The 57,495-nt window shown below is 61.9% G+C and carries 52 protein-coding genes and 1 pseudogene (2 of these 53 only partly in view); 15 read left to right on the top strand and 38 right to left on the bottom strand.

The annotated features are described in order from the left end of the window. The 3 genes from AC07WT_RS25215 to AC07WT_RS25205 all read left to right on the top strand — a co-directional run. A protein-coding gene (locus AC07WT_RS25215; protein ID WP_494949024.1) for a S1C family serine protease crosses the window boundary here: on the top strand, nt 1–624 show its 3' portion. Its footprint begins 315 nt before the window's first position; 624 of the gene's 939 nt are visible here — the last part of the coding sequence; its start codon lies off the left edge, out of view; it ends in the stop codon at nt 622–624. 18 nt (nt 625–642) lie between these two features. Then, a complete protein-coding gene (locus tag AC07WT_RS25210) occupies nt 643–1,332 on the top strand; it encodes a response regulator transcription factor (RefSeq protein ID WP_494949023.1) in 690 nt (229 codons plus the stop codon). Nucleotides 1,333–1,613: 281 nt separating this feature from the next. Then, on the top strand, nt 1,614–2,759 hold the full coding sequence (locus AC07WT_RS25205; RefSeq protein WP_492595798.1) for an alpha-hydroxy acid oxidase: 1,146 nt from the start codon (nt 1,614–1,616) through the stop codon (nt 2,757–2,759). 39 nt (nt 2,760–2,798) lie between these two features. On the opposite strand, the gene otsA is transcribed toward AC07WT_RS25205, so the two are convergent. Together otsA and AC07WT_RS25195 are read right to left on the bottom strand one after the other, a co-directional pair. After that, a complete protein-coding gene (gene otsA / locus AC07WT_RS25200; RefSeq protein ID WP_492595797.1) occupies nt 2,799–4,226 on the bottom strand; it encodes an alpha,alpha-trehalose-phosphate synthase (UDP-forming) in 1,428 nt (475 codons plus the stop codon). Between the two features lie 284 nt (nt 4,227–4,510). After that, nucleotides 4,511–4,675: an FmdB family zinc ribbon protein gene (locus AC07WT_RS25195; protein ID WP_492595796.1), complete on the bottom strand. Its 165-nt coding sequence runs from the start codon at nt 4,673–4,675 to the stop codon at nt 4,511–4,513. Between the two features lie 369 nt (nt 4,676–5,044). Between AC07WT_RS25195 and AC07WT_RS25190 the strand changes: the two genes are divergently transcribed. Genes AC07WT_RS25190 through AC07WT_RS25180 form a run of 3 tightly spaced genes read left to right on the top strand, consistent with a single transcriptional unit; the run spans nt 5,045 to nt 6,648 of the window. Continuing rightward, complete coding sequence (locus AC07WT_RS25190) at nt 5,045–5,530, top strand: adenosine-specific kinase (protein ID WP_492595795.1); 486 nt, start codon at nt 5,045–5,047, stop codon at nt 5,528–5,530. Beyond that, a complete protein-coding gene (locus tag AC07WT_RS25185) occupies nt 5,488–5,724 on the top strand; it encodes a pentapeptide repeat-containing protein (RefSeq protein WP_494949022.1) in 237 nt (78 codons plus the stop codon). Before AC07WT_RS25190 ends, AC07WT_RS25185 begins: the two co-directional genes overlap by 43 nt. A 3-nt stretch (nt 5,725–5,727) precedes the next feature. Continuing rightward, a complete protein-coding gene (locus AC07WT_RS25180) occupies nt 5,728–6,648 on the top strand; it encodes an ATP adenylyltransferase family protein (protein WP_494949021.1) in 921 nt (306 codons plus the stop codon). Nucleotides 6,649–6,686: 38 nt separating this feature from the next. Here AC07WT_RS25180 and AC07WT_RS25175 read toward each other — a convergent pair whose 3' ends face one another. Continuing rightward, nucleotides 6,687–7,004, bottom strand: coding sequence for a hypothetical protein (locus AC07WT_RS25175; RefSeq protein ID WP_492595792.1), 318 nt, complete (start codon nt 7,002–7,004; stop codon nt 6,687–6,689). A 163-nt stretch (nt 7,005–7,167) separates the two neighbouring features. Between AC07WT_RS25175 and AC07WT_RS25170 the strand changes: the two genes are divergently transcribed. Then, nucleotides 7,168–7,329, top strand: coding sequence for a hypothetical protein (locus AC07WT_RS25170; RefSeq protein ID WP_492595791.1), 162 nt, complete (start codon nt 7,168–7,170; stop codon nt 7,327–7,329). Between the two features lie 125 nt (nt 7,330–7,454). Here the strand turns inward: AC07WT_RS25170 and AC07WT_RS25165 are convergent, their stop codons facing one another. After that, nucleotides 7,455–7,808, bottom strand: coding sequence for a DUF1428 domain-containing protein (locus AC07WT_RS25165; RefSeq protein ID WP_494951039.1), 354 nt, complete (start codon nt 7,806–7,808; stop codon nt 7,455–7,457). Nucleotides 7,809–7,940: 132 nt separating this feature from the next. On the opposite strand from AC07WT_RS25165, the pseudogene AC07WT_RS25160 reads away from it, so the two are divergent. Continuing rightward, nucleotides 7,941–8,123, top strand: a pseudogene (locus tag AC07WT_RS25160) (metal-dependent hydrolase); the annotation flags it as partial. A gap of 145 nt (nt 8,124–8,268) precedes the next feature. Continuing rightward, entirely contained in the window at nt 8,269–8,892 is a 624-nt protein-coding gene (locus tag AC07WT_RS25155; protein ID WP_494949020.1) for an ABC transporter ATP-binding protein, read from the top strand. Between the two features lie 145 nt (nt 8,893–9,037). On the opposite strand, the gene AC07WT_RS25150 is transcribed toward AC07WT_RS25155, so the two are convergent. The 7 genes from AC07WT_RS25150 to AC07WT_RS25120 all read right to left on the bottom strand — a co-directional run bounded on the left by AC07WT_RS25150 (nt 9,038) and on the right by AC07WT_RS25120 (nt 17,090). Next, complete coding sequence (locus tag AC07WT_RS25150; RefSeq protein ID WP_494949019.1) at nt 9,038–9,856, bottom strand: hypothetical protein; 819 nt, start codon at nt 9,854–9,856, stop codon at nt 9,038–9,040. 35 nt (nt 9,857–9,891) lie between these two features. Then, nucleotides 9,892–12,078: a TonB-dependent siderophore receptor gene (locus tag AC07WT_RS25145; RefSeq protein ID WP_494949018.1), complete on the bottom strand. Its 2,187-nt coding sequence runs from the start codon at nt 12,076–12,078 to the stop codon at nt 9,892–9,894. Nucleotides 12,079–12,487: 409 nt separating this feature from the next. Beyond that, a complete protein-coding gene (locus AC07WT_RS25140) occupies nt 12,488–13,708 on the bottom strand; it encodes a porin (protein ID WP_494949017.1) in 1,221 nt (406 codons plus the stop codon). Nucleotides 13,709–13,788: 80 nt separating this feature from the next. Further along, nucleotides 13,789–14,331, bottom strand: a complete 543-nt coding sequence (locus AC07WT_RS25135) for a hypothetical protein (RefSeq protein WP_494949016.1) — start codon at nt 14,329–14,331, stop codon at nt 13,789–13,791. 89 nt (nt 14,332–14,420) lie between these two features. Then, nucleotides 14,421–15,764 carry an MFS transporter gene (locus AC07WT_RS25130; protein WP_494949015.1) on the bottom strand — a complete coding sequence of 448 codons (1,344 nt, stop codon included), beginning with the start codon at nt 15,762–15,764 and terminating at the stop codon, nt 14,421–14,423. Between the two features lie 124 nt (nt 15,765–15,888). Continuing rightward, nucleotides 15,889–16,248 carry a protocatechuate 3,4-dioxygenase gene (locus AC07WT_RS25125; RefSeq protein ID WP_494949014.1) on the bottom strand — a complete coding sequence of 120 codons (360 nt, stop codon included), beginning with the start codon at nt 16,246–16,248 and terminating at the stop codon, nt 15,889–15,891. Beyond that, nucleotides 16,245–17,090 carry a gallate dioxygenase gene (locus tag AC07WT_RS25120; RefSeq protein ID WP_494949013.1) on the bottom strand — a complete coding sequence of 282 codons (846 nt, stop codon included), beginning with the start codon at nt 17,088–17,090 and terminating at the stop codon, nt 16,245–16,247. The genes AC07WT_RS25125 and AC07WT_RS25120 overlap by 4 nt, the downstream gene beginning before the upstream one ends. 390 nt (nt 17,091–17,480) lie before the next feature. Here AC07WT_RS25120 and AC07WT_RS25115 point away from each other — a divergent pair, with 390 nt between their 5' ends. Together AC07WT_RS25115 and AC07WT_RS25110 are read left to right on the top strand one after the other, a co-directional pair. After that, nucleotides 17,481–18,182, top strand: coding sequence for a GntR family transcriptional regulator (locus tag AC07WT_RS25115; RefSeq protein WP_494949012.1), 702 nt, complete (start codon nt 17,481–17,483; stop codon nt 18,180–18,182). Nucleotides 18,183–18,236: 54 nt separating this feature from the next. Beyond that, entirely contained in the window at nt 18,237–19,484 is a 1,248-nt protein-coding gene (locus AC07WT_RS25110; RefSeq protein WP_492594656.1) for a LysR family transcriptional regulator, read from the top strand. Here AC07WT_RS25110 and AC07WT_RS25105 read toward each other — a convergent pair. The 7 genes from AC07WT_RS25105 to AC07WT_RS25075 form a co-directional block, all read right to left on the bottom strand. Continuing rightward, entirely contained in the window at nt 19,465–19,614 is a 150-nt protein-coding gene (locus tag AC07WT_RS25105; RefSeq protein WP_492594655.1) for a hypothetical protein, read from the bottom strand. The genes AC07WT_RS25110 and AC07WT_RS25105 overlap by 20 nt on opposite strands. Then, the gene (locus tag AC07WT_RS25100) at nt 19,611–20,717 is read right to left on the bottom strand and encodes a 4-oxalomesaconate tautomerase (protein ID WP_494949011.1); all 1,107 of its coding nucleotides are present in this window, start codon (nt 20,715–20,717) and stop codon (nt 19,611–19,613) included. Before AC07WT_RS25100 ends, AC07WT_RS25105 begins: the two co-directional genes overlap by 4 nt. 13 nt (nt 20,718–20,730) lie before the next feature. Continuing rightward, nucleotides 20,731–21,426: a 4-carboxy-4-hydroxy-2-oxoadipate aldolase/oxaloacetate decarboxylase gene (locus AC07WT_RS25095; RefSeq protein WP_494949010.1), complete on the bottom strand. Its 696-nt coding sequence runs from the start codon at nt 21,424–21,426 to the stop codon at nt 20,731–20,733. Beyond that, nucleotides 21,423–22,151 carry a PIG-L deacetylase family protein gene (locus AC07WT_RS25090; protein WP_492594652.1) on the bottom strand — a complete coding sequence of 243 codons (729 nt, stop codon included), beginning with the start codon at nt 22,149–22,151 and terminating at the stop codon, nt 21,423–21,425. The genes AC07WT_RS25095 and AC07WT_RS25090 overlap by 4 nt, the downstream gene beginning before the upstream one ends. Before the next feature lie 270 nt (nt 22,152–22,421). Next, nucleotides 22,422–23,216 (bottom strand): 4-hydroxy-2-oxoheptanedioate aldolase, encoded by a 795-nt coding sequence (hpaI, locus tag AC07WT_RS25085; protein WP_494949009.1) that lies wholly within the window; start codon nt 23,214–23,216, stop codon nt 22,422–22,424. Further along, nucleotides 23,185–24,528 (bottom strand): MFS transporter, encoded by a 1,344-nt coding sequence (locus AC07WT_RS25080; protein ID WP_494949008.1) that lies wholly within the window; start codon nt 24,526–24,528, stop codon nt 23,185–23,187. Before AC07WT_RS25080 ends, hpaI begins: the two co-directional genes overlap by 32 nt. A gap of 60 nt (nt 24,529–24,588) precedes the next feature. Further along, nucleotides 24,589–26,136 (bottom strand): UxaA family hydrolase, encoded by a 1,548-nt coding sequence (locus AC07WT_RS25075; RefSeq protein ID WP_494949007.1) that lies wholly within the window; start codon nt 26,134–26,136, stop codon nt 24,589–24,591. A 340-nt stretch (nt 26,137–26,476) separates the two neighbouring features. Between AC07WT_RS25075 and AC07WT_RS25070 the strand changes: the two genes are divergently transcribed. Next, nucleotides 26,477–27,445 (top strand): LacI family DNA-binding transcriptional regulator, encoded by a 969-nt coding sequence (locus AC07WT_RS25070; RefSeq protein ID WP_494951038.1) that lies wholly within the window; start codon nt 26,477–26,479, stop codon nt 27,443–27,445. Nucleotides 27,446–27,721: 276 nt separating this feature from the next. Here AC07WT_RS25070 and AC07WT_RS25065 read toward each other — a convergent pair whose 3' ends face one another. The 6 genes from AC07WT_RS25065 to AC07WT_RS25040 form a co-directional block, all read right to left on the bottom strand. After that, entirely contained in the window at nt 27,722–29,515 is a 1,794-nt protein-coding gene (locus AC07WT_RS25065) for a tannase/feruloyl esterase family alpha/beta hydrolase (RefSeq protein WP_494949006.1), read from the bottom strand. Nucleotides 29,516–30,001: 486 nt separating this feature from the next. Further along, nucleotides 30,002–30,853, bottom strand: coding sequence for a carbohydrate ABC transporter permease (locus tag AC07WT_RS25060; protein WP_492594647.1), 852 nt, complete (start codon nt 30,851–30,853; stop codon nt 30,002–30,004). A gap of 16 nt (nt 30,854–30,869) precedes the next feature. After that, on the bottom strand, nt 30,870–31,868 hold the full coding sequence (locus AC07WT_RS25055) for a carbohydrate ABC transporter permease (protein WP_494949005.1): 999 nt from the start codon (nt 31,866–31,868) through the stop codon (nt 30,870–30,872). Nucleotides 31,869–31,956: 88 nt separating this feature from the next. Next, nucleotides 31,957–33,210: an ABC transporter substrate-binding protein gene (locus tag AC07WT_RS25050; protein WP_494949004.1), complete on the bottom strand. Its 1,254-nt coding sequence runs from the start codon at nt 33,208–33,210 to the stop codon at nt 31,957–31,959. A gap of 70 nt (nt 33,211–33,280) precedes the next feature. Continuing rightward, complete coding sequence (locus AC07WT_RS25045) at nt 33,281–35,275, bottom strand: beta-galactosidase (RefSeq protein WP_494949003.1); 1,995 nt, start codon at nt 35,273–35,275, stop codon at nt 33,281–33,283. 12 nt (nt 35,276–35,287) lie between these two features. Further along, nucleotides 35,288–36,460, bottom strand: coding sequence for an ABC transporter ATP-binding protein (locus AC07WT_RS25040; RefSeq protein WP_494949002.1), 1,173 nt, complete (start codon nt 36,458–36,460; stop codon nt 35,288–35,290). 193 nt (nt 36,461–36,653) lie between these two features. On the opposite strand from AC07WT_RS25040, the gene AC07WT_RS25035 reads away from it, so the two are divergent. Then, nucleotides 36,654–37,694: a LacI family DNA-binding transcriptional regulator gene (locus AC07WT_RS25035; protein ID WP_494949001.1), complete on the top strand. Its 1,041-nt coding sequence runs from the start codon at nt 36,654–36,656 to the stop codon at nt 37,692–37,694. A gap of 24 nt (nt 37,695–37,718) precedes the next feature. Here AC07WT_RS25035 and AC07WT_RS25030 read toward each other — a convergent pair whose 3' ends face one another. The 6 genes from AC07WT_RS25030 to AC07WT_RS25005 all read right to left on the bottom strand — a co-directional run bounded on the left by AC07WT_RS25030 (nt 37,719) and on the right by AC07WT_RS25005 (nt 45,389). After that, nucleotides 37,719–38,879, bottom strand: a complete 1,161-nt coding sequence (locus AC07WT_RS25030; RefSeq protein ID WP_494949000.1) for a glycoside hydrolase family 53 protein — start codon at nt 38,877–38,879, stop codon at nt 37,719–37,721. Between the two features lie 170 nt (nt 38,880–39,049). After that, nucleotides 39,050–41,011 (bottom strand): beta-galactosidase, encoded by a 1,962-nt coding sequence (locus AC07WT_RS25025; RefSeq protein WP_494948999.1) that lies wholly within the window; start codon nt 41,009–41,011, stop codon nt 39,050–39,052. 50 nt (nt 41,012–41,061) lie between these two features. After that, the gene (locus AC07WT_RS25020) at nt 41,062–41,913 is read right to left on the bottom strand and encodes a carbohydrate ABC transporter permease (protein ID WP_492594639.1); all 852 of its coding nucleotides are present in this window, start codon (nt 41,911–41,913) and stop codon (nt 41,062–41,064) included. An 18-nt stretch (nt 41,914–41,931) separates the two neighbouring features. Next, entirely contained in the window at nt 41,932–42,837 is a 906-nt protein-coding gene (locus tag AC07WT_RS25015) for a carbohydrate ABC transporter permease (protein WP_492594638.1), read from the bottom strand. 64 nt (nt 42,838–42,901) lie between these two features. Next, nucleotides 42,902–44,155, bottom strand: a complete 1,254-nt coding sequence (locus tag AC07WT_RS25010; RefSeq protein ID WP_494948998.1) for an ABC transporter substrate-binding protein — start codon at nt 44,153–44,155, stop codon at nt 42,902–42,904. An 85-nt stretch (nt 44,156–44,240) separates the two neighbouring features. Beyond that, nucleotides 44,241–45,389, bottom strand: a complete 1,149-nt coding sequence (locus AC07WT_RS25005) for an ABC transporter ATP-binding protein (RefSeq protein WP_494948997.1) — start codon at nt 45,387–45,389, stop codon at nt 44,241–44,243. Nucleotides 45,390–45,588: 199 nt separating this feature from the next. Between AC07WT_RS25005 and AC07WT_RS25000 the strand changes: the two genes are divergently transcribed. Beyond that, complete coding sequence (locus tag AC07WT_RS25000; protein WP_494948996.1) at nt 45,589–46,617, top strand: LacI family DNA-binding transcriptional regulator; 1,029 nt, start codon at nt 45,589–45,591, stop codon at nt 46,615–46,617. 69 nt (nt 46,618–46,686) lie between these two features. Here AC07WT_RS25000 and AC07WT_RS24995 read toward each other — a convergent pair whose 3' ends face one another. The 8 genes from AC07WT_RS24995 to AC07WT_RS24960 form a co-directional block, all read right to left on the bottom strand. Then, entirely contained in the window at nt 46,687–48,609 is a 1,923-nt protein-coding gene (locus tag AC07WT_RS24995; RefSeq protein WP_494948995.1) for an SMP-30/gluconolactonase/LRE family protein, read from the bottom strand. Between the two features lie 285 nt (nt 48,610–48,894). Continuing rightward, nucleotides 48,895–49,530: a PqiC family protein gene (locus AC07WT_RS24990; protein WP_494948994.1), complete on the bottom strand. Its 636-nt coding sequence runs from the start codon at nt 49,528–49,530 to the stop codon at nt 48,895–48,897. Continuing rightward, entirely contained in the window at nt 49,527–51,155 is a 1,629-nt protein-coding gene (locus tag AC07WT_RS24985; RefSeq protein WP_494948993.1) for a PqiB family protein, read from the bottom strand. The genes AC07WT_RS24990 and AC07WT_RS24985 overlap by 4 nt, the downstream gene beginning before the upstream one ends. After that, nucleotides 51,148–52,416, bottom strand: a complete 1,269-nt coding sequence (locus AC07WT_RS24980) for a paraquat-inducible protein A (RefSeq protein WP_494948992.1) — start codon at nt 52,414–52,416, stop codon at nt 51,148–51,150. The genes AC07WT_RS24985 and AC07WT_RS24980 overlap by 8 nt, the downstream gene beginning before the upstream one ends. 54 nt (nt 52,417–52,470) lie before the next feature. Next, entirely contained in the window at nt 52,471–53,133 is a 663-nt protein-coding gene (locus AC07WT_RS24975) for a DUF3313 domain-containing protein (protein ID WP_492594630.1), read from the bottom strand. Between the two features lie 278 nt (nt 53,134–53,411). Then, nucleotides 53,412–54,008: a TetR/AcrR family transcriptional regulator gene (locus AC07WT_RS24970; RefSeq protein WP_494948991.1), complete on the bottom strand. Its 597-nt coding sequence runs from the start codon at nt 54,006–54,008 to the stop codon at nt 53,412–53,414. Between the two features lie 464 nt (nt 54,009–54,472). After that, complete coding sequence (locus AC07WT_RS24965; protein ID WP_494948990.1) at nt 54,473–56,146, bottom strand: alkaline phosphatase family protein; 1,674 nt, start codon at nt 56,144–56,146, stop codon at nt 54,473–54,475. A 312-nt stretch (nt 56,147–56,458) separates the two neighbouring features. Further along, a complete protein-coding gene (locus tag AC07WT_RS24960) occupies nt 56,459–56,911 on the bottom strand; it encodes a universal stress protein (RefSeq protein ID WP_494948989.1) in 453 nt (150 codons plus the stop codon). 389 nt (nt 56,912–57,300) lie between these two features. Between AC07WT_RS24960 and AC07WT_RS24955 the strand changes: the two genes are divergently transcribed. Next, nucleotides 57,301–57,495, top strand: partial view of an SDR family oxidoreductase gene (locus AC07WT_RS24955; RefSeq protein WP_494948988.1) — the start only. Its footprint extends 681 nt past the window's final position; the window shows 195 of its 876 coding nt (coding positions 1–195); the start codon lies at nt 57,301–57,303; the stop codon falls past the right edge of the window.

The following is a 57,495-nucleotide window of genomic DNA, read 5'->3' as shown; positions in this document are numbered from 1 at the left end:
TCGCTCAAGGCCGGCCATTTTGTACTCGCGGTGGCGCGGGGCGACGGATTCGGCGCCAGCGCCGATTTTGGCGTGATCGGCAACGCAGGCGGCCCCTGGCGCACCTGGCGAGGCGGCCAGCTCGATGCGTTCGTGCGGCTCGACGGCGGCCTGCACCCGGGTTTCTCCGGCGCAGCCCTCGCGGATGCGAGCGGACAGGTCATGGGTATTTGCACATCGGGGCTCGTGCGTGGCGCCGGCATGGTGATCCCCGCGATGACCGTAGAGCGCGTCGCCGAGGAACTGCTGGCTAAAGGGCGCGTCTCCCGGGGCTACCTCGGCGTCGGCACGCAGCCGGTGGACCTGTTGGAGGCGTGGATCGAGAAAATGAACCTGTCCGCGAGGCATGGTTTGCTGGTCAATTCGCTCGCGCCGGGCGGTCCCGCGGAGCAGGCGGGCGTGCTCCTCGGCGATGTGCTGATCGAACTGGACGGCAAGCCTTGCCGCGATATCGACGACGTGCACACCGTGCTCGGCGCCGCGAGCATTGGACAGCCGCTGAAGATCGCGCTGATCCGGGGCGGGGAACGCGCAGAATGTTCGCTAACCGTGGGTGAGCGCCCGCAACGGGATTCGTGGCGGTGAAGCCCAGGACGCGCTCAAATGTCGGGTGGACAGATGGCACAGACGGCACAAGCGGCACAGTTGGGGAGCCCGGTCCGGGTTGCGATCATCGCTGATTCGCCGCAGGCGCGCGCGAGCCTGCAAGCGCTTGTCGAGGCGAGTCCGGCGCTCAGATTCGCGGGTAGCGCAGCCGACGCCCGCACGCTCGCCGACTGTCTTGCCGGTTCGGTCCCGGATGTGATCGTGATCGACGGGGAACCGGAGGCGAGCGACGCGCCCAAAGCCGGCTTCGAGATCGGGCACACCCCATCGGCGCTCGTCATGTTGACCGACGAGGCCGACAGCGAATGGATCCTCGATGCGTTGCCCGGCGACGCGACGGCGGTCCTGCCGCGGGACGCGATGCCTGGCGAAATCGTCGCATCCATCGAAGCGGTGGCCGCGGGCCTCTACGTACTCTCGCCGGAGATCCTCGGGCGATGGCTGGCCGGCCGGACGCCGCCGCGGCAGACGGCGACCGGCACGCCGGTCGAAACCCTGACGCCGCGCGAAATCGAAGTACTCACGATGCTTGCCGAAGGGCTCGGCAATAAGGAAATCGCGCGCCAGCTCGACATCTCGGACAACACCGTGAAATTCCACCTTGCCTCTCTTTTCGGCAAGCTGGGCGCGACCAACCGCACCGAAGCGGTGATGCTCGGCATGCGGCACGGCTTCGTCATGTTGTAGGCAACGTGATGAAACTACCGCCGCCCGCGATCGCGTTGATCACGCCGCCGCACAGGCTGGCAAGGAAGAGAAAAGGATCGAATTCGAGCGCTCACGTCTGGATGAACAGGCGAAGCGCTCGATGCGGATTGGCGGTGTGCGGTGTGCGGTGTGCGGTGCACTGTCCTGTATGGCGGCATGGGGCCAAGGCGCGGGTTTGAACTTTCCCAGGAATTCCCTGAATACCCGGCAAGCGTATCGAGCACGTACACTCGTCGTTCTTCCCCGCGCTGAGAGAAACCGTGCCTGCCATTACCTGCATTGAAGATTTACGCGTGCTTGCTCAACGGCGCGTGCCGCGCATGTTCTACGACTACGCCGACAGCGGCTCGTGGACCGAGAGCACCTACCGCGCGAATGAAAGCGACTTCCAGCTCCTGAAGCTGCGTCAGCGAGTGGCGGTCAACATGGCCGGGCGCAGCACGCGCACGGAAATGGCGGGTCAGGCGGTCGCCATGCCCGTGGCGCTCGCGCCGACCGGTTTGACCGGCATGCAACATGCCGACGGAGAAATTCTCGCTGCGCGCGCGGCTGAGAAGTTCGGCGTTCCGTTCACCTTGTCGACCATGAGCATCTGCTCGATCGAGGACGTGGCTGCCGGAACCACCCAGCCATTCTGGTTCCAGCTTTATATGATGCGCGACCGCGATTTCATCGTGCGTCTGATCGAGCGGGCTCGCGCGGCACGGTGCAGCGCGCTGATGCTGACGCTGGATCTGCAGATCCTCGGCCAACGCCACAAGGACATCAAGAACGGGCTGTCGGCGCCGCCCAAACTGACTCCCGCGAACCTCGTCAATCTGGCGACCCGGCCGCGCTGGTGCCTCGGCATGCTCGGCACCCGGCGGCGTACGTTCGGCAACATCGTCGGTCATGCGAAGGGAGTGGGCGATCTGTCGTCCCTGAGCTCGTGGACGGCCGAGCAGTTCGATCCGGCGCTGAGCTGGGCAGACGTCGAGTGGGTCAAGAAGCAATGGGGCGGCAAACTCATTCTGAAAGGCATCATGGATGTCGAAGATGCACGCCTTGCCGCCGACAGCGGCGCCGACGCACTGATCGTCTCCAACCATGGCGGCCGTCAACTCGACGGAGCGCCCTCTTCGATCTCGGTGCTCCCCGAGATCGCACGCGAGGTCGGTTCGCGCATCGAAGTGTGGATGGACGGCGGCATCCGCAGCGGACAGGACGTGCTGAAAGCCATTGCGCTCGGCGCCAAGGGCACGCTGATCGGCCGCAGCTTCCTTTACGGCCTGGGTGCAATGGGCGAGGCGGGTGTCGAGCAGTGCCTGAAGATCATCCACAAGGAACTGGACATCACGATGGCCTTTTGCGGCCATAACGATATCCGTCAGGTAGACGAACGAATCATTCTTCCTGAACGACGTTGACCGCGGCGCCGTGCACGACGCCTCGCGCGTGCACGGCGTTCAGCCAGATGTCCGGCTCATGTCCTTAACCGCCGCTTCTTTCGGGGCGCAATCTTCCAGCGCTTGCAGAAACGTCGAACTCCACCAGTGCACATCGAACTTGCGGATCCGGCGCAGCAGCGCTTCATGCCGGTTGATCCGCTCGTCGAGCGACATCGTCAGCGCGCGTTGAATGGCATGCGCCGTACCCTGCGTGTCGTAGGGGTTGACCAGCAGTGCTTCCTTCAATTGCTCCGCGGCGCCGGCAAACCGCGAAAGCACCAGCATGCCCGGGTCGGCGGAATCTTGTGCGGCGATGAATTCCTTCGCGACCAGATTCATGCCGTCGCGCAACGGCGTGACGAGCGCGACCCGGCTCGCGCGATAGAGGCCCGGCAGACGCTTACGGGCCACGTTGCGATGAATGTAGCGCAGCGGCATCCAGTCCAGTTCACCGAAGTCGCCGTTGATTGCGCCGCACAGGCTATCCATCTGACGCCGCAGATCGTCGTAAGCGCCGACGTCCTCGCGGCTAGGCGAAGCGATCTGGATCAGCGTCGCGCTATCGCGGTTTTCCGGGTAGTAGGTCAGCAGCTCGCGGAATGCGTGGATGCGCTGCGGCAGGCCCTTTGAGTAATCCAACCGGTCGACGCCCACCAGCAAACGCCGCCGCGAATATTCGTCGCGCATCCGGACGAACATGTCGCGCCCTTCCTTCGAATCGGCAAGACGAATGAACTCGTCGACGTCGATGCCGATGGGATACGCTCCGACCCGCAGCGTTCGATTGAACGCCTGGAGGCGATCCGGACTCAACCGTTGCGCCTGCGCTTCCGATTCGACGTAGTGAGAAAAATGCGTCAGGTCGGCTTCGCTCTGGAAGCCCACCAGATCGTATGCAAACAGCGAGCGCATCAGCCATTCGTGTTCCGGAATCGCCGCCATGATCAGCGGCGGCGGCATCGGAATATGCAGGAAGAAGCCGATGCGATTGATACATCCCATGGCGCGCAACTCGGCCGCGAGCGGGATCAACTGATAATCGTGAACCCAGATGAGATCGTCGGGCTTCAACAGCGGCAGCAGCTTGTGCGCGAATAACTGGTTGACCCTGCGATAGCCCGCCGCGAAGCGCGTGTCGAAATTGGCCAGGTCCAGCCGGTAGTGGAATACCGGCCACAAGACATCGTTGGCGTAACCCAGGTAATACGTGTCGTGATCCTCCCGGCTCAGATCGAGTGTCGCAAGCGTGACGTTGCCGGCCGTCTGGATGTGAACGTCAGCTTGACCGGGTTGTGCGGCATCCGCTGCTTCCCGGATCTTGCCGCTCCAGCCGAACCAGAGCCCGCCTGTCTGTTGCAGGCTTTCGCGTAACGCTACAGCGAGTCCGCCGGCGGCAGGCTTGCGAGGATCGGCAGTGCGATTGGAAACGACGACTAGACGACTCATGAGGTCCTTGTGCTGTTGCGTTCACATTGCGATATCCGGCGCGGCAAAGGGGACATGACCTCCCCTGCCGGCGCACGGCGAACGTACGCGGTTTTTACTGAAGCCGGCGCAGCGGGGGCCGCGCGTTCATGAAGCCTCGAACTTGCGGCGTGGCCAGCCATGCCGGACAAGGGACACGTTCTGATGCGCCAGTTTACTATGTCGTTAACACATGCTCACGCCTGTGCTTCGCCTGCCTACTTCATGCGCGAAAAATAGAGCAGCGCCGCTGAAGCGGGTAAAACTCAGCTCTTTTTCGAGGTCATGGCGACAAACGGTGTCGGGACATGCTGACACGCCTCGCTTCCGCACTTCGGGCAACGCGGATGGGCATCCGCGTGTTCAGCGAGATGTTCCGCGTGCTCGAACAACTCGCCACACTTCTCGCAACGATATTGGTACGTCGGCATTGCGTTCCTCCAACATGAATCCACCTGTGCCGGCCATCTATGCGTCGTCGGCACGGTCCGGTACTGTGACAATCCATTCTAGTGCAGGAAATGCGCCGCCATGCGCCTCATCTCGCCCGACACTAACCGGCTGCGACTGCGACTGCGGCCACGACCGCAACGGCACGCCCGCAACGCGCGCCGCCTACGGACACGCGATGTCACATTGCCGCGCTATCAGCGGACCGGTGCTTCCGCTGACGGCGGTTTGTACTACGCTTGATTAACGAAGAAAGGCCGTCGCCGTCGGGCGCAAGCCGACGAATTGACATCCGCTGACGAAAGCAGCCTCTCCTCCGGTGTTTCTGGTACTACAGAGCGAGGTCCGATATGCATCTGCTTACGGTAACAATCGTCAAACCCGAAGCGACGAACTTCATCCTGGGACAAAGCCACTTCATCAAGTCTGTCGAGGATCTGCACGAAGTGATGGTCGGCACCGTTCCGGGCATCAAGTTCGGCTTGGCCTTTTGCGAAGCGTCGGGTAAGCGACTCGTGCGCCAGTCCGGCACGGACGCCGACCTGATCGAGTTGGCGTGCCAGAATGCGATGGCCATCGCGGCAGGCCACTGCTTCATGATCTTTCTCGGCGATGGCTTTTACCCGGTCAACGTTCTGAATGCGATAAAGACCGTGCCGGAGGTATGCCGGATCTTCTGCGCGACATCGAATCCCACACAGATTCTGGTTGCCGAGACAGACCTGGGACGCGCTATCCTGGGCGTGGTCGACGGCTATCCGCCGCTTGGCGTGGAGAATGAAGAGGACGTTCAGTGGCGCAAGAATCTGTTGCGTGCGATCGGTTACAAAGCGTAGCTTCGGTCGCTCTCTTTTGGCGACATGCGCGTTGGCGATACGCGCGTTTGCGACGTGCGCGTTTGCGACGTGCGCGTTGGCGATACGCGCGTTTGCGACGTGCGCGTTTGCGACGTGCGCGTTTGCGATACGCGTGTTGGCGAGTTGCACGTTGGCAAAATGCGCGCTTGCAGCATGCGCGCCGGTCTGGTTGACCAATGGAACATCTGCCTCTCCAGCCCGGCACCCTGTGGCCGGCCATTCTGCGTCAGACCGAGCATGCGCTGCGTCGTGGTGCACTGCGGCCGATCGGGACCACCCAGACCCTGATCGAAGAATGCGGCATACGTTTCCTTGTCCGCCAGGTCTCGAGCCTCGCTCGCAAGGAGGCAGCCCGGCAAGCGCCTGAAGCCGATGCCAGCGCGCGCCGCGCGGTCAATCCGTTCCTGCCTTATGACCCGGACCTCTTCGTGGCCGATATTTCGGACACCCACGTCGCCTTGCTCAACAAGTTCAACGTCATCGACCATCATCTCCTGATCGTCACCCGGAGCTTTACGTCGCAGGAAACGCTGCTCGATCTCGCGGACTTTGCCGCATTGATCGCCTGCATGGCCGAGTTCGACGGCCTGGGCTTCTACAACGGCGGCACGGACGCCGGCGCAAGTCAGCCCCACAAGCATCTGCAGATCGTGCCGTTGCCGCTCGGCGAATCAGGTCCGCCGCTGCCCATCGAGTCCGCGCTCGCGGCCGCGCGCATGGAAGGTCCGATCGGCACGATTCCAGGCCTGGCTTTTCGGCACGCGTTCGCCCAGCTGGAACTGGCTCCTGCGGCCTCGCGGCATGCAGCACACGCGGCTTTGGATTGCTACCACGCGTTGCTCGAAGCCGCCGGCCTGCGAGCAATCGAAGCAAATGGCGAACTGCATCACCCGGCGCCGTATAACCTGCTGGTCGCCCCCCGATGGATGCTGCTCGTGCCGAGGTCTTCGGAATGCGTCGAGGGAATTTCGGTGAATGCGCTGGGGTTCGCGGGATCGCTCTTCGTGCGCGACGCGGCACAGATGCAAATCATCAGGAATCTCGGTCCGATGACCGTGCTGCAGCGAGTCGCGCTCCCTGCCGTCCTGGAGCGATAGGGATAGGCCGTATCTGCAATATCCGCACCGTCTGCGTTTCAACGCTTGGGGCCCTTCATGCTTTCGGCTTCCTTCGCGGCATTCAGCTCCTCGCCGGCCTCGATGGGGTCCATGTCATCGTCGATGAAAGCAGTCGCGCGTTCTGTCGCCGCCGTCTCTTCATCGACGGTGGGGTCGAATTCTCCGTCGTCGTCGCTCGGAGGTTCCAGCATGTCCCGAAGCATGGCCGCCAACTCCGGCGTGTCCCACGGCGCGCCATGCCGTTTTTTCATTTTTATGTAGTGTCTGACTTCCGCGTCTTGCTCCGGAGTCAAGGGAAGACCGCGAAAGGTGCTTTGGGGAGTAGCGTCGGCCATGGCATCGCTCCAGAATTTGATTCGGTTTGAGTGTATCTCCGTGGTCGGCGGACCTCAACTATCGCTCTGCGCAGCGGCTCCGGCGCAGATATCGGCGAATGCTGTCGCTATTTCTCCGGTCACCTAAAATACAGGCATGGTTCTGACCTCAAAGGAGGTTGCCATGACTGAGTCAATGATCAGTTTTGTAGTGGGACTCGCGGTGCTGCTGTGCGTCGTGGTATTTGTCGCGGCCCGCTACAGGCGGGAACACAAGGACCAGCCGGCTGCCCGTTGGCTGGACACGCATCAGATCAAAGACTGGTGGATGCGCCATAAACACTGAATGGCACGACAGATGATTTTCGGAAGTGCCGGGGTGCGTCGGCGCTATTTCTCGAGAACGTAATCGACTGCTCTAAATAGAGAATGGCGCTTGCACGCTACCCCGGCCTGCGCTGAGATTTCGACTCACACATCCACGATGACTTCGAAGCCACCGTAGATCAGCCGCTTGCCGTCGAAAGGCATCGGATTCACCTCCGGCTGCAGCCGCGGATCCGCCATCACCTTTTTCATGCCATCATCCCGCACCTGACGCGACGGCCAGACAACCCAGGAAAACACCACCGTTTCGTCGTCCTTGCGTTTGACCGCCATCGGAAACGACGTCAGCTTGCCCTCCGGGACGTCATCTCCCCAGCACTCGACCACCTGCAACGCGCCGTTCTCCTTGAAGACGCCCGCGGCCATTTCAGCCTGTTTTCTGTATTTTTCACGGTCGACCGTGGCTACCGGCACGACAAATCCATCGACGTAAGTCATGAACGCGCTCCTTTCGGGTTGACAATCAAATAGGGGACGGAAAGCGGCGACGTTCAGACCAGCGTCGCCGCACCGCGCCCCCATAAACACGACGAACGACACGCCGCGAAATCGACACGATCCTGGCGCGCCGGCGTACAGCGCGGCTGCCTGCCGTCGTTCCAGAATATGATCGCGGCGGCGCTGCGCCATTTCAATCCGCGCTACACGCCGCATCACGAAGGTTCCATCGAGCAGGCGCTCGCCTATCTTGCGGCCTCGCCCGCTGCGCAGGCCGCGGCGCACGGAGGCAACTGGGTGCGTGATGCGGGTTGATGCGGCGAAATCAGGACCATGACCGCGTGTCTGCGGCGCGGTAAAGCCGCCGCCAATGTGAGACGCTCGCCGAAACACGCGCTGTCTGGCATGATCTGGAGCGCCGCTTGCGCGGCCAATTTTCGTCAGACAAACTCCGCAATTCATGCTTCGATTCGAGAATCTTTGCAAACGCTACGGCGAACACATCATTTTTCAGGGACTGCGTTACAGCACCGGCGCAGGATGCGTGGCGCTCAACGATGAATCCGGCAGCGGCAAGTCCACCTTGCTCGGCATCCTCGCAGGTACGATCGAGGCCGACGAAGGCGAGGTGTGGCTAGGCGGCCATTCGCTGCGTACAGCGCCGCTCGAGGCTAAATCGACACTCGCGTCTATACCCGACGACTGCATCGCGTATCCGCTGCAAACCGGCCGCGCGTTTCTCGACCAGGTAGCGTCGACCAGACAAACGATAGTCGACAGCCGCACGCTCGACCTCGCGCACCGCTTCGGGCTCGCGCCACATCTCGAGAAACGCTTCGAGCAGATGTCGTTCGGCACCCGGAAGAAAATGTTCCTGACGGCGACCGCGCTCGGCAGGCCCGCCGTCATCATCGCGGATGAGCCGGCCGGCGGGCTCGACGCCGCCGCGCGCGCTGTGCTGATCGACTGGTTCAAAACGCTGGCCGAAGACCGCACGGTCTTTTTCTCGAGCTATGACACGGCGCTGCTGCAAGCGTGCAACGCGCAAACGATCAGTTTCGCCGATCTCGGCATGAGCGTTTAACACGCAACTGCAACACCGCTGCGACACTGACGCGAAGCTACTGCGCGCCGCCGTCCTGGGTCATGGATCATGGGTAAAGAGGCTCGGCACGATCCGGTCACCTGTCGGCTAGCGGCCGGATTGGCTCACGCGCCAATGCGCCACCTTACTCGAGCGCGGCATTTTTATCCGCCCGGTGTTGTCCGGCAGCGGCTCCATCACTCGCGATGGCCCAGTTGATCGCAGCGTCAAACAGGGCCGTGCCGTCGGGACTGAGCTTTTCGAAAGTACGGTTACCCAGAAACAGCGCCACTCGCCGTGCCGGCGCGATGAAGTCATAGTCCATCGTTGCGCCCTTTTCGTAGGCAAACACCACCGCGTGTTGCGGCTCGCCTGGAATCGTCGCGATGACGGTCGCGCCCGGCGCCGGTTTACCCCAGCCCATTTCGTCATCGCGCGGATAGACCCAGCGCTTTCCCGCTGGCAACCCGCCCGCAAGCGGACTCGGTGCGTTCACCACATTGATGTAATGTTCCTTTTCGACCTCGCCGAAGTCCTCGCCTTTCTTCGCACCGGTAAAGCGCAGCGAATCGAAGAGATCGGCCTCCCAGGTGAGCAACGGCACGGTAACGTCCTTGTACGTGGTGCCCGCCATGTTGCGCGCACTGACCACCGACGAAATGATCACCAGATCTTTACCGAGAGCCGCGCTCGACGGCGTGGTCTCATCGACCATCGTCACACTCATCCCGCGCTTCTCGAGATAGGCCCGCACCTTGTCGTCGATCACCCTGTCCCGATGCTGGAGACGGGTGACATACAGAACCTGCTTCGCTGCGATTGCCTGGGCCTCCTGTTGCTGTGCGCGCGCAATGGGCACGCACAACGTGCCGGCAAGCGTGCCCAGCAAGACGAGCCGGCGGAGTCGCACTTTGACAAAACCACGTACGGCAGAACGGCAATGCGTAAAGCTCAAATCAGCCATGAAAGCGATCCTGTGAAGTGATGCGATGAAGCCGGTCAGAATTCGAACGTCGAAGTCAGCGCAAGCGTGCGCTCCAGCCCGACGGCAAGCTGACTCGAACCCGCCGCGCTCCAGTAATGCCTGTTGGCCGCGTTCTCGAGATTGGCCTGGAAGGTGGCCCGCTTGCCGAAGAGACGCGTCGAATAGCGTGCGCCCGCCGAAATCAGCGTGTAGCCGCCAATGGTCGCCTGATTGGCGTCGTTCACCGGACGCGGCCCGACGTAGTACACCCCGCCGTTGAACGACAATCCGGCGATCTGCGGAACACGATAGGTAGCGAACAGGCTGCCCGTCACATGCGGCGTGTTTTCCGGCGTTTTGCCGATCAGCGACGTATCCGACGAATCGACAACGCGTGCATCGAGCAGCATGCCGGTCGCGACCACCGCAATGTCCCGGGTCAAATCGCCCTGAAGCGAGAACTCCAGCCCTCGATAACGGGCGTTGCCATTGAGCGCATACACGTTGTCGGCATTAGTTCCGGCCGATGGCTGACGCAGGTTGAACAGCGCCACCGACGCCAGGGTGTTGTTACCGAAGCGATGCCGGATGCCGATTTCCTCCTGACGGCTGACGGCGGCCGGCAGCACCTGATAGGCGTTCGATGCTGTCGCCGGCGCAGCGCCGCTCGACTCGAGCCCTTCGATATAACTCGCGTACACGCTGGTCTGCGGCGTCACCTTGAAGACGAGGCTGGCCGACGGCGTGGTCTTGCTCACGTCATAGGTCGCCGCACCCGCTTGCGTGCTTCGATACTCCGAGCGTCGCAAGCCGGCGACGAACTGCCATTTCGGCGTCAGTTCGATTCGATCGAACACGTACACGCCGCGATTGTTGACGTGCTGCGCATAGAACTGCTTCGAGCCCCCGGCAGTCAGCGAGGTGATGCTGACCGGGTTGTAGAGATTCTGGCTCGCCGTGTAGTAATAGGTCGTGAAGTCCGGCTGGAAAAGCCAGTTGTCGACCGCGCCGAAGGTCACGTCATGGCCGATCGAGCCTGTCTTGAAGAGCCCGTTCACTTCGAAACGCACGTTCTTGTTCTCGTACATCTGGCCGTTCTGCTTGCTGCCCTGCAGTGTGCCCGCACCCGTGTTGACGTTGTACTTCTGGAAGACCCACAGCCAGCGGTCGCGACGGGTAATCGACTGGCCGACGGTGAAGCTCGCGCTCCAGTTTTCGGAGAACAGATAGTCGGCACGCAGGATCTGGCTCGTCGCGGTGGCGGTGGTCGGTTTGTCGTTCGGCGAGAACAGGCGGGTGGCATCGGGCAGTGCAGGCAGGCTGATGACGCCGTTTTTCGCGGCGAGCGGCGTAATGCCCGCCTGCTCGACCACACGTTGCTCGATATGCTCCAGGTCATATTTGAACGACAGTTTGCGAGTCGCCTGCCAGTCGAGCGCGACGCTCGCGAACTTGCGATAGCCACGATCGCCGTCGATCGGCGTTTCCACGTGCTCGTCCATCGCGTTGACGCGAATGCCGAACTGATTGTCAGGTCCGAAACGGCGCGCGATGTCGGCATGCACGCCGATCGAGCCGTTGGTATCGCCCAGCAGGGAGACGCTCGTCACCGGCTCGCTGCCCGCGCGCTTCATGACCATGTTGACGATGCCGGCCGGCACAGCGAAACCGTAATACAGGGCGGATGCGCCCTTGAGCACTTCGACGCGCTCCTTGTCCTGCATCGGCATCCAGATGTTGTTGTCGATCGGCAGGACGCCGTTCAGGTAGTAGCTCGAACGATTGTCGAGCGCGATGCCCCGGATTGCCAGGTTATCGTACGCGAGGCCGTTGAGTTGTTGCCGGGTCACGCCCGCCACGTTGCGCAGCGCGTCGTAGAGTCCGGTATCGCCCTGTTCATCCATCACTTCGCGCGTCACGACATTGACCGTAGCGGGAACATCGAGCGCATCGAGGCCGCGATACGGCCCTGTCTCGACCGTGGCGGGCGCATAGCCGCTGCGATCCTTGCTTGCGGTTACGCGAACGGGTGCGAGTTGCTGTGCGCCCCGCTGTGCGCCCTGCTCTGCGCTCGACTCCGCGTCGGCTTGAGCCGCCTCCGTTGCGCTGGTGCCGCCAGCCTGCCCGTATGTCGCGACAGGACATCCAACCCCAATGAGCCCCACTGCTGCCAACGATCGAAATTCCTTCGACGTCCAGAATCGGCCTTTGATTCTGTTCAATTCACCACGCTGCATGACTTCCCCGCGAAGGGATGTTTCGTGCATGTCGAAACACCCTGTTGTTTTATCTTTCAATTATAAATACGAATCATTCGCATTTATAACGTAAATGTTGGCGGAGTTCAAGGGCAATGAAATGGCGGGAAAGACAAGACGTGCGGGTCGCACCGGCGAGTGAACCGGCGAGTGATTTCCTGTCGACCGGTGCTCTCAAAGCAGTTCGAGCGGTATGCGCGAAATACGGTCGCGAAATCGGCTGACTGTAACGAGTGCGATCCCGCATGCGACGGACTGCATTTGACGCCGCGGCGATGTTGCCGTTCACAATGCATCACGCTACACCACCCGAAACAGGCGGCGCAGCGATGAAGCGGAAAAAGGGCGGAATGACTGCCGCGTCAGCCGCGGATCAGAACCGGTGAACGATGCCCACACCGAACGCAAACTGGCTGGCCGACGACGATGGCGCCGTATTGAAGCCGTCGCCGATCGTCGCCGTCGCATTGATGATTTGCCCGGCGCCGTTCGTTCCCAGCGTCTTGCCGTTCGCCCTCTGATAAGCCTCCAGCGCGTAAAGACCCGTGCGCTTCGACAAGGAGTAATACTCAGAGAGATTGAACTGCTGGTACTGCGCATTACTCTGGATGCCGTTCGCACGCGTGGCGCGCGTATAGCTATAGCCCGCGCCGAAATCCCAGGTGGTAAGCGGCTTCCAGTGCAGTACGGCGCCGCCGGTATTGAAGATCGCCGTGTCGTGGAACTTGGAGCCGCTGCCCGGAAGGTACTGAACGTTCGAGTAGGTGGCCGTCACATCCCATGCGCTGTTGAAGGTATAGCCGGCACCGACCGCAAAGCGCTGCTGTGCCCGCGCGGTCTGATAGCCATTCGTCAGCGCGGATACGCCGATCTGGCTGCCGCCGTTCGTGGTCGTCGAATCCGCACCCCACGCGCCGCCGCCCGCCGTCGAGTTGTTGATCCGCGAGAAGCCGACTGCAAAGCCGACCGGACCCATCGCATACTGCACAGCCGTCGACCATGTCGAACCCTGGTTCACGCTGCCCGCGACACCGCCCAACGAATACGAGCCGCTGACCGTCAGGCCATAGAGCTTCGGCGACGTATATTCCAGCGTGTTGTTCGCCCGGTAGATGGTGTCGAGGCCGTCGATATCGCCAGGATGCGCGCCGTAAAAGCCCGTGATCCACGTCGTCGGGCTATAGGGCGACAGCATCTGGTAATACGACGCGTATTGCCGGCCCGCGGTGAATGTCCCGTACGCCGGGTTAGTCACGCCGACCCACGCCTGGCGACCAAACATCGCGTTGGCGTACTGCTGGGCGCCTGTTGCCGAATTGAGGCCCGACTCGAGCTGGAAAGTCGCTTTCGTGTTGCCGCCCAGATCTTCGCCCCCTTTCAAGCCGAAACGGCTGCCCGCCCACACGCCCGGCGTCATCTTGACGACCGATTTTCCTCCGCTCGTGGAACCGAGGCTCGTCGAACTGTTTTGATAGCCGATGCCGTTATCGACAATGCCGTACAACGTGACGCTGCTCTGAGCGAAAGCGGGCACCGAGGCCGCCATCGCGACCCCACACAGCACGGCCTCTACTCGCTTGGTCCTTTTATCCATTCTCCAGATCTCCAGTCTTCTACGTGTCGTCGAAATTCTTTATTCAGCTGTGTTGCGAAACGCGCATCGCGTTCTCGGTACTATTCCCCCCGAGGCTGCAGCATTCGCTTCACCGTCAAGGCGAGCGGAACGGTGAAGAAGAAGTGGGACATGAAGCCGCCGATGATCACGGCCGGATCGTAATAATTGGGGTGATTGTCGGAGGCGATCATGATCGCCACATGCATCACGATCCACGCCAGCACCGCGTAAAACAACGCCACAAACGTCGCTTCGTAGCCGCGTCGGCGAAAGTAAGGCCAGATCGTCGCAAACAGAACGCCCCACGCAATCGCGAACACGAAGTGAATGCCCGTGCCGACCACATAAGCCCAGATACCGATCGACTCCTGCACCTGCTTGCCGAACACCAGACCCGTCGCATTGCGCGGAATACCCACCAACGGCATCAGATGCTGCGCCCCGACCCAGATCAGGGCTTCGTAAATCCAGATGATCACGGCGCCGACCAGCCCGCCGATCACCCCCGCACGGATCACCGCGTTGCGGCTCGGCCAGTCCGACACGCTGGACGCCGTAGGTTTGTTGAGCTCAGTTCCGCTCACGCTGAAATTGCCACCCATGTCTGCTCTCCTTGAAACGCGTCATATGACGGGCGTCGTGACGCCGACAGTCCCCGTCTCCTGCCATAAGACTGCTGCTGCAGAGCCGCTCAGGCATCGGCCACGGGACTGGTAATGAAGCGCAGCGCAAGCCGATTCATGACGATGGCCACGGCCGCGATGACGGCAGGCACGGCGAGCACGGAGAAGACCGTCGCGAAACTGAAGCCCAGCGACAGCAACGCGCCGCCGACTAGCGAACCCAGAATGCCGCCGAGCCGGCCAAACCCGAGCATCCAGCTCACACCGGTTGCACGGGCGCGGGTCGGATAACAGGTCGGCGCGAGTGCATTGAGTCCGGTCTGCGCGCCGCTCATGAAGAACCCGGCACACGTGACGAGAACCGGAAGCAGGTTCGACTTGAGCGTCCCCATGCCCAGCGCAAAGATGAACATGCCGCCAAGCAGATACGCCGCGCCGATCACCGCGTTGCGATCCATCCGGTCCATCGCAAAGCCGACGGCAACTGCTCCCACCGTCCCGCCCAGCTGGAACATCCCGGTAATCGCGGCGGCGCGTTCGACCGGCAAGCCCGCGTCCTTGATCAGCGTGGGCAGCCAGCCGGTCAGCAGATAGATGATCAGAAGGCCCATGAAGTACGTGAGCCACAGCATCAGCGTGCTGAGCGCGTATCCGTCCGCGAACAGCATCCGCACAGGCGCCTTCGCGGCGATCACAGGCTCGGGTGCGGTGAATCGCGTGTCGTGCCCAAAGGCGTATCCGCATACCCGTCCCAGCGTGGCCGCGATGCGTTCGGCCGCCATCTTGCGCACCAGCATCAGACGCGCGGACTCAGGCAACAGCCACAGCAGCAACGGAACGCTCAGGATCGGCAGGATGCCGCCGAACATGAACACCGCGCGCCAGCCGAAGTGCGGGATCAGCGAAGCCGCCACGAAACCGCCGGCGCCCGAACCGAAATTGAAACCGGTGAACATGATGGTGAGCAGCAGGGAGCGGCTGCGCGACGGGACGTACTCGGACAGAAGCGTCGTCGAGTTCGGCATTGCGGCGCCCAATCCAAGTCCCGTCAGGAAGCGCAGTGCGACGAGCTGGATGGGTGACTCGGCATAGGCGCAGATCAGGCTGAAGAGGCCAAAGCAGAACACGGAAGCGATCAGCACCTTCTTTCGTCCGATGCGGTCGGCGATCGGCCCGGCGGCCAGCGCGCCGATCGCCAGTCCGACCATGGCGGCGCTCATGACAGGACCGAAGGCGGCCCGGCTGACGTTCCAGTCGTGCATGATGACAGGCGCCACAAAACCCATCACGGCCGTGTCCAGCCCATCCATCATCACGATCAGAAAACATAGAACGAGGACGAGCCACTGGTACGCCGACATCTTTCGTGCGTCGATGAACGCCTTGATGTCGACTGAGTCTGCAGATTTCATGCGTGTCTCCGGAGAAAATAGTTTCCCGCCCCGGATTTCTGTCGAATCCAGGGTCTTATTGGTATCGAAAGGTATCGAAATAAAAAGAGCCGCCAAACGGATGCGGAACAGGGAACGAGCGCGGTCAGACCGCTTCGGGCACCCTGCGCGTCTTCAGGAACGCTTCGAGCGTTTCGCCTCGCATGCTCGCGTACATCCCCAGGTTGGTGATCTTCACCACCCGCGCAAATTTCTCGAGGACGAAGAAGCACACGCCATAGCGAATCAGGCCAATCCAGTCCGTGTTGTCGACGAGCGCGCGTTCCTCTGCCGTCAGACCGGCAGCGTCGTACGCGGCTGCGCGGTTTTCCAGCCAGAGCGTGCGAGCCTGCGATTCGCGCATCTGCCAGAAGAAACGGTTCAGACGCATCGCCTTCATGCTCTGGCGAATATCGAACGGATAAGTGCCCGTCAATGCCTCGATGCCGACCAGTTGCGGATTCATTGCGCCACCTCGTCTTCGTAGATCGTCACCGCCATCGCGGTACTCGTCGCAAGGTAGTAGTTGCGATGCAGTTCGCGGACCTTCGGCCCCAGCGCACCGCGCATCGCCAGCCACATGATCGTCTCGACGCTCTCGGCGCCGCCGAGCCGCACGTAGTCGACATGCTTCATCGCCGCAAGACGCTGCGGCTCATGGACGATCAGATCGAGGAACTCCATGTCCCATTCGGTATTGTTGAAGCCGCTTCGCTCTCCGTGGACCTGGTGAGAGAGGCCGCCTGTGCCGACCACCACGACGTCCAGATCCTGCTCGAACAACTCGATCGCGCGGCGCAGCGCCTGACCGAGTCGGTAGCAGCGGTTCGCCGTGGGCAGCGGATACTGCAGCACGTTGACTTCCATCGGCACGAGCGACACCGGCCAGCCGCCATCATGCGGCAGCATCAGCGACAGCGGCGAGTTGCAGCCGTGGTCGAGAGGACGGTCCTGGAAGATCGTGAGGTCGAACTCGTCGGCGACGAGCTGCTCCGCAATGTGGATAGCAAGATCGGGATGCCCGGCGATGTCCGGCAGCGGACGCTTGCCCGCCCCCTCGTCCGCGAACTCGTGATTGGCGGAAACACCCAGCGCGAACGTCGGATAGCAATCGAAGAAGAAGCTGTTGGCATGATCGTTATAGAACATCACCATCACGTCCGGCTTACGCTCGGCGAGCCACCTGGCGACCGGCTCGTAGCCGATAAAGAGCGGCGCCCATGCAGGATCGTTCTGCTTGCCCTTGTCGTACGCCATGCCGATCGTCGGCACGTGCGACGTGCCGATCCCACCAATGATTCTTGCCATATCCCGTTGTCTTCCGTTACTTCATGCTGAACGCCAATCGGATAGGTCGCCGCCACCGGGGAGGTAGCCATCGCAACCATCTTGGGATACAAAGATATAAATTGCATGGGTTTCCGGGAAGTGCGGGTAAACCACATGGGGTCGCGAGAAATTGCTTGCAAGGTGCCTGACTGCTGCCGCCCAGACGCTCCAGCGGCCGCTGCGAGCCCCATCGCATCAAGCACACCCGGTATCCCGAGCATGCGTGCCGCCTTCGATTCCACTCAATCGCTCATTGATATGCCATAAACAAAACAGATGGCGCTGAAACGAAGTCGCAAGCCGGTTTGCAAGCGTGGTGCGACGGTTGGCGCATCGTTATACTGGATGGCGTCGAATGAGTACATACCCATGAACGAGACCACCCAGCAGGCGATTGTTCAGACGTTACGCGAGAAGATTCTTGCGGGCGAACTGTCACCCGGACAGCGCCTGGTGGAAGCGCAGCTCGCACAATGGCTCGGCGTGTCGCGCACGCCGTTGCGCTATGCGTTGAGCGTGCTGTCCGCGGAAGGGCTGCTCGACAGATCGGGCGGGCGCGGCTATGTCGTGCGGCGCTTCAGCGTCAGGGATGTGCTCAACGCGATCGACGTGCGCGGCGTGCTCGAAGGACTCGCCGCCCGTTCGGTCGCAGAAGGCGGGGTGGGTGCGGCGTTGGCGGCTTCCCTCGAGGATTGCCTGCGGGCAGGCGACGATATCTTCAACGCGGGGCATCTGAAGAAAGGCGACGACGTGCGATACGCGGCGATGAATGGGCGCTTTCACGCGCTCATCGTCGAGGCTGCCCAGAACACGGCGGTCAGCGCCGCCTTGAGCCTGAACGACAAGATTCCATTTGTCTCCCCGTTCACGATCGCCTTCGACGAATCCGCGAGGGAACGCCAGTTCATGATGCTCATGTATGCACATCGCCAGCATCATGCGATCACCGACGCGCTGAAAAAAGGTGAAGGCGCGCGCGTGGAAGCGTTGATGAAAGAACATACGCAAATATCGAAAGAAAGCCTGAATCTGTCGCTGCCGGCGTTGCATCTGATCGCAGGCGAGGCATGACGACAGCACAGGCCACCTCTTCAACAACCGTCCGCTAGCCAGAGCGTCGCATCCGTGAGCAGCAAAGAACTTCTGAACCTGGCGCAACTGCGCGCGTTTCGACTCGTCGCCGATATGGGCAGCGCGACACGTGCGGCCGCGGCGCTGTTCCGTGCCCAGTCGGCCGTGACACGTTCCGTGCAGGAACTGGAGTCGGCACTCGGCGAGCCGCTCTTCGACCGCAGTCCCTCGGGCATGCTGCCGACAGCGGTTGGCCGCGCCGTACTTCAGCGCTGCGAGCGGATCTTCGCCGAACTGGAAGAGCTCGCGCAGTGGTGCTCCGCAAAGCAGGCGCGCCGGCGGCCGGCAGTAGAAGGCTCTCTACCGGCCTATCTGCTCAACACCCGGCGGCTCCAGTTGTTCACCGCGCTGGCGCGTCATCGGCACATGCCGAGTGCGGCGAAGACCTTCGGCATCAGTCAGCCGGCCGTGAGCACCGCGATTCGCGTGCTGGAAAGCGGCTCCGGCCTGAGTCTTTTCCATCGCAGCCCGCGCGGCATTCTGCTCACGACCGAAGGCGAAACGTTTCTGCTTCACGTGCGCCGCGCGTTGAACGAGTTACGGCATGTGCCCGACGATATCGCCGCCTTGCACGGCAAGATCCAGGGGGCGGTGACCGTCGGCGCGTTGCCGCTCGGGCGCACGCTGATCCTGCCCAGAGCGATTGCGCGGATGACCACGCAAAATCCGGGCGTGCGGGTCGTCACCGACGAGAGCGCCTACGAGGCGCTGGTTGCGGGGCTGCGAGCAGGCGATATCGATTTCATTCTTGGCGCGCTGCGCGACAATGACGCCGCCAGCGGCCTGAGGAACGAGCGCCTGATGTCGGAAGATATGGTGGTTCTGGTTCGCCGCGATCATCCGCTCACTCGCGAGCGTGATCTGACGGTCATGGACATGCGCAATGCGCAATGGATCTTGCCGCGCAGCAACGCGCCGGCTCGTGCGCTGTTCGAAGCGCAGTTCAAGCGGATGAAAGTGAAGCCGCCAATGCCGACGGTCGAGACCGCGGACCTCGCGGTGATTCGCGGCTTGCTGCTCGGCACGGACATGGTCGCCGCGCTGTCAGGCCAGCAGTTGCACTATGAGGTTCAGTCGGGTCAGCTGGAGGTGCTCGACGTCAAGCTGCACAATACCCGGCGCGACATAGGCCTGACCATGCGCGCGGCCGGCACCCCGTCGCCCGCGGCACGCGCGTTGATCGACGCGATCCGTCTGTCGGTTGTGGACGTCGCGCGTACGATCAGTCTTGCCGCCAATTAGGCGCCGCGCACGTTTCGTACATCGATACCTGTACGCCTTTGGCGGCAAGCGCCGAGCCGAGAATCCCGCCCGCCTCGCCGAACCCAACGAACGCGACCCGGTCGAGCGCGACCCGCTTCATTGCGCTCATGCCCGCTCCTGCCACACAGAGGAAGGGATGCCAACCGCCCCATCGAAGAGCCACCTTGCCGTGCGCAACAGCGCCGCGCTCAGCACCTCGGGTTGGTCCGGGTCGCCGCCGAGCGCAAGCTCCACAGTGAACTCGCCAGTCGGATGTTCGACCGACACGCGCTTTCGCGTTCCATCGCTGCCCACATCGGCGATGCCGTCACAGACCGTTCCCGGCAGCACCGCCGCGGTGGCGACGCTCACCGCGCCGAGTACGCCGATCGATGCATGGCAGCGATGCGGGATAAAGCTGCGTGTACAGATCGTTCCGCCATGGCGAGGCTCGGCGACAAGACACATCTTCGGGACCGTGCGCGCCCTCACGTCGCCGAGATTCATCATCGGTCCCACCGCGAGCCTGATCTTTTCGATGCGTGCCTTCAGAGCTTCATCCGCGTCCAGTTGCTCGCGCGTTTCGTAGCCGGTGCGCAGCAGATCGCGCGCCCGAATCAGCACGAGCGGCATGCCGTTGTCGATGCACGTCACGTCGACGCCGTCGACGGTATCTCGAAGACGGCCAGTAGGCAGCAGCGCGCCGCACGTGGAACCGGCCGTGTCCCTGAACTCGAGCGGAATCGGCGAGGCCAGACCCGGCACGCCGTCGATGCGCGCATCGCCTTCATAGGTGACGCAGCCGCCCGGCGTGCGAACGATAGCGACCGCAATCTGGCCGGTGTTCACCATGTGAATCGCGACTCGTGTGCTGTCGCCCTGCGCTTCGACGAGGCCGCGCTCGATCGCAAACGGCCCCACACCCGCGAGGATGTTGCCGCAGTTCTGACCGAAATCGACCCGCGCTTCGTTCACCACGACTTGTGCAAACAGGTAGTCGACGTCGGCGTCTTCGCGTGTGGAGGGCGAGATGATCGCCACCTTGCTCGTCAACGGATCCGCGCCGCCGATACCGTCGATCTGACGCGGGTCCGGCGAACCCATCACGGCGAGCAGAACGCGCTCGCGTTCTGCCTGATCGGCCGGCAAATCCGACGCCAGAAAATATGCGCCCTTTGACGTGCCGCCGCGCATCATCATGCACGGGATGCGCGTTTGTGTGCGACTGGACATCGCCGTGCCTCCGTCAAAGGTCCTCGGCCGAGGCGACGTAGCGCAGGCCCTTTTCCGCGAGCTTCTCGCGCATCGCGTAGTAATCCAGTCCGAGCGTGCCGCCGGCAAGCACCGAACGCGTCTTCTCTTCCTTCGCCATGCGCGCCTGCGATGCCTGCGCCACGCGCGCGACCGTGCCGAGCGGAACGACTACGACGCCATCGTCATCCGCGACGATGACATCGCCGGGATGCACGATCTGCTGCGCGCACACTACCGGGACATTGACCGAGCCGAGTGTTTCCTTGACCGTACCTTGCGCGGACACCGCCTTCGACCAGACAGGGAATTTCATTTCCTTGAGCGAGGCGACGTCACGGCAGCCTGCGTCGATGATCAAGCCACGCACGCCGCGTGCAGCAAGCGAGGTCGCGAGCAGATCGCCGAAATAACCGTCCTCGCACGGCGAAGTCGGCGCCACGACCAGAACGTCTCCCTCGCGGCATTGCTCGACGGCGACGTGCAGCATCCAGTTGTCCGAAGGCGGCACGAGCACGGTGACCGCCGAACCCGCAATTGCAGGACCCGAATAGATCGGCCTCATGTAGGAAGCGAGCAGGCCCAGGCGGCTCTGCGCCTCGTGTACGGTTGCGGCGCCCGCATGCTGCAGCACGGCCGCATCGCGCGCATCGGCGCGCTGGATATCTGTCACCACGACGCCCCGTTTCATGCCAGACCTCCGGTAACAGTCGGTGTGACACGCTGATAGCCTTCCGCATACTTGATGTCGCGCACCGCGGTGATGCCGATGTTGCGCTTGGCCTGCACGCCGCGCTGCAAAGCGACCCGCGTGTAGTACTCCCACAGGTGCTCCTGGCCCGCCATGCACTCGATCGCGCGACGCTTGATCTCCCATACCTCGGTGATATCGAGGAACGTGTTCGGCATCCATTCGCACTGCTCGGTCTGATGCGGCTCGAATGCATACACGGGCGGCGCACCGACAATCTTTTGCCCGGGGTTGTGGCCTTCAGCCTGCGCGATGATCCGCGCTTCCTGCGCGACATGCATGGCGAGCGGATGATCGAAGTTGTACGGGTCTTTCTGCGAATGGCTCAATACGAAAGCCGGCTGCAACTCGCGGTAAACATCGACAAGCCGCATCAACGCATCGTCCGATACGCGCAACGGGTAATCCCCGAGGTCGAAGAATTCGACTTCCGCGCCGAGGATATCCGCAGCCCGCTCGGCCTCTTCCCTGCGCGCCGCCTTGACCTTCTCGATCGTCATTTCGCCCTTGCGCCAAAGCTTGGCCGACTCGCCGCGCTCGCCGAACGAAAGACACACGACCTTCGCACGGTATCCATTCTGTTTGTGTAGTGCGATCGCGCCACCTGCACGCCACACGAAGTCGGCGCTGTGCGCACTGACCACCAGCATTGCCTTGTCTGCCATTTCCGACCCACCACTATTCGCTATGTGACAGGCGTCATTGTAGGATTCGAAGGAACGATGGAAGCACCTAAAGCAGCGTGCAACTCCATCTATTCTGTTTATCGGCCGCGCTGTGCAGACAGTTTTGACAGGACAAGCGCCGCCCGGCTGACAGTGCCCAAAAACCCGCCCATGTTTCCCGCCCTGTTGCGCAAAGCCGGCGTCCCCGTCCGTGCCGATGCAGCTAGTCATGAATGACCTGGATGGTATCCAGGCGTTGGTGTGAGTCGCTTATTCAGCCTGCGGTACGGCAAATTCCTGAGCCAGCTTGCGCGCCGCCTTGGCGAACATCAGGATGTCGACGCCCGTGGCAACGAATGTGCAGCCCAGTTCAAGGTAATGTCGCGCCAGCGCGGGGTCCGAGGTCAACGTGCCGGCGGCTTTGCCCGACTCGACAATAGTGCGCATGGCGGCATCGATCGCCCTCTGAACTTCCGGATGCCCAGGCTTGCCGCGATAGCCCATCGATGCCGCCAGATCGGCCGGTCCGATGAACACGCCGTCCACGCCCTCGACCGCGCAGATCGACTCGAGATTCTCCAACGCGGTCACGGTCTCCGCCTGCACGAGCACGCAGATTTCGCTGTCCGCGACCTCCAGATAATCGGTCCGCGCGCTCCAGCGCGAGGCGCGGCCCACCGCGCTGCCCACACCACGAATGCCATGCGGCGGATAGCGCACGGCGGACACGACCGCGCTCGCCTGCTCTGCGGTGTCGATCATCGGCACCAGCAGCGTGCGGGCGCCGATGTCGAGCAGGCGCTTGATCAAGGCCGGATCGCCATTGACCGGGCGCACCACGGCCTCCGCTCCGTAAGGCGCCACCGCCTGCAATTGCGCGAGGATGCTGCGCAGGTCGTTCGGCGCGTGTTCGCTGTCGATCAGAAGCCAGTCGAAACCGGCGGTCGCGCTCACTTCGGCCAGGTAAGCGTCCGCCATGGACAGCCAGAAGCCGATCCGGCGGCGCCGGGCGGCAAGAGCGGATTTGAACGGATTAAGCACTGACGTCCGCGTTGCGTTGATCATGGTTCTCGAACTCCACAGGTTTGTCTTCGAACTGGATGGGTTCCACTTTGCCAAGTAGAAACACGTAGTTGAGAATGGCGATCGCAATCAGCACCGATGAGAAAACCAGCGCGGGGATAAACGATCCCGTCGCGCCGACAATGGCGCCCGTCACCACCGGACCGACCACGCCGCCCATGTTCGACACCATGTTCTGGGTGCCCGCGACCATCGACACCATGTTCCGCGGCGCGACATCGGCAGGCAGCGCCCACACCTGAGACGCGGCGACGGTCGTGCCCGACTTGGCGATACAGAGCAGCACCACTGCCATGACCGCGGATTGCGCAAAGGCCGCGAGACCGATGCTCGATGCCATGACCAGACCGATGACGAGAAAGAGCTTGCGGGTGGCGGTGAGCGAAAGCTTGCCGGAGCTGTAGACGCGGTCGGACGCCCATCCCGCCAGCACTTCGACGAACATCGATATCACGAGCGGCAGCGATGCCATGAAGCCCATCTCCATCAGGCTCATGCCGCGCTCCTTGACCAGGTAGGTGGGCAGCCACGTGATGAAGAAGTACGAGTTGTAGTTGATCATGAAGAAGCCGATGCACATCGCCCAGATGTTTCGATGAGCGAATAATTTCTTCCAGCAGGCTTTCGGCTTGCGGGTATCGGCGTGCGACGAGCGCTGCCCGTCGCGGATATGAGCGAGTTCCACCGCGTTGACCCGCTTGTGATCGGCAGGCGAGTCCTTGAATGTGAACTGCCATACGACGCACCAGACAAGACCCAGCGAACCGGTAATCGCAAAGGTGATTTTCCAGTCGAAGGTCGCGAGCAGGTACGCGATCAACGGCAATGCAATCGCGCCACCGAGCTTCGAGCCGCTGTCGAAAATGCCCGCAACCGTCGCACGCTCCTTCTTCGGAAACCATCTGGAGGCGATACCGGCGTTGCTCGGATAAGCGCCCGCTTCGCCGATGCCGAGCGCGACACGCAGTGCGACAAGCGACTTGAGGCTGCTGGCGAGCCCGGTGGCGGCGGTCGCCAGCGACCACCAGAACACCGCGAAACCGAGCACCTTCTTCTGGCCGAACCGGTCGGCCAGCATGCCCGCCGGCAATTGAAGCAGCGCATACGACCAGAAGAACGCCGACATCACGATGCCCATTTCCATCGCGCTCAGATGAAACTCCGTCTGAATGTGCGGCGCCGCAGCGGACAGCACGGTGCGGTCGATATAGTTGATCGCGATCGCCGCCCACATGAGGCCGGCCACCAGCCAGCGCACCTTCGATCGTGACTCCCGTTGCGGGTCGCCTTGCATGTCTTGTCTCCTGTTTTGTATTGGCACTTCCGGTTGCGGATCGTGCGACGCTTCGAGGCGTCAGCTCACGATACCCATATGCCACGGTACGAACTCGTGATCTCCCAGGCCCAGCAATTCGCTCTTTGTCCGTTCGCCCGAGGCGGTGCGCAGAATGTGCTCGAAGATGTCCTGCCCCATCTCCTGCACCGAGCGCTCGCCGTCAAGGATAAGTCCGCAGTTGATATCCATGTCCTCGCCCAGCCGCCTGAACATCGGCGTATTGCTGGCGAGCTTGATGGTTGGCGCAGGCTTCGAGCCGAACATGGAGCCGCGTCCAGTCGTGAAGCAGATCAGGTTGGCGCCGCTCGCGATCTGACCGGTCACCGCAACCGGATCGTAGCCGGGCGAATCCATGAAGACGAAACCCGCGCGGTCGATCGGTTCGGCGTATTCGTAGACGGCCTGGAGCGGCGTGGTGCCGCCTTTCATCGCGGACCCCAGCGACTTTTCGAAAATATTCGCGAGGCCGCCCTGCTGGTTGCCCGGACCGACCACGCCGTTGAACTGCCCGTTGTGGCCATGCGTGTAGCGTTCCCACCAGGCGAGCCGGTCGAGCAGCTTCTGCCCGACTTCGGGCGTCACCGCGCGGCGCGTCAGCATGTATTCGACCCCGTGAATCTCCGGCGTCTCCGAGAGGATCGCGGTGCCGCCATGGCGCACCAGCAGATCCATCGCCGCACCGAGTGCGGGATTGGCCGTGATGCCGGAAAAGCCGTCAGAACCGCCGCATTCCAGACCGATCTTCAGATGGCTCGCCGATACGCGGCGCCGCTCGATGTCGTTGGCCGCCGGCAGCATCTGCTCGATGGCCGCCACGCCTGCCTCGATCGTCGCGCGGGTGCCGCCTTCGTTCTGCATCACGAGCGCGTGCATCGTCTTGCCGGTCGCGAGCCCCTGCGATTCCAGCAGGTCCGCCACCTGGTTGCGTTCGCAACCAAGGCCGACCACCAGCACGCCGGAGAGGTTCGGATGCCGCGCGTAACCGGCCAGCGTACGCCGCAAAACGTCGAAATGCTCGCTCGGCGAGGACATGCCGCAGCCGCTCGTTTGCGCGAACGCCACCACGCCGTCGACATTCGGGTAGCGTGCGAGACGCTCGGGCGTGAACCATGCGGCGATGTGCTTGATGACCGTCGCGGAGCAATTGACGGAGGCGAGGATGCCGATGAAGTTGCGCGTGGCGACGCGTCCGTCCGGACGCACGATGCCGGCGAAGGTTGCGCGATCGGCTTCGCGCACGTAGTCGACAGGGCGCACGTCCTGGCAGAAGCCCGGATCGCGCTCGAAATCGATCAGTTCGATGTTGTGAGCATGAACGTGCTCGCCCGCTTCGATATCGCGCGACGCCCGCCCAATCACCGTGTCGTACTTGCGAATGGGCTGGCCCCGCAGGATGCGGGTGACGGCGACCTTGTGACCCGGCGCGACCTGCGCCCGCATGCGGACCGTAGCGCCGTCAAACTGCAGTAACTGCCCGATAGACAGCGCCTCGCGCGCGATCAGCACGTTGTCCACCTCGTTGAGCCTGATCAGCGGGCCCGTGAAAGCCGTGTTTGCCTGCAACATCCTCTCCGTCCTCCGTGGCTGCGTGATGGACGTCCACCCGAACGTCCACCCGAACGTCCAAGCGAACGTCCAACCCGAACGTCCGCAGCCGTCACCTGCCGCTTGCCACGATACTGGCAAGCGGTGTCTCAATGTTGATGTTAGCGTGTCGATGCTACGCATGTTACCGGTTTATGTAACCGGTAACATCGCTGCTATCGTAGTATGCTTTTGCGATAATTGCCAGCCACCTTTTCAATTCGACAGAAAATTTCTTGTGAAGAAGACCCGGATAGACTTCAGCACGCCAGCAGAGCGCGCCGCCTCCCGCCGCGCCCGCAAAAGCACTGGCCGCGTCACGCTGAGCGATCTGGCGGCGCTGGTGGGCGTCACGAAGGTCACGGTCTCGCGAGCGTTGAACACACCCGAACTCGTCTCGGTCGACACGCTCGAACGCGTACGCGAGGCGGTGCGGCAAACGGGTTACACGCCGGATCTGATCGCGGGGTCCCTGGCTTCGAATCGCAGCCGCCTGATCGTCGCGCTGATTCCGGCTATGGCGGGAAGCATCTTCCAGGAAACCGTGGCGGCGCTGACTAACGAGCTAGCCGCCGCGGGTTATCAATTGCTGATCGGCCAGAGCGGCTACGACGAATCGCGTGAAGACGCGCTGCTCGACGCCATCGTGGGCAGGCGCCCCGCAGGCATCGTGCTGACCGGCGTGATTCACTCGGAACATGCCAGGCAAAAGCTTCAGGCTTCAGGCATTCCCGTCGTCGAAACGTGGGACATCACGCGGGCGCCGCTCGACATGCTGGTTGGTTTTTCTCATCAGAAGGTCGGCAAGGCCGCCGCACGCTATCTGCAAACACGTGGCGCGCAACGGCCGGCCGTGGTGAGCCCGAGCGATCGCCGCGCGCAAACGCGCGCCCAGGCATTCGTGAAGGCGTTCGGTCCCGCAACGGGGATTCCCGTCATATCGGTCGAATCGCCCGCCAGTCTGGGCGACGGCAAGCGAGCGTTGAGCGCCCTGCTCGATCAGCACCCCGACATCGACGCTGTGTTCTGCGGCGCCGACATCCTTGCCCTGGGCTTGCTGATGGAGGCCCGAAGCCGGGGCCTGGCGGTCCCGCAGCAACTGCGGGTAATCGGTTACGGCGACCAGAACTTCGCGCCGGACACGGACCCGCCCCTCACCACCATCCGGATCGACGGCACCCGAATCGGCAAACTCGCGGCGTCGATGCTGATTGAAAAGATTGAAGGCGGCGACGAAAGGCCACGTATCGTCGACGTCGGCTTCACGTTGGTCGAGCGCGACAGCGCCTGATAGCCGCCTGGGCGCCAAGGCTGACAACCGCAGGCCATTCAGGCAAAGTTTGCGCGGCCGGCGCGCATTTGAAATCCGCACGCGAAGGTCAAACCGTTCCCGCGCAAGCGATCATTCCGATAGAAACGTATTCCCGCTACTCGCTGTATTGACCTGTCGCCCCAACGTAGCAGCGCTCGCATGAGGCTCCTGCATTAGGCACCTGCTACCCGCCGCCTCGCAAGAAGGACGGGTAACGGGTAACAGGAGCGCCAGGTCAACTCAGCGAAGGTTGCGTTACTGACTAGGGTTATCGTCCCAGCGGCTCAGGCTCTGGCGGTAGCTGCTCCAGTTGTTGCCGCCCGTGCAGATCAACTGCGATCCCTGGACCTGGCACGAGGCCTCATAACCCGGCGAGTAGAGCCACTCACCAACCCAGTGCGGCTTGATGCGCGCGCCTTTCGCCGGCGGCGTGTACGAGACAAAGTTCGCAGCGTCGTCCGTGCTGCCGGAGCCCGTATAGCGAGCCACTGCCGGATACGGGAACACAGGGCGAGCCCGCGTCGTCTGGCCGTTTGCGTCTACGATCGAAGCGACGATCTCGCCCGGCTTCACGCCGCTCTCGACCCACGCCATCGCCGAACTCAGGATGTCGAACGTGTTCGGCCCGTTTCCGCCACCGCAGTGGGCGACGCCGGGGAACAGGTAGAACGTCGTGAACCGGTCGACCTTGTCGCTACCCATGACAGCCTTCATTTGCTCGTAGTACTCGATCGTCCCCTCGGGCGTGATGTGCTGGTCTTCGAGGCCATGCCACAGGATCAGCTTGCCGCCGCGGCGAGCGAACGAGCTCAGATCGGGATCGGTAGCAGCCTGATAGTTCGAAGTCTGCACGGTCTTCATGAAGGAATCGATCGTGAACTTCAGGTCGCCAATCGTGGCGGTGGGGTTGGAGCCGTTGAAGTAGTCGAGGTAGCGCAAGAACGGCATAACGAAGTTGATGGTGCCGCTCGGCCCGGCATCCGTCGCCGGCACGAACAGCGACCAGTTCAGCTCCGAGCCCCATTCCCGGGAGATCGGCTGCTCGAGGTGGACGCCGTTGGCATCGGTTGCCCCATCATGTATCTGGCGTACGACAGCCACCTCCGCCGGCGAGAGGCAGGTCGATGCGGCCTGTCCTTTCGCACAAAGCAGCGTAGCCGGTTCGAAGCGGCACGCATGCGGGTCATCGATTACCCCGTCGGTGACGCCATCGATGCTATCGCACGCCTTCAATACGGCTGCGTGGATCAGCGGCAGCTTGCTCGACAGCAGGATGTACTTCCCGGTCGTCGGATCGACGTTCACATGCGCTGGCCAGGCGTGATGGAACGTGTTCTGCACGAGCAGGTCGTTGGCAGGGGCGCCCGCAGCAATGCCGTCAAAGTCGTCCGGATAGCGTTGCGCTTCCATCAACGCCTCGCGGCCACCATCGGAGCAACCGTCGAAGTACGAATACTTCGCGGGCCGGGCGTAAAACTTGTTGATGATCGCCTTGGCCACCTGCGACGTTGCATGCTCCGCACGATAGGCGAAATCAATCTTTGCCTGGGGATTGAGTGCCCATGAGCCGTCGTTAGCCCCTTCATGCCCCATGTCGGTCGCGGCCATCGCGATCTGCCCGTTAGTCACGGGCACACACGTCGAGGCCATGGGCGCATTGACGGACAGGTTGCCGCAAAGGCCGCCGCAACCAGTCTGCAGGTAGCGCTGCGTCCAGCCTTGGATTGGCAGCTGCAACTCGAAAAGCGAGGCGCCTGGACCCATCGTACCCTTCACATCGCAAACGGCCGCCGGAAGCTTGTTATTGCCCACGGTCGTCCCCGCGGGGAGCACCGTTGCGGATGTGATGGTGACCGTACCATCGGTCACCCCGCTCAGGTCGAGGCTCGCCACGGCGGAGCAATCCATGGCAGGCATGACCGCCGGAAGGTTTGCCAGTCCGGTGGCGGCGCTTGCGCCGAGCGGCCAGGCCATCATCGCGATCAGAGCGGCGGCCCCGGCGAGCGCGGCCAACAATCGGCGGGCGGCGCCCTGTTGAAGGAACCTCATGTTTCTCAAGATTCCAGTCGCGATCAGCAAACCTCGTGTCACCCATCCTGCATTGCAGAGTACAGGCATCTTTGTCTCCTGTCGTTTTCGTCGGTTTTGGTCGGTCTTCGTCGATTAGCCGCTGGGCGAGCGCTGTCAGCGGCCGTTGGCAGCGGGATAGCTAAAAGCACACCGGAAGCGGCCTCGATGCGCGCGTACCAATATAGGTGGCTGGCGCACGCGAAAGAAGGAGCGAAAGTGTCGACTGAAGGCAGGAGAAAATTAGCAACCCGAATGTTTCGATGAGCTCCAAAGAAAATGAACGAAAGTTCAAATTCTTGCTCGATCCGAAATCGCTTGAAAATCAATGAGGTAAACGACGCGCCGCCGGGAGACAGCTCATGTTCCGTCGCGGCAAACCCGGCTGCGCTTTCACAGGCGCAGCGCTTCCGGGCGATAAGAAAAACAGATTGGATCGGTCAATCTTCGCAATGGATAACGGGCAGCTCAGCCTTTTGTCGCACCGAAGGTCAGCCCCGCCACGAAATGCTTCTGCATTGCAAAGAACATCGCCACGGAGGGCAGCGCGGCAAGGATAGACCCGGCCGACACAAGATTCCATGCTGTGGTCCACTGTCCCTTCAACGCCGCGACACCGACAGTAATCGGCGCGGCCTCGTCCCCTTGTGTCAAACACAGCGCCCAGAAATAGTCATTCCAGACAAACGTGAACACGAGAATCCCCAGCGCTGCGAGCGCCGGCCGAATCAGAGGAAGCACGATCCGGCAGAACACCTGCCATTCGCTAGCACCTTCCACACGAGCCGCCTCGACGAGCTCGAACGGCAACTCCTTGATGAAGTTGCGCAGGAAGAGCGTGCAGAAACCTGTCTGAAACGACAGATGAAACAGAATCAGCGCGCTCACGGTATTGAACAGACCGAGTTGCAACGATAGATCCCGCACCGGAATCATCAACACCTGCACCGGCACGAAATTACCCGCGACAAACGTCGCGAACAAAGTCGAATTGCCGCGGAACCGGTAGGTGGCGAGCGCAAATCCCGCCATCGCCGCAAGCGCGATCGCCCCCACGACGGCAGGCACCGTGATCAGCACGCTGTTCCAGAAGTAATGCAGCATCGGCGAGGTCGTCAACGCCTCACGATAGTTATCCAGCATCGCGAAGTGCTTCGGCCAGCCCCAGTAATTTCCCTCGCTCAGTTCCTCCGACGAGCGCACCGACGTCACCAGCACCGCGATCATCGGCAGCAGCCAGATCAGCAGCGCGAGCGGCAAAGTCAGTTTGTACGCGCGGCGCGTTGCCGGCTTCCATTTGTCGATGGCGATCGGAAACATGGTCGGCTCCTTGACCTTATTGCTCGGCGCGCAGCATCCGCCGCAAGTGATAAACGATGTACACCAGCATGATGGCGAACAGCACCACCGCCACCGCGGCGGAATAGCCGATGCGGTAATACTTGATCGCCTGGTCGTACATGTAATACGCGAGCACGGTCGAACTCTCGAACGGTCCGCCGCCGGTCATCACCGAGATCAGATCGAAGCTGCGCAACGCGCCGATCACGGTGACGACGATCCCCATGAACGTGGTCGGCCGCAATTGCGGCAGAATCACGTGCCACAGCAACGACCAGCCGCGCGCGCCTTCCATGCGCGCGGCCTCGATCTGCTCGGCGTTCAGCGACGTCAGGCCGGTCAGGTAAAGAATCATGCAATAGGCGGTTTGCGGCCACAGTGCCGCGAATACGATCCCGAAGGTCGCATAGCGGGCGTCGCCGAGCACCGGCACGCCGTGGCCGAGAATCATCGCAAGCAAGCCGAAAGTCGGGTCGTAGAACCATGAGAAGATCAGGCCGACCACCACGCCTGACAGCACGAACGGCGCAAAGAACAGCGATTTGACGATGCGAATGCCGGCCACGGCCTGATTCAGATACAGCGCGACGGCGAGTCCCATCGGCGGAGCGAGCAGGAACAACAGCAGCCAGATGAGGTTGTTCTTCAGCGCGGTATAGAACGCCGGTGTATGGACGAGCTCGACATAGTTCGCCAGGCCAGCAAAGACCGGCTCGGTCATGCCGTCCCAGTTGAAAAAGCTCAGACGAATGGTCGACAGGATCGGCCACACCACATAGACGGCCACCATCGCGCAAGCCGGCGCGAGAAACAGGAATGCTGCACGCCGTTGCCGGCGCGCGGTCGGCGATGGACGACGCCGGCGCGCCAAGGCGGGCGGCCCGCCGCGCAATGCACCGCCCGATGCCGGTATGCCCGATGCCGGCACACCCGATGCCGGGACGCCTGAATCGGCGGGACCAGTGACAGTGCGACGGCTGACGGAGTGCGACACGATTACTCTCCAGATCGAACGTGGCGAATGGTGACCAAAGCGGGTGACCAAAGCGGGCCAAAGCAGGCGGCCCGAAGGCCGCCACCGCTTACTTCTTGTAGATGCGCTTGCGCGTCTGCTCGAGTTGCGCGAGCACGTCGTCGAGTTTCGACGGATCGGCGACGAACTGCTGCATCCCCTTCATCCCTTCATCGGCCATTTCCTTCGTCATGTCGCGATCGTAGAACTGTGCAATACCGCCCTTCGTGTTCGCGAGAATCTGGAAGCCGATTTTCGAAATCGGATCTTCGGGTTCCGGCGACTTGCTGTTCGCCGACAGAGAACCGAGACCCGTCGCCAGCTTCGCGCCGATTTCAGGCGTCTCGACGAACGCGAGGAAGGTATGGGCATCCGCCTTGTTCTTCGCCTTCGACGGAATATGCAGCGATTCCACCGGACCGTCTTCGGCGGTCGGCACCTTCGCGTCGATGATCGGGAACTGGAAGTAGCTCATTTCCGCTTTCACATTCGACGGGAAGCCACCCGTGATGAATGTGCCCATCAGCATCATCGCGGCCTTGCCCTGGAACAGGAATGGCTGCACCGCGTCCAGATCGTAGGAGAGCGAGTTGTCGATGAAATAGCCAGCGTCGATCAGTTGCTTCCAGTTCGTGTACACCTTCTTGACGCGCGGATCGGTGTACGGCACCTCGCCCGCCATCAGCTTCTGATGGAACGCGTTGCCGTTCAGGCGCAGGTCCAGATAATCGAACCAGCCTGCCAGCGTCCACGCATCGCGTCCCGCGACGGCGATCGGCGCAATGCCGGCCGCCTTCAGCTTCTTGCAGGCGTCCAGAAACTGATCCCACGTTTTCGGCTCGCCGGCAATGCCCGTCTTCTGGAACAGATCCTTGCGATAGAACATGCCCCACGAGTAATACACGGTGGGTGCGGCGTACTGCTTGCCTTTGTGCGAAGACGCTTCCTTCGTCGACGCGTACGTATCGTTCCAGCCGTTCTTCGCCCAATCGCCGCTCAGATCTTCGAACAGACCACGTTGCGCGTAATACGCCATGCGCTCGCCGTCATGCCAGTTGACGATATCGGGCGCGACTGTCGAGAGCCACCCGGGCAGTTGCACCTTGTACGCCTCCTCGTCGACGAACGACACCTTCACGTCGATATCGGGATGCGCTTTCTTGAACTCGTCGACGGTCGACTGCCAGACCGCGCGCTGGCTTGCGCCCTTGAACGCAATGTTGACGGCGAGCGTGCCGGCCTGCGCGGTGCTGACGACGGAGGTTCCTGCGGCGGCCGCGGCGAGCGCGAGTGCAAGCAGAATGCTGCGGGGTTTCAGTGTCATGCTCTCTGTCTCCTTTATGCGTTGATTTTGCGTCGTTATCGTTACTGCATGGAATCCTCAGGCCGGCTCGTCAGGCCGATCGATAAACCGCCACGCCCTGCGGGCCGATCTGGCGCGAACCGATCACGAAAGCGTCGTCGGCCACACCGGCAAGCGTGTGAGCCAGCTCGCCGTAATTGAATACGTAGGTCAGCGCGCCGCGCCGGCTGATCCGCACGCTGTCGCCGAGCGGCGTCGTCTCGATGCCTGCCTCGCGGGCGATCTGCGCGAACAGACGGACCGTGAGCGCATCGTCGAACAGACTCGCGAAGTAATGGAATGCGCCGCTTCGCACATACGCCGGATGGCCGTCCGCGAAGCGCGCGCGAATGTCGAGTGGAGCCTCGCCATCGCTGTCGATGAAATCGCGCCAGTGGCGCGCGAAGCCGTCGTTCCCGGCGACGTCCGCGCTGTCTGCAAGCCGCACCGCTTCGGTCACGTTCGGCCGCATCGATTCGACGCGCCACACACGCAGCGGCAGCACCGACGCAAGCGCGCCTGGCGGCAAGTTCGCCGGAATCTGCAGATCCTGCGTCTTCGAGCCGGTGCGCGGGCCGAGCACCACCTGTGCGCCCGAGTTTGCCAACCGCGCGGCAAACTCGGCCGGCACGACCGGCAGCGGCGGCACGACGATCACATGGTAGCCGTCGAGCGGCGCGTCCACTGGAACCACGTCGACATCCAGCCCGAGTGCGCGCAGCGCCGAGTAATACTCGAACGCGAAACGCGGATAGTGAAAGTCCGCGCCCTGCGGATGAATCTCGAGCAGCCACTTCGCTTCGTAGTCGTAGACGAGCGCGACCTTCGCGCCGACCGTGTCGATTGCGGCATTGGCGTTGGCGTCCGCCGCGAGCACCGTGCGAATCTCGTCGGCCACCTGCGCGGCCTCGTTGCCTCCGACGTCGAGCCGATTGTCGGGCGTGTTCAACCCGGCGTGCATCTGCTCCTGCGCAAACGGCGCCTGGCGCCAGCGGAAATACGACACGCAGCCCGCGCCATGCGCGAAGGCTTCCCAACTCCACAGCCGCACCATGCCTGGCAACGGCGCCGGATTCCACTGCGCCCAGTTCACCGGCCCCGGTTGCTGCTCCATCACCCAGAACGGCAGCTTCGACATGCCGCGGTAGACGTCGTGATTGAACGAAGCGAAGTCGGGATGCCCGGTGCGCAGCCAGCGCGCCTTGAGCTCCGGCGCAAACCATTGCTCTTCGAGCGCGCCGAGCGGATAGCTGTCCCAGGTCGCGACATCGAGATCGGCGGCGACCTTGTAGTGATCGAACTCGGTAAAGAGCTGCATGAAGTTGTGCGCGACCGGCCGTCCCGGCGAATGCGCGCGGATGATCTCGACCTGCATGCGGTTGTAGCGCGCGAGCTCGTCGGACGCGAAGCGCCGGTAGTCGAGCCGGTGTGACGGATGCGCTTCGGTGACAGTCGCCACCGGCGCATCGATCTCGTCGAAGCTGCGGTACTCCATGCTCCAGAACACCGTGCCCCACGCGCGGTTCAGTTCATCGACCGTTTGATAGCGCGCCTTCAGCCATTCGCGAAAGCGCCCTACTGCCGCCGGCGAATAGCTGACCACCGTGTGATGGCAGCCGTATTCATTATCGGTCTGCCAGTACGCGACCGCCGGATGCTTGCCATACCGCTCGGCCACCGCCGTGCAGATCCGCTGCGACGCGGCGAAATACGATGGCGAAGAGAAATCGTAATGGCGGCGTGAGCCGAACGCGCGAGGACGTCCGTCCGCGCCGATCGGCAGGATGTCCGGATGGCGGTCGATCAGCCACTTGGGCGGCGTCGCGGTCGGCGTGCACATGACCACCTGCAACCCGGCCGCGCCGAGTACGTCGATCGCGCGATCGAGCCAGCCCCAGTCGTATTCGCCAGGCGACGGTTCGATGCGGCTCCACGCAAATTCGGCAATCCGCACCTGCTCGATGCCGAGCGCTTTCATCCGGCGAGCGTCGTCTTCCCACATCGACTCCGGCCAGTGTTCCGGGTAATAACAGACTCCTAGGCGCATCCGAATGTCCTCTTATGCGTAGTGTTCGACGAACTCGAGCGAAGCGGCGGCAAAACCGTCTTCGGTAAACAAATGACAAGCGCGGCTGGGCACGCGCAAGCCCGCGCGGTCGCCCGGCATCAGGCGCGTGTCGCCAGGCGCTTTGGCGATCAGCGCGGCGCCGCCGGGCTGATCGAGATGGACGTAGCTGTGCTCGCCGAGATGTTCGACGAGCGCAACGGTGCGAGTCAGAACGGCGTCGTCCGTCATGGCCGGGGCCGCGTACTGAGCCGCTGCGGGGTCGATGAATTCGAGGTGTTCGGGACGCACGCCGAGTGTGACGGGTTGCGACGGCTGCAAGCCGTCGCCGCTCACCGGCACGCGCACGTTTTCGGCGGTCTGTTCAAGTGTGACGGTCACGCCATGCGGACCAGCCGACGCTACCCGCGCCGGCAGAAAATTCATCCGCGGCGAGCCGATGAAACCCGCCACGAAGCGGCTCCTCGGCCGGTGGTACAACTCGAGCGGCGCGCCGATCTGGGCGATGCTGCCGTAGCGTTCGGTGTCCTTGCCCGCGTGCAGCAGCACGATTTTGTCGGCGAGCGTCATGGCCTCGACCTGGTCGTGCGTCACGTAGACGACGCTGGCTTTGGCGAACTGCTTATGTAGCCGCGCGATCTCGACACGGGTCTGGCCGCGCAGCGTCGCGTCGAGATTCGAGAGCGGTTCGTCGAACAGAAACACGCCAGGCTCGCGCACGATGGCCCGGCCGATCGCCACGCGCTGCCGCTGACCGCCGGACAATGCCTTCGGCCGGCGCTCGAGCAGCGCTTCCAGTTGCAGAATGCGCGCGGCTTCCCGCACCTTGAGGTCGATTTCGTCCTTTGGGGTTTTGGCGAGCTTCAGGCCGAAGGCCATATTCTCGAACACGGTCATATGCGGAAACAGCGCGTAGCTCTGGAACACCATCGCCACGCCGCGCTGCGCCGCCGCTACGTCGTTGACAAGGCGCCCGCCGATCGACAGGTCGCCGTCGGTCACGTCTTCGAGACCGGCGATCATTCGCAGCAAGGTCGACTTGCCGCAACCGGACGGACCGAGAAACACGCAGAACTCGTTCTCGCCGATCTCCAGATCGACATCGCGGATCACCAGCGCGCCGTCGCCATACGCCTTCTGCACGCCTCTCAACGAAATGCTCGCCATCGCATCGACTCCGTGATTTAATCGGCTCGAAGTCGGAGATTAAGCGCTTAATCAGCAGGGCCAAAAAAAGTCGATCGCATGCGATCGTCTAGCCTTGCCTGTCTCCGAAATCGTTTTGTCTGTGCGGCAAATGGTGCCGCGCCTTTGGCGATGATGCAAATGTCGAACAGTCGTCCCATATATTGAAGAGATCATGCCCACCCTCAGCGAAGTCGCACGTCATGCCGGCGTCACCCCTGCCACAGTGTCCAACGTGCTGCGCAATCGCGGCCGGGTCGGCGCGAGCACCCGGCAGCGGGTGCTCGACGCGGTCGACGCGCTCGGCTATCGCCCGCATCTGGCCGCCCGCGCACTCGCCGAGGGTCGCGCGCCGACGCTCGCGCTGATGGTGTCGAGCATCGCCAATCCGTTCTATCCGGAGTTCGCGCTCGCCGTCGAACGCGCGGCGCGCACGAGCGGCCACTTCGTGATCATCTGCAATACGAACGAAGATCCGTTGAGCGGCCGGGCGTATCTGGATCAGATCGCCGGGACGCTTTCCGAAGGCGTACTCGTGACGAACGCGAACCTCGACTTTGCGGATCTTCACGCCACAGAGTCACGCGGCACGCCCGTGGTGCTATGCATGTGGGAACGGCCGAACGAGCCGCCCGGCCTGCCGTGCGTCGCGGTCGATTTTCGCCTGGCTGGCGAGCTGGCCGGCGCGCACCTGCTCGAACTCGGCCATCGCCGGATCGGCGCGATCGTCGGCAGCAAGGCCTCGGGCATCCACGCGTCCCGCTATGAAGGTTTTGTCGATGCGCTGCGTACAGCCGGTGTGCCGAAAGGTCCGGTCAAACATGCGGCCGATACGATACACGGCGGCTACACCGCGACGCGCGCGTTGCTGGAAGCCAATCCGAAGCTCACCGCGATCTTTGCGACCAACGACCTGCCGGCGCTCGGTGCGATGCACGCCGCCGCCGATCTCGGCCTCAACGTGCCCGGTGATCTATCCGTGATCGGCATCACCGACATCCAGCTCGCGCGCGATTCGCGGCCCGCGCTGACAACGATCGCCGTGCCGACCGTCGAAGCCGCCGAACTCGCGGTATCGCTGTTGCGCGAGTTGATAGAAACAGCGCCGCGTCGCGAGAGCGGCCGCTCTAACGGCCCATCGATGCGAACGGCGCCCAGTCCAAGACTTGTTGTCCGGGCATCGACAGCTGCCCCGCGAACGGCTCGCGCGGAATAGACGGAGAACGAGTCAACGGAAACGCTAGCGCTTGCGGAACGCGTCCAGCGACGACAACGCATTCCCGTGGAAGTCGAACAAGGTGTTGTTGTCCCACTGATCGCCGGCGCCGAGTTTCCATCCGACGTTCGGCGTCGGTATCCATTCGGGTTCCCACCAGAACACGCCTTTGCCGTGGCCGCCGGGTATCGCTTGCACGATATCCGTCAGCGCGCCGAGAAATTGCGCCTGCCCGGCGGGTGTCGGCGGAAAGGTCGACGAACCGGTGTTGGTCATCGCATTCGGCTCAGAATCGCCGTCGCTGGTGGTCCACGGATAAGCAGTCTCGACGACGATCACGTCCTTGTCATAGCGTGTGGCGAGGTCGTTCGCGTTGTTCTGCAGATCGCTGAGCGAGCCCTGCCACTGCGGATAGTAGGACAGGCCGATCACATCGAACGCGACGCCGCGCTGTATCGCGCTGTCGAACCACCAGCGGCTCGTCGCATTGTTGCCACCGCTGTCGATATGCAGCATGACCCTGGTCCGCTCATCGACCGATTTGACCGCATCGTGTCCGGCCTTCAGCAACTGCGCGAGATTGTCCCATTGGTCGTACTTGCCGAGCGGCCACAACATCCCGCCGGTGATTTCATTGCCGACCTGCACCCATTCCGGATGAACGCCATCCTTCTTGAGCATCTTCAGGACCCCCGACGTGTAGTCCGACAACAACGCACAGGTCTGCGCGATATCCTTGCCGGCCCAGTCATGCGGCGCAAACTGCTTGCCCGGATCGGCCCACCAGTCGCTGTAGTGGAAATCGATCAGCACGCGCATGCCGAGCGCGGCAGCGCGGCGAGCCAGCACACGAACATGCTCCGCGTTGTTGTATCCCGCGGCGGGACTCTGGTCGGCCGGATAAAAGTTCGGATTGCCAGGATCGTTCCACACCTTGATACGAATCGAGTCGACGCCGTGGCTCTTCAGAATGGCCAGGCAGTCGCGCGGCTCGCCGTGCTCGTAAAAGCGCGCACCGTTCGCCTCCAGCTCGAGCAGCGTCGACACGTCCGCACCCTTTGCGAAGCGGTTGCCGCGTCCGGACAAATCACGCTCGCCGGCAAGAGCCGGAGCGCCGATCGTTGCGCCGACGCCTGCGGCCGCCGCCGTCGATGCCAGCCAGGACAGCATTTGCCTTCTGTTCATGTGTCATCCTCCATGTGTTGAATGGCGGCTCATCGGGGGCCGCCCGCCCGAAAAATTGAAGCGCTTAAATTCGTGCCTCCAACAAGCCCTTCTCAAACACAATCCGCACGATTCAGCCGTGTTGACGGGCCGGCGCGAAGCACCCTGCCCGCGGTCTCATACGTTGGTTCCTACGTCTGCCACGCGCAAACATCACCGGTTCCGAGCTGCGGCTGCCCGAGCACGAAAGTCGCATTGACCGGCGCCGGCGCTTCAACCGGGGCCGCGCCGAAGTTGAACGCGAACGTCAGATTGCCGCGCCGACGGATGCGCAAGCCTTCAGCCAGCATGTGCACCTGGATGCCGACGTCCTTCGCGGCCTGCTCGAGAACCGCCCGATGCAATGAATGCGACAACCACCCGGCCACATAGCGGACCCGTCCGTGAGCCAGCACCGCCGGCCATTCGTCGTCGAAATGCGCTTCGACGCGAGTCTCGCCATTGGCTCGAACGTGCTCGCGCCAATGCACAGCAACTCCGCGCGTGCCGCCGATCGAAGTCGCGGGCCTGAGCGTCGGGCGCAGCGATTCGACTTCGAGCACCTGGACCGGCAGCACCCGCTGCAACGCGCCGGGCGCGAGGTTCGACGGAATGGCGAAGTCCGCCGTCTTCGAACCGCTCCTCGGACCGAATACCCATTGCGCCGAACTCCGCTCGATCTGCCCGATGAGCGCATCGTCGATCACCGCGATGCCCGGCACCACCACGAGCCCGTACTGCGACAGATCGGCACGACTGGAAACGATATCGACATCGAGGCCGAGCTCGCGCAGCGCCTCGTAGTAGTCGAAGGCGAGCGTTTGATAGTCGAAGGTCTTGCCGTGCCGCTGAATCTCGAACATCCACTGCGTCTCGTAGTCGAATACGAGCGCGGTCGCGGCGCGCGCCGGCGCGTCGAGTCCGGACAGCGCCTTGGACGCGGCAATCTCGCGCGCAGCCTGCTGCACTTCGAGCCCGCCTGGCGACAGTTCGTTGTTCGGCAGGTTGAGTCCCGAGTGCATCTGCTCCTGCGCAAACGGGCACTGGCGCCAGCGAAAATACGACACCAGTTCCGCGCCGTGCGCGAATGCCTCGTAGGCCCACAGCCTGACCATGCCTCTCGCAGGCACCGGATTCCACGACGCCCAGTTCACCGGCCCCGCCTGCTGCTCCATGATCCAGAAGCGCCCGCCGCCGATCGCACGGTAGCGGTCGTGATCGAACGCGGAGACGTCAGGATGCGCCGTGCGTGCGTAAAGCGCCTTCTGCTCGTCAGGCAACGCGATGGACTCGGTTCGCGCGATCGGATAGCTGTCCCACGCGGCCACGTCGATGCCGTTGTCCGCGGCGAACCGATAGTGATCGAAGGTCGTGAAAAAGCCCATGAAGTTGTGCAGCAGATCCGCGTGCGGCGCGAGGCGCCGCAGCACCTCGATCTGCTCGCGATGAAAACTCGCCACCTCGTCGGACATGAAGCGGCGAAAGTCGAGCAGATGGATTGGATTGGCGTCGGTAGGCGTCAGGTTCGGCAGGCCGATCGCGTCGAACGACGGATACTCCATGCTCCAGAACACGTTGCCCCACGCTTCGTTCAAGCCGTGCACAGTCTCGTAACGGCGTTGCAGCCAGGTCTGGAAACGCCGCCGCGCGGCGGGCGAATAACTCGGCACGGTTTCATGGCAGCCGAGTTCGTTATCGGTTTGCCACGCGACGATCGACGCATGCGCGCCGTAACGCTCGGCCATGGCGGTCACGATCCGCAAACAGGCCTCGCGGTAAGTCTCGCTGGAAATGTCGTAGTGCCGGCGCGACCCGAAGTTCCAGCGCGTGCCGTCCGCGCGCACCGGTAGCACGTCCGGAGCCGCATCGATCAGCCACTTCGGCGGCGCCGCCGTCGGCGTACCGAGTATCAGTTTCAAGCCCTGGGCCGCAAGCGTATCGATCGCTTCGTCGAGCCAGCCCCACACGTATTGGCCGGCGCGCGGCTCCATCCGGCTCCACGCGAATTCCGCGATCCGTACATGCGTGATGCCGAGGTCCGCCATCCGCTTCGCGTCGTCAGCCCACATCGCACGAGGCCATTGTTCCGGGTAATAGCACACACCAAATTGCATGAGAGAGTCTCGTTCTGAAGGAGAAATGCCGGCAAAAACCGCCTGTGCGCTCAGCCCTTGCTGGCGCCGAAAGTCAGGCCGGCGACAAAATGCTTCTGCATCGCGAAGAACATCAGCACGGACGGCAGCGCGGCGAGCACCGAGCCGGCTGCGACGAGATTCCACGCCGTGGTCCATTGGCCCTTGAGCGCGGCCACGCCGACCGTGATCGGCGCGGCTTCGTCGCCCTGGGTCAGACACAGCGCCCAGAAGTAGTCGTTCCAGACGAAGGTGAAAACGAGAATGCCGAGCGCGGCCAGCGCCGGACGGATCAGCGGCAGAACGATGCGCGTATAGATCGTCCACTCGCTCGCGCCCTCGACGCGCGCCGCTTCGATCAATTCGAACGGCAACTGCTTGATGAAATTGCGCAGGAACAGCGTGCAAAAGCCGGTCTGGAACGACACGTGAAAGATGACCAGCGCCCACACGGTGTTGAACAGGCCCACTTTCAGCGCCATGTCGCGCACTGGAATCATCAGGATCTGGATCGGCACGAAGTTGCCCGCGACAAAGGCGAACAGCACGGCGGTGTTGCCGCGGAACCGGTAGGTCGCGAGTGCGAAGCCCGCCATCGACGCCAGCACGATCGCACCGATGACCGAAGGCACCGTGATCAGAATGCTGTTGGCAAAGTAATGCAGCATCGGCGTCTGCGTGAGCGCCGTACCGTAGTTTTCGAGCAGCGCGACATGCTTCGGCCAGCCCCAGTAGTCGCCTTGCGACAGTTCATCGGAGGATCGGATCGACGTGACGAGCACGGCCAGCATCGGCATCAGCCAGACAAGCAGCGCGACGGGAAGCGACGCTTTGTACAGCGCACGGTTGAATGGTTTCCAGCGTTCGACGGGAAGCGGATACATGAGCGGGACTCCAGGAACTCAGCGTTCTTCGCGCAACATGCGGCGCAGATGGAACACGATATAGACGAGCATGATGGCGAACAGCACGACGGCAATCGCCGCGGAATAGCCTTCGCGGTAATACTTGATCGCCTGGTCGTACATGTAATAGGCCAGCACGGTGGAGCTATCGAACGGACCGCCGCCGCTCATCACGGCGATCAGGTCGAAGCTGCGCAGCGCGCCGATCACGGTCAGCACGACGGCCATGAAGGTGGCGGGGCGAAGCTGCGGAAGGATCACGTGCCACAGAAGACGCATGCCCTTCGCGCCCTCCATGCGCGCCGCCTCGACCACCTCCGGATTGATGGCCGTGAGGCCGGTCAGATACAGCACCATGCAGAACGGCGTCTGCGGCCACAGCGCGGCGAAGATGATCCCGAACGTCACCGTGTGCGCGTCGCCCAGCACAGGAATGCCGTGTCCGATGATCAGGCGCAGCAGCCCGAAGCCGGGATCGTAAAACCAGCTGAACACGAGACCGACCACGACGCCCGAGAGCACGAACGGCGCGAAAAACAGCGACTTCACGACACGCATGCCGCGGATCTGCTGGTTCAGGTACAACGCGAACAGCAAGCCGAGCGGCGGTGCGAGCAGGAACAGTGCAAGCCAGATCAGGTTGTTCTTCAGCGCCGTGTAGAACGTGTCCGAGTGGAACAGCTCGATGTAGTTGTCGAGTCCGGCGAAGGTCTTCGGCGTCATGCCGTCCCAGTTATAGAAGCTGAGCGAAATGCTGCTGATGATCGGGTAGACCACGCACAGGCAAAACAACGCACAACCCGGCAACAGGAAGAAAAATGCGGCGCGGTGCTGGTGACGGCGCGTTGTCGAGACGTGCCGGTGCTGAGCCGCCGGCAGGCGGCCCGCTACGGGATGAGACATGATTGGCCTCGTCAGGGATCGAAGGCGAGCGTCAGTCGTCGGGATGCGGCTGACGCTCCCGGGCTTACTTCTTGTAGATGCGCTTGCGGGTTGCTTCGAGACGCACGAGCACTGCATCGATCTGCGATGGATCGCTATAGAACTGCTGCATCGCCTTCATGCCTTCGTCGGCCATTTCCTTGGTCATGTCGCGATCGTAGAACTGCGCGATACCGCCTTTGGTGTTCGCGAGCGTCTGGAATCCGACCTTCGAAATCGCATCTTCAGGTTCGGCCGCCTGGCTGTTGGACGGCAGCTGGCCCCAGCCCTTCGCGAGATCCGCATTGATTTGCGGCTGCTCCATGAACGCCAGCAGCCTGCGCGCATCGGCCTTGTTCTTCGCCTTCGCGGGAAGCAACAGCACATTCACCGGGCCGTCTTCGGCCATCGGCACATTGGCGTCGATCACGGGGAAACGGAAGAAGCCGGTCTCGGGCCTGACGGAGGCCGGGATGCTCGCCGAGAAGAACGATCCCATCAGCATCATCGAGGCCTTGCCGTTCACGAGAAACGGCGCGATCGAATCGAGATCGTAGGACAGCGCGTTATCGATGAAATAGTGCTCGTCGATCAAGGTTTTCCACGCGATGTAGACCTTTTTCACACGCGCGTCCGTATATGGCACCTCGCCTGCCATCAGCTTCTGGTGGAACGCGTTGCCGTTGATGCGCAGGTCGAGATAGTCGAACCATGCGGCAAGCGTCCAGCTATCGCGTGCGGCGACGGCGATCGGCGCGACGCCACTTGCCTTGAGCTTCTTGCAGGCGTCGAGAAATTCTTCCCACGTCTTCGGTTCGCCCTTGATGCCTGCCTTCTCGAACAGATCCTTGCGATAGAAAAAGCCGTACGCGTCGTAGCCGAGCGGCGCCGCGTACTGCTTGCCCTTATAAGTGGAAGCGTCCTTCACCGACGCATACTGCTGCGACCAGCCGTTCTTGTTCCAGTCCGGCGACAGGTCCTCGAGCAGGCCGCGCTGCGCGTAATACGTCATGCGCTCGCCGTCGTGCCACGAGACCACGTCGGGCGGATCGGTGGCGAGCCAGCCGCCCATCTGCACCTTGTAGGCTTCCTCGGTGATGTAGGTCACCTTGAGATCGACGTCGGGGTTGGCTTTCTTGAATTTGTCGAAGGCATCCTGCCAGGTCGAACGCTGATTTCCGCGTGCCGACACATTGACCGCGAGCGTGGCGGCGTCGGCCGTGGCGCATGAAAGCGCGGCGGTAACCAGAGCGGCGGCAACCGATACTTGAGCTAGCCGGCGAAGGCGATGAGCAATCATCTTTTGTCTCCTTAACTACCTTGTTAGCTGACAGCGCACTGCTGTCAGACGATGTAATCCGCTCTATGGCGGAGTTCGACTTGGGTCAGGCCGCGACTCTCTCAGGTTCGTGCGCGCTGCGCCGCAGGGCGATGCCGTCGGCATCGAACAGATGACATGCGGAAGGCGGAACGTGAACGCGAAGGCGCTCGCCGGAACCTAGCGGCGAATCGCCCGGTGCCTTTGCGACCAGCGTGCCAGCCGCATGATCCGCATGGATATAGCTGTGTTCGCCGAGCCGTTCCGAGAGCACCGTGGCGCACTGAATGGACTGCTCGTCGCCGTGGAGGCCATGAAGGTGCAGATGTTCCGGACGCACGCCGAGCGTGACCGGCTGACCGGGTTGCAGACGCCGGCCGTCGACGTGTGCGACCAGCCGTTCGCCGCTTTGCGCGAGCGACACCGTTACCCTGCCCGCGTCGATCGAGTCGACCACGGCATCGATGAAATTCATCCGCGGCGAACCGATGAAGCACGCCACAAAGCGCGACTTCGGATGGTGATACAACTCGAGCGGCGCGCCGCTCTGCGCGATGCTGCCGAATCGCTCGGCATCCGCGCCCGCGTGCAGCAGCACGATCCGGTCGGCGAGCGTCATTGCCTCGACCTGATCGTGCGTGACGTACACCACGCTCGCATTCTCAAAGCGCTGGTGCAGCCTGGCGATTTCAACGCGCGTCTGACCTCGCAGCGCAGCGTCGAGATTCGACAGCGGCTCGTCGAACAGGAACACGCCGGGCTCGCGCACGATCGCCCGGCCGATCGCCACGCGTTGCCGCTGGCCGCCGGACAATGCTTTCGGATAACGGTCGAGCAGCGCGTCCAACTGCAGAATGCGCGCGGCCTCGCGCACCTTCCGGTCGATCACGTCTCTCGGCTGCTTCGCGAGCTTCAGACCGAACGCCATGTTGTCGAACACGGTCATGTGCGGAAATAGCGCGTAGCTCTGGAACACCATCGCGACACCCCGCTCGGCGGCGGGCACGTCGTTCACGAGACGCCCGCCGATCCGCAGTTCGCCTTCGCTCAGGTCTTCGAGACCGGCGATCATTCTCAGCAAGGTCGACTTGCCGCAACCCGACGGTCCAAGAAAAACGCAGAACTCGTGTTGCGCGATATCCAGATTCACGCGCCGGATCACCGGCGCATGATCGCCGTACGACTTCTGCACGTTCGCGAGATGGATTGTGGCCATGCTGCCTCCGGATTTAAACGCTTAAATTTGTTTCAAAAAAAATCGGCCAACCCTTGTACGGCAGGCATTTAATCGCTTAAATTCGGGGTTCGCGGAAGCTCGCATGGTTTTGTCTCCTGTGTGTTTGCATGAAACTTAGCAAACGTCGCGGGGCGCTTGCAACATTTGAATCGCATTCCCTGAATATGGGATATGAGAAATGGTCACCTTGTCTGAAGTCGCCAAACGCGCGCGGGTTACCGCTGCGACGGTTTCCAACGTGCTGCGCAATCGCGAGAAGGTTCGTCCGGAAACGGCGGAACGCGTATTGAGAGCCATCGCCGACCTCGGCTACCGGCCGAATCTGAACGCGCGCGCGCTGGCGGAGGGCCGCTCGTCGACTTTGGCGTTGATGTTGTCGAACATTTCGAACCCTTTCTATCCCGAGTTCGTGCTGGCGGCCGAGCGCGCGGCGCGCAAGGCGGGCCATTTTCTGATGGTGTGCAATACGGACGACGATGCGGAGATCGGCCGGGCCTACCTGAACCAGATCGCCGGAACGCTGGCCGACGGCGTCCTCGTCATGAACACGGATATCGCGATCAACGAGCTCTGCATTTCGGCGATGCACAGTGCGCCGATCCTGTTGACGATGTGGGAACACCCCGAGACGCCGCCTGCCCTGCCGTGCATCGCCGTGGACTTCGCGCGTGCGGGCGCGCTTGCCGCCACGCATCTGCTCGAACTGGGCCATCGCGACATCGGCATGCTGATCGGCGACGGTTGCGGCGGCTTGCAGGATGCGCGCTCCAACGGCTTTCGTGCGGTGATGCGCGAGGCCGGGATCGAAACCGACGCTGCTGCGATGCTGCAGGTACGCGACTCGATCGACGCCGGCTACGCCGCCTGCATGCAACTGATGGCGAACGCGCCGCAACTGACCGCGATCTTCGCGACCAACGATCTGCTCGCGATCGGCGCGGCCCAGGCCTTGATCACCCTGCGCCGCGCGGTGCCGGATGACGTGTCGGTCATCGGCATCACGGACATTCAACTGGCTCATCAGGTGCACCCGGCGTTGACGACGGTTGCGATCCAGACCGCAGCCGTCGCCGAGTTGTCGGTCGATAGGCTCATCCGTCTTATCCAGGCGCCTGCACAGCAACCGTCGATGGTGGTAGGCCCACCGCCGGAACTCGTTGTGCGCGCATCGACGGGCCCGCGGCGAGCGGGAGCGGGATCGAGGTGAGCTTGCAAAGCTTGAGAGTCTTGCAAGCCGGATACCGGGAGAGCAGGCACCACGGGCACGGAGGATGATCTATCTGGGCGTCCAACGATACACAACCATGCTGGAGCCGTTGTAGTTGTCCTTCGTGACCACGTATTCCCCGGTCGAGCGGAGGTACGATCTCAGGCCGTACATCGAATCCACGTCATTGCCGACGTCCACATTGCTGGAACTGCTGTTGATCAACGTGGTGTCCAGATTGCCTGTGGTGAGATTGAAGGCGTCGATGTTGGGCACGGTGTGTACGTATCCGAGGAAAAGATAGTTGCCGGCGGCCGTCATCGACTTGGGATTGGCGCTGGTGATGTTGATCACCGGATTGGGAGCGGTGTGGTTGCCTGCGAGCCAGCCGTGATACACCTCGATCCTCGTTCCGATCGCCGTCCAGTCTATGCTCCCAGCCACCCCTTGTACCAGGATCATGGTATCGCTTTCCGGCAGGTAGATGATTCGCGTCAACGGTCTGATGCTCATCGGAATGGAGGTGGCGATTCCTGCGCCCCACGTCGGCTTGCCGTCGGCATCGAAGCCGGTCAGCGGATAGTGATAGATGTGGTTCGTTCTATCCAGACCGGCCCAGACATCTCCCTTGCTATCAAGGCAAAATCCCCCCGTGACCGGCCTCGTCGTATTGAACGCCGTGCCGGGAATCGAGGCGTCCGGTATGGCGATGTAGCCATTCGCCGCGTTGAAGTGGAAGAAGTAGAAGATAGCGGGATTCTGGCCGGATGCAACGAGGATCCGGTTTGCGCCGACGCTGGCGAGCTGACCGAAGTGCTCGTTGCGTTGGGTATCGTTGGGATTGAGTCGTGGATCGGAGGGATAGTCGAATGGATTGACGGTGTTCGCTACGTAGCTTCCTCCAGCGGTGCCGGTGAAGATGTGGGCGCCTCCGTAGAAGTAAGCGCCGTCTGTACCCGGGTCTGGGGCGCCGATCGCTTCGAAGTTGAGGGACTGGAGCTTCCATTGCAGCTTGCCGGTGCTGTCGTAGGAGTGAATGTCAGTGCCGCCGTTGCGCCCGAGGTCCCACGTTCCGCCCCACGGATTGTTGAGGACATAGAGGTTGCCGGCGGAGTCCTTGCCGATGCCCGTGACCCGTGTGAATCGTTTGTCACCGACCTGGCCTTTGATTCCGGCCGTGGTGTCGAGATATCCGCCCTGAATGCCGAACGTGCTGGCCAGCAAGGGAATGCCCGAGATGTTGTAGATCTTGATGTTCATGTCGGGTCCCTCGTCGCCGATCATGAGCTGCCCAGTCGCCGCGTCGAAATACAGCGCGGACGGTCGGGAGGCAGCGGACATCTGGATAGTGTTCAGCGGCGCACCGGACGGGCTGAATTCGAGGACCGTGCCAAGGCTCTGCTGCGCAACCCAGATATTTCCCGCGCCGTCCACGGCAAGCGCGCCGGGGCCCGAGACGCCGATATCCCGCTGCCAGACACCGTCGGTGCTGAAGACCCGCACGCGATTTCCGGGAAAGTCGCTCGCATAAAGGAGTGAGCCCGACGTCGCAAGTCCGGTGACGACATCGGCCCGCTGCTCATTCGTTGTCGCGCTGACGGAGATGAGAAGGTCGCGAGTTTGACTGGTTCGGTTGTATCGCCCGACCCTGCCACTGCCGCCGTTTCTGCTAAATTGCAACGCAGCGAAAATCGATGTGGCATTACCCGTAATGGCGCTGCCCTGAAACTCGCTATGAATTCCTATGGAACCTATGCTTTGGCCATTCCGGTATAGGGCAACTCCGCCCTCGTTTTCGTCCCACAGGGAAGCTGTATAGAGGGTTCCCTCCGGGGCCACCCACATGGAACGGGCTCCGTTACCCACGTGAGTGGCGAGGGTTCCAAATGTGTTCGCCACCCAGTCGGTGGTGTACTGCGCCTGGCATCCCGGCGCAATCGCGGCGATCAGCGCGGCCGAGAGGAATGCGGCATAGATTCGTTTCTTGACCATGAGTGATGCTCTCCTGACTGTCGCGCGGCTATAACGCGAATCCCAAGACGCGATAACTTTGGCGGTTTCGGCTACGCACAGACCGTCGTCAAAACGGCGGACTGTAGGAGTGTAGGGTATGCCATGTGAGTCCATGGCAATCGTAATGGCGAAAGACTGCAGACTCGTGAAACTGCCCGCAAAATCGCCACGACAGCAGGCGTCAGAGAAATCGATCGAGGCAGACCAATGCACGGCGCATAGAAAACCCACCCTCAGTGCGCGTAGCAAACGTCATTCGACGCCTTACAGTGGAGACTGAACCGCGTCCGTGGATTGACGCCGATTCGTCGGGGCGACTCTCGTGGCCGCCCCCGTTGCTGCCGCGATATCGTTCGCGACGGACGCGAGGGCTCGGCTGTGCGCGTTGACCAGGGCGTCGTAGCCAGGCCCGCTCACGGCCTCGCGTACCACAGAGCGCCCGCTAAACTGCTCGCTTCGCTTCGGCGGACGCACCGACCAGATCACCGCCAGCGTTACCGTACCGTCTGTTGACGAATCGAAGTTCTGCACGTCAACCGATACGCGGTAAGCGTTATCGCCCACACGTTGTGGATAAGTCGATACGATCGCTCCCGGAATGATCTGCGCCAGATCCGCAGCGAGTACACGCGGAATCTGACTCTTCAATGGATCGGCCCAGCGCGCGAACTCGTCGATAGACACGCGGTTCGCGTCGAGTTTCGTTACGATTTGCGACCGGTCGACCAGTTCGGGAACCGTGACCGGATCGATCGCGATTGCGATCGGACTGGCGCTCGGCCGCTGTTCGACAACCTGAACAGGGCTCAACGTGTAGAACTTCGACGTCGGCGACGTTGCGCATCCCGCGAAAAGGGTCAGCACGATCATGCTCAACGGTAACGACGGAAATCGGCTCATGGCTTGTCCTCGGTCTTGCCACGGATCAGCGCCTCCGGATGGCGTTCGAGATACTCCGCAAGCGAACGGATCGAGACTGCCGCCCGCGACAAATCCCGCATTGTCTCGGCGGTGCTTTGCTGCAATGGCGAGTCGCTTTGCAACGTGCGATTCGCTGACGTGAGCGCTTCGCGAGCCGCGGCCAGCGTCGCTTTTGCGTCAGGTGCAATATCTGTATTGATGGTATTCAGCAGCGTGTCCGCATCACCGAGGGTTTTGCGCAGATCCTTGCTGATGCCCTCGAACGGAATCTCATTCAGTTTAGCAACGAGACTGGTAATCGATTCCTGCAGACCCTGCAAGTTACCCGGCACCGTTGGCAATTCGGGCGTCTTTTTACTCCAGTCCACCTTCGCCTTCGGCGCAGAGGGGAAGAAATCGATCGCGATATACAGTTGTCCGGTAAGCAGGCTTGCCGTTCTCAGTTGTGCCCGCATCCCCTTCGATACCAGGTAGTCCGCAAACTCTTTCCGCTCCGACGATATTTGCCCGCTTTGGCTTCGCCATTCGTCGCGTGAAATCAAGCGCTCCGGGAAAATGCTGACTTCGACCGGGATATTGAATTCCCGCGTGGCCGGATCAAAGTGCGAGTTGATCGCCGATACCTCGCCGATGACTATCCCGCGAAAGTCGATGGGTGCTCCCACGGTCAGCCCACGCACGGACTCCTTGAAGTTCAGCACGTATTGATCGATGATCGCGTCATGCCGCTTCATCGCCTCGGTCCGATTGACGAAAAGTTCGTACTGGTGCTTCGCGTCGGCTTCAACCCTGTTCGTTGTGTCGGGTGGATTCTCGAATGCAAGGCCACCAATCAGGATCGATACCAGCGATTCGGTGTCTACCTTCACACCGGTCGTATCCAGAGTCACATCGACGCCGCTTGCGTGCCAGAAGCGGGTGTCGTTCGTCACGTACTTGTCGTAAGGCGCATTGATAAAGACGTGCAGGGTCATTCCCGCGCCCTCAGGATCGAGCGCGTAGGAGACGATCTGACCAACCTGAAGCCGCCGGAAGAACACCGGCGAACCTATATCGAGCGAGCCCAGGTTCTCGCTTTTCAGCACGAACTCTCGCCCCGGTGCGCCTGAGGCGAGGACTGGCGGCGACTCGAGTCCGACGAAATCACGTCGCGCTTTTTGCGATGTACCGATATCCATTCCGATGTGCGAACCGGACAATAACGTACCGATGCCCGATACCGTGCCGCCTGAGATGCGCGGTCGAACGACCCAGAAGCGGGTATCGTCGACGAGCATGCTGGAAGCGTTGCGGGACATTTCAGCGCTGGCGAGCACCGTCTTGTGATCGTCGGAGAGTTCAACGTTCTTGATTACGCCAATATCGACATTCTTGAACTTGATCTTCGTCTTGCCGGCCTCAATCCCCTCACCCGTGGAAAACCTGATCGTGACGGTCGGGCCTTTTTGCATGACCGACTGCGCGACCAGCCAGCCTGCTATCAGCACAGCGACAAGCGGCACTAACCATACAAGCTGCACACGCCACTTCGACTGTTTGGAGGCAACGACTGCCGGAAAGCCGGGCGCATTCTGGTCATCTTTCTGTCCTGACAACTTATTCACCTTCTGACTCCACTGCGTCCCAGATGAGTCGTGGATCGAATGACAACGAGGCGAACATGGTCAGCACGACTACCGCACCGAATGCAATCGACCCGGGACCTGCGTCGATGGTTGCGACCGAACCGAACTGCACGAAAGCGACAAGGATGGTAATCACGTAGATATCGAGCATCGACCACCGGCCAACAAGCTCCACTAGCCGATAAATACGCGTGCGCTTGTGGGGGATTAGAGGAGAGCGCAGCTGGGTACTCCACGCGAGATAAGCTAACGAAAGAATCTTGAGCATTGGAACCACAAGGCTTGCGATGAAAACGATCGCTGCAAGCAACCACGACCCGGAGGTCCAGAGAAATACGACGCCACTCAGGATCGTGTCGGATCGCGCACCGAATAAGGTACTCGTGACCATGACCGGCAGAAGAATCGCCGGGATGTAAAGGATCATGGCGGCGAACAGGAATGCCCAGGTGCGGATGAGACTATTGGGCTTGCGTAAATGCAGCGCTGCGTGACAACGCGGACAGCTCCCACCGTGGACGGGTGCGAGCGGCTTCGAGAGCAGGCCGCAGTCGTGACACACGAACAGCCCTGCGCGCGCGGCAGTGGCCGGCGTGGTGCTTGCGCTCACCAGGTGAGACACGCCGCCCTCGCTTTGCATTGCATCGATACGCGCCCATAGATCACGCGGGTTAAACGTAACGGTCGCCGCCGCAAGCAGCACCATCACCACGCCGAATGCCCAGATCGCGACGCCGGGGACGACTGTTGCGATGTGCTGGAGTTTGACAAGCGCGACCAGCATGCCGAGCATCAGAACCTCGATCATTCCCCATGGCGCAACATGCCGTAGCACACGAAGAACAATTTCAGGTTTGTGGGGAAATCCGCCTGTATGCAACGGCAAGAGTAGATAGATCACGGCCGCTATGTTCAGTGACGGCATCAAAATCGTTGTCACGAAGACAAGGCCCGCGATTGGCCACATGCCGTCCGCGTATAGAGACGAAGCCGCGCCGCAAAGCGTGGTTTCGACAAGTGTTCCATTGACCCAGAGTCCGAAGATGGGAAAGCGATTGGCGACCACAAACAGGATCGCCGCGGCCAAGGTGAGCGCCAGTGCGCGATCGTGCGTTGCCGGCAAGCTTCGGTAGAGGACCGCCCCGCATCGTCGGCATCGCGCGGTGCCGCCCTTGACTAGCGGGGTCTCCCGCTGGAGAAAATCACATTCGTGACACGCGATTAAGCTGGCTTTATTCATCTTCGGCATCCGCTTGCGGGCACACGATCCAGAAGCGTCACCCCTTTATACAGGTCATTTGAATTGCGCAACCAGCGCGTCCGCGCCTTTGTCGATCCCGGTCTTCGACGCGCCCAGCGACCCGAAGCTTGCGCCGAGGTTAAACGCGTTCGGGTATTGCTTGGTCACGTAAGCACTGAGGAGGCGGTTGGTCGACGCGTCGTAGATTTCGACGGCGTAGGTAACCGAACCGCTGAAGGCGCCTTCCTTGCCACGCGCGGCTTGAACGCCGTTGTAGAGGTTGCCCCCAATATCGAAATGGGTAAAGGTGCTCAACACAGGCGTATTGGTCTTCGCGCCCGTCAGGATGAGCTTCAGGCGCAGCGTGTTGGGGCCGGCCTCATTAGCCAGTTGGAATCGGCCTCGCAACTTTTCCGCAAACCTGGTTTGCATATAGCTCGCAAGAGCCGCTTTATCTTCGCCACCCATGTCGCCAAACTGGTTATCGGCGCCCTGATAAACCGTCACCGGATCGATAATCAATTTCGTGTACTTCTGCCAGTCTGTCTGAGGCGCAAAGCGATATGGCACGCGGGTAGAGTCGTCCTGCGTATTGGGTCGCAAATAGGGGGATGACGGGATCCCCGAATACGCGACTGGCGTCACGCTCGAGCAACCTATTAAAGCTGTGCAGATAGCAGCAATCAACAGATGCCGCGCCTTAACTGACTTGACCATTTATCTCTCCGGGTTCCGATTCGCATCTGTCTTTCTGGGAGGTCCAGACCTGACAGTTCATGTGAGGCTCAAGCCTAACATCGCAATTTCAAGATGTAAACCGACCAGACGGTTTGTTTCTTGAGCGCGACGCAGGACGAAGTACTACTTTGTTGCTAGTGCATTTGTATCAGGATGCCCGTGCACCACATTGGGCAATCCGGTCATTCCTTCCCGCTCCGTTTATGAGTTCCCGCGGGACACGCTGCGCTCAACGGCCTTGAGCGTCATTAGCAACGCTACGCGATGAACGTGCAGCACGCGGCTTCTTTTTGGGCGGCAGGCGCCCACTGGCGTTCATCGAGCAGGCGATCGAACAGACGCCCGAGTTCCCTTTCGGAAAGCGGACAGAGGCCAAGGAGAGCGGTGAATGCCAGACCTCTGGCTGCTGCCCAGCGCAACACCGCCAGCTCCGGGTCGGCGGCCTCGGCCTTGATATCTTTGATTGTCTGCGCACTCGTCTCGCGAGTGGCGGACAAAAGAGTGGGATCTTCAACGATAGCGGCAAGAATGGCAAAACCCGCGAAATGGGGGTTGTCAGTAGCCTCGCGCATCGTGGCGATCTCGGCTGCGAGATTGGGCTCGGACTTCGTCGTGCCTGCCGCAGCGAGGTAGTCGCGAGCGAAGTTCTCGAAGTACTCGATTTCGTGCTCAAGCAGCACTTTCAGCACAGCCTGCTTGTTCGGAAACTGATGCATCAAGCCGCCCTTGCTGATGCCGCTTTCGCGCGAAATAGCATCAAACGTGAGCTGCCCCGGTCCATCGCGCGCGATGATGGTAAGCGCCGCCTGAATGGCGGCTCTACGGGAACGTTCCGATCGAGTGGGATTATCCATGGTGTCTTTCAGGAGTGGATGCGCGTTCACGCAGCCAAACAAAAATAGGCGGGCGCAATACCACGAGAATCAGCTGCTTCATGCATCGCTCCTTCGATGTCCATTCCGGAAAGTCCAGACATGACGGTTCACGTGAGGCGCAAGCCTAACACTGCAAATTATTTTTGTAAACCGACTAGGCGGTTTGTTTTATAAGAACCGTTCCACGTATCAGGGGTCACAACAAATGGCGTGTGTATCAGAGACGCCCGCTGGCGTCATTCAACCGCGCCATTTGCGCCGCACTGAAAATGTCTGAACAGATCGATTGACGAGGGTGCCGTGCAGTGATGTTCGGCTGGAGAGGCTAGCCTGCGGGCCTCCCTAACCCGGTAGCGACGCGACATGAGATCGTTGAACGTCTCGAGGAGTCGCGTCGCGCCGCTTGTTTGCCGCTCGCCGCCGCTGATGACGGCTTTGGGCGCTTAGAAGTTATCGCGATCGAAGCCAGGCAGTGTGCGCGTTCCTTCGGTCGCTACCGAGTGCAGCAGTTTGGGGTCGAGGTCGAGCATGCGCAGGATCGTCGGCGCGACCTGCGTAGTCAGCACCCGTTCGTCGACGGTCTTGCCGGCGTGATGGACACCGGGCACGTAGACCACGAGACCGAGATGGTTGTCGTCGGGAGCATTGCCGCCGTGTTCTTCGTCCTTGGACTTGCTCGACGTATAGATGACGCCGGGGTTGGGCTGGACGATGATATCGGGCGTGCGTCCGCGCGCGGGATCGCCGAACCGGTCAGCAATCTGCGCGCCGTACAGAATGTACGCTTGCGGGCCATCCGCGCAAATGCCGGGCGCGTTGCAGCTCAGGTTGTCCTTCAGCGTCTTCACTACCGCTGACAGCTGGCTTTGATCGCGCAACCAGATCAGCCCGACGTCGTCGGTCTGCACGAAGCCCGTATTGACGAGACCCGTCCCGTCATTCAGATTTCCGCTCGTCGTGTTCGCCTGGCCAAAGTTGCCGTTCGGATCCAGATAATTGTTTGCTTCAAGCAGCTTCGTGAGCGTGTCGCCGATCTTCACCAGCTTCGAATGATCCGTCGGGGACTGACCATGCTTCGCGGTGACGATGATCGCCGTCGACGAGTAAAGACCTTGCTGCTTGAGCTCGGACACAATGCGGCCCAAGGACCCGTCTATGTAAGCAATCGCACTCGTCACCTGCGGGCCCGGCGTAAAGCTCGCGTCCAGATAGCCGCCGCCGTTCGCCACGAGCGCCTTCTGTGCGATGCTCAAGGTCTGGAAGTTGGTGCCAAAGACGGTGGGCACGCCGGCACCAGCTTTGCCGGTCGAATCCTTGCCGTCGATCTCGTCGATCAAAGACTGCACATGGAGGTCGTCGAACTTTTCCGTGTGCGTATAGACGTCGGTGTAGTCGGTTTGAGTAGCCGGATCGATCGAATTGATCTCGGTGCGGGAAAGATCGTCGACACCCGTTCCCGACGGTCCGTTGAGCCAGTCGTAGCCCCACGCGTGCTTGTCCGCCCATGCGGTCCGGGCGCCTTTCACGTTTTGCTTGACCACCTCGAAAATCGTGTTCGTCTTCACATAGTTGTGCGGGTACACGGCCGTACAGACGCCGTTGATCAACGCACGCGGTATGGCCTGCGGATTGAATGCACCACCGCCGTTGAGATTCGTCAGCGCGCCGCCGTTCTCTCCATCGATGCCGGTGGTTTCGTCGAACACGACATTCCACCCCTGCTTGCCGGTGCAATGGGTATCGGACGGCGCGTAGAGCGTGCGGTCATAAGACACGTCATAGAACAGGCCCGCCGTTTTCGGCGAGCCGCCCGTGACTAACGCGGCGAGACCCGGGAATGAATCCGAGAGGCCAGGCGTGTGGGCGTTGGTGTACGTGGTGCCGGCCTTTGCCAGCAACGCGAGATTGGGGCAAGAGTTCGAACCGATGCAGCGTGCGACATCCTGCTCGTGCAAGCCGTCGAAGCTGATCAGCAGCACGTGCTTCACTGCCTCACGTTCATGCTCGTGTTCATTCGCATCACGCGCCGCCGCGCCTGTCGCGTGCAGGCCGGCGAGCACCACAACGCCGACGCCGACGGCATTCCGTACGCGCATCCATCTCCTGATCGTCTTCATGCCCTGTCCTATTTGAGTGATCACGAAAAATTCGGTAAGGGTAGGAGAATGCGACGGAATTAAGACGTACGGATGAATCGATACTTTCGATTCGCTAACGCAATATCGAACGGCCCCCTTGCATGAGCACGGCCCTGGCGAACCGCTGCGCCGGTGCCGGTGCCACACTACGCTTCAGCCAGGATCGGTTGGATGACTTGCTCGCGGAGGCGCCAGCCGCGCATCCCGGGAAGCGAGGATCTGCCGGACGGTAGCCAGCGACTACTCGGCGGCCGCGTTCGGACAAACGGAACTTCGTCCGTCGACCGTTGCTCAGCCTTCGCGTGGCGCCTTTTTGATCGTCGCCGGATCGCGCACGATCGTAACGGCGCACGGTGCATACGCGAGAACCTGGCGGGCGACTGAACCGATCAGCCAGCGATCGAACGGCGTATGACCGCGATGCCCGACGACAAGATGATCGATATCGTGCTGCTCCGCGTAGAGCACGATCTCCTTCGCGGGCTGCCCTATCACGAGATCGAACTCGGGATGGTCACCATAAGAGGCGAGCTTCGCCTTGATGTCGTCGAGGATTTCGTTGGCGTGGCGCAACTCGTAATCGACTATTTCCTTTCTTTCCAGTTCTATCGCACCCCAATCCGGCGCTCGCGCCACGACGAGGACATGCAGGCGCGCGTCAAAGCGCCTGGCGAGATCGACCGCAAAAGTGACAGCATGTCGCGCGGATGGCGACCCGTCATAACCTACCAGCACGTTCTGCATGATCTGCTCCCATCCGGCTCGAACCGGAACATGCTTTGATTGAACTGCGGCCGTTCCTCGACTTCGCGGCGTCGGCGGGAAGGCGCGCGTGACCGTCTCCCGGGCGTGCCGCGTGGATCAATTGAATGCTGTTTCTACCATGATAGACCGCATTGAGTTTGGGGATTTCCCTGGATACGGAGCGCCGCGAAAGCGGCATCTCGCCTGAGCGCCAGGCCGGGATTCCGAGTGGGCAGCTTGCCCGCCTGGAGGCGGAGGCGGCCGAGCTGGAGATGATGGCCCGTTTTATACGAGGGAAGGCTCAATGGGGGGCGTGCCGTTGCGCACCCACGCCGAAATGCCTGAAGAACTGTATGCTGCCATGAATCATCAGGAATCAGGAGACGGCCATGAACCTCGCTGGGAAGACCCTATTCATATCCGGTGGAAGTCGCGGCATCGGACTTGCAATTGCACTTAGAGCCGCGCGCGACGGCGCGAACATCGCGATTGCAGCAAAGACGGCTGCCCCGGACCCGCGTCTCGAAGGGACGATTTATACAGCCGCCGCCGCAATTGAAGAAGCTGGCGGCAAGGCGCTCCCG

The organism is Paraburkholderia sp. GW821-FHT02A12 (assembly GCF_059422005.1).
This window is presented reverse-complemented; position numbering and strand designations above follow the sequence as displayed.

Excerpts from the sequence above, each read along its gene's own strand:
- AC07WT_RS25210 (WP_494949023.1), top strand. The coding sequence starts at position 643 with ATGTCGGGTGGACAGATGGCACAGACGGCACAAGCGGCACAGTTGGGG.
- otsA (WP_492595797.1), bottom strand. The coding sequence starts at position 4,226 with ATGAGTCGTCTAGTCGTCGTTTCCAATCGCACTGCCGATCCTCGCAAG.
- AC07WT_RS25195 (WP_492595796.1), bottom strand. The coding sequence starts at position 4,675 with ATGCCGACGTACCAATATCGTTGCGAGAAGTGTGGCGAGTTGTTCGAG.
- AC07WT_RS25190 (WP_492595795.1), top strand. The coding sequence starts at position 5,045 with ATGCATCTGCTTACGGTAACAATCGTCAAACCCGAAGCGACGAACTTC.
- AC07WT_RS25180 (WP_494949021.1), top strand. The coding sequence starts at position 5,728 with ATGGAACATCTGCCTCTCCAGCCCGGCACCCTGTGGCCGGCCATTCTG.
- AC07WT_RS25175 (WP_492595792.1), bottom strand. The coding sequence starts at position 7,004 with ATGGCCGACGCTACTCCCCAAAGCACCTTTCGCGGTCTTCCCTTGACT.
- AC07WT_RS25170 (WP_492595791.1), top strand. The coding sequence starts at position 7,168 with ATGACTGAGTCAATGATCAGTTTTGTAGTGGGACTCGCGGTGCTGCTG.
- AC07WT_RS25165 (WP_494951039.1), bottom strand. The coding sequence starts at position 7,808 with ATGACTTACGTCGATGGATTTGTCGTGCCGGTAGCCACGGTCGACCGT.
- AC07WT_RS25155 (WP_494949020.1), top strand. The coding sequence starts at position 8,269 with ATGCTTCGATTCGAGAATCTTTGCAAACGCTACGGCGAACACATCATT.
- AC07WT_RS25150 (WP_494949019.1), bottom strand. The coding sequence starts at position 9,856 with ATGGCTGATTTGAGCTTTACGCATTGCCGTTCTGCCGTACGTGGTTTT.
- AC07WT_RS25140 (WP_494949017.1), bottom strand. The coding sequence starts at position 13,708 with ATGGATAAAAGGACCAAGCGAGTAGAGGCCGTGCTGTGTGGGGTCGCG.
- AC07WT_RS25135 (WP_494949016.1), bottom strand. The coding sequence starts at position 14,331 with ATGGGTGGCAATTTCAGCGTGAGCGGAACTGAGCTCAACAAACCTACG.
- AC07WT_RS25130 (WP_494949015.1), bottom strand. The coding sequence starts at position 15,764 with ATGAAATCTGCAGACTCAGTCGACATCAAGGCGTTCATCGACGCACGA.
- AC07WT_RS25125 (WP_494949014.1), bottom strand. The coding sequence starts at position 16,248 with ATGAATCCGCAACTGGTCGGCATCGAGGCATTGACGGGCACTTATCCG.
- AC07WT_RS25120 (WP_494949013.1), bottom strand. The coding sequence starts at position 17,090 with ATGGCAAGAATCATTGGTGGGATCGGCACGTCGCACGTGCCGACGATC.
- AC07WT_RS25115 (WP_494949012.1), top strand. The coding sequence starts at position 17,481 with ATGAACGAGACCACCCAGCAGGCGATTGTTCAGACGTTACGCGAGAAG.
- AC07WT_RS25105 (WP_492594655.1), bottom strand. The coding sequence starts at position 19,614 with ATGAGCGCAATGAAGCGGGTCGCGCTCGACCGGGTCGCGTTCGTTGGG.
- AC07WT_RS25100 (WP_494949011.1), bottom strand. The coding sequence starts at position 20,717 with ATGTCCAGTCGCACACAAACGCGCATCCCGTGCATGATGATGCGCGGC.
- AC07WT_RS25095 (WP_494949010.1), bottom strand. The coding sequence starts at position 21,426 with ATGAAACGGGGCGTCGTGGTGACAGATATCCAGCGCGCCGATGCGCGC.
- AC07WT_RS25090 (WP_492594652.1), bottom strand. The coding sequence starts at position 22,151 with ATGGCAGACAAGGCAATGCTGGTGGTCAGTGCGCACAGCGCCGACTTC.
- hpaI (WP_494949009.1), bottom strand. The coding sequence starts at position 23,216 with ATGATCAACGCAACGCGGACGTCAGTGCTTAATCCGTTCAAATCCGCT.
- AC07WT_RS25080 (WP_494949008.1), bottom strand. The coding sequence starts at position 24,528 with ATGCAAGGCGACCCGCAACGGGAGTCACGATCGAAGGTGCGCTGGCTG.
- AC07WT_RS25075 (WP_494949007.1), bottom strand. The coding sequence starts at position 26,136 with ATGTTGCAGGCAAACACGGCTTTCACGGGCCCGCTGATCAGGCTCAAC.
- AC07WT_RS25065 (WP_494949006.1), bottom strand. The coding sequence starts at position 29,515 with ATGAGGTTCCTTCAACAGGGCGCCGCCCGCCGATTGTTGGCCGCGCTC.
- AC07WT_RS25060 (WP_492594647.1), bottom strand. The coding sequence starts at position 30,853 with ATGTTTCCGATCGCCATCGACAAATGGAAGCCGGCAACGCGCCGCGCG.
- AC07WT_RS25050 (WP_494949004.1), bottom strand. The coding sequence starts at position 33,210 with ATGACACTGAAACCCCGCAGCATTCTGCTTGCACTCGCGCTCGCCGCG.
- AC07WT_RS25045 (WP_494949003.1), bottom strand. The coding sequence starts at position 35,275 with ATGCGCCTAGGAGTCTGTTATTACCCGGAACACTGGCCGGAGTCGATG.
- AC07WT_RS25040 (WP_494949002.1), bottom strand. The coding sequence starts at position 36,460 with ATGGCGAGCATTTCGTTGAGAGGCGTGCAGAAGGCGTATGGCGACGGC.
- AC07WT_RS25035 (WP_494949001.1), top strand. The coding sequence starts at position 36,654 with ATGCCCACCCTCAGCGAAGTCGCACGTCATGCCGGCGTCACCCCTGCC.
- AC07WT_RS25030 (WP_494949000.1), bottom strand. The coding sequence starts at position 38,879 with ATGAACAGAAGGCAAATGCTGTCCTGGCTGGCATCGACGGCGGCGGCC.
- AC07WT_RS25025 (WP_494948999.1), bottom strand. The coding sequence starts at position 41,011 with ATGCAATTTGGTGTGTGCTATTACCCGGAACAATGGCCTCGTGCGATG.
- AC07WT_RS25020 (WP_492594639.1), bottom strand. The coding sequence starts at position 41,913 with ATGTATCCGCTTCCCGTCGAACGCTGGAAACCATTCAACCGTGCGCTG.
- AC07WT_RS25015 (WP_492594638.1), bottom strand. The coding sequence starts at position 42,837 with ATGTCTCATCCCGTAGCGGGCCGCCTGCCGGCGGCTCAGCACCGGCAC.
- AC07WT_RS25010 (WP_494948998.1), bottom strand. The coding sequence starts at position 44,155 with ATGATTGCTCATCGCCTTCGCCGGCTAGCTCAAGTATCGGTTGCCGCC.
- AC07WT_RS25005 (WP_494948997.1), bottom strand. The coding sequence starts at position 45,389 with ATGGCCACAATCCATCTCGCGAACGTGCAGAAGTCGTACGGCGATCAT.
- AC07WT_RS25000 (WP_494948996.1), top strand. The coding sequence starts at position 45,589 with ATGGTCACCTTGTCTGAAGTCGCCAAACGCGCGCGGGTTACCGCTGCG.
- AC07WT_RS24995 (WP_494948995.1), bottom strand. The coding sequence starts at position 48,609 with ATGGTCAAGAAACGAATCTATGCCGCATTCCTCTCGGCCGCGCTGATC.
- AC07WT_RS24990 (WP_494948994.1), bottom strand. The coding sequence starts at position 49,530 with ATGAGCCGATTTCCGTCGTTACCGTTGAGCATGATCGTGCTGACCCTT.
- AC07WT_RS24980 (WP_494948992.1), bottom strand. The coding sequence starts at position 52,416 with ATGAATAAAGCCAGCTTAATCGCGTGTCACGAATGTGATTTTCTCCAG.
- AC07WT_RS24975 (WP_492594630.1), bottom strand. The coding sequence starts at position 53,133 with ATGGTCAAGTCAGTTAAGGCGCGGCATCTGTTGATTGCTGCTATCTGC.
- AC07WT_RS24970 (WP_494948991.1), bottom strand. The coding sequence starts at position 54,008 with ATGGATAATCCCACTCGATCGGAACGTTCCCGTAGAGCCGCCATTCAG.
- AC07WT_RS24965 (WP_494948990.1), bottom strand. The coding sequence starts at position 56,146 with ATGAAGACGATCAGGAGATGGATGCGCGTACGGAATGCCGTCGGCGTC.
- AC07WT_RS24960 (WP_494948989.1), bottom strand. The coding sequence starts at position 56,911 with ATGCAGAACGTGCTGGTAGGTTATGACGGGTCGCCATCCGCGCGACAT.